This is a genomic window from Rhizobium oryzihabitans, from assembly GCF_010669145.1.
Lineage (GTDB): Bacteria > Pseudomonadota > Alphaproteobacteria > Rhizobiales > Rhizobiaceae > Agrobacterium > Agrobacterium oryzihabitans.
In genome coordinates this window covers 57,672-113,602 of record NZ_CP048635.1, presented here as the reverse complement: position 1 = coordinate 113,602, position 55,931 = coordinate 57,672, and the positions used below count along the sequence as shown (strand labels likewise).

Here is a 55,931-nt window from a genome sequence, read left to right as displayed (position 1 = left end):
AATCCACGGTCGAAGGCTTCAACAAGCAGAATCCGGATATAAAGATCGTCGTTGAAGACCTTGGAAACAATCAGGTTTTTGACAAGACGCTGGCGGCCTGCGCCGCCGGTGGCGATGGTCTGCCTGACATCGTAACCATTGAGAACTTTGAGGCGGAGCTGTTCTGGAGCCGTTTTCCCGATTGTTTCGCCAATCTGACCGAGCTTGGCTACTCGCCTGAGAAGCAGGCGCTTTTTCCCGATTTCAAGCGCACGGAACTGGAGGTGGAAGGTGTCGCCTATGCCGTTCCGTGGGATTCCGGTCCTGTGGCGGTGTTTTATCGCCGTGACTTCTACGAAAAGGCGGGTGTTGATCCTGCCACCATCAAGAGCTGGGACGATTTCACCGATGCGGGCAAGAAGGTCATGGCGGCCAATCCCGGCACGGTGATGGCGCAGGCCGATTTCAACGGTGACAGCGAATGGTTCCGCATGATCGCCAACGAGCAGGGATGCGGTTACTTTTCGACCGACGGCCAGAGCATCACCATCAACAAGCCTGCCTGTGTCGCGACCCTTGAAAAGGTCAAGCAAATGAAGGACGCGGGCATCATCACGGCCGCGATCTGGGACGAGAAGATCCAGGCCAATACGGCCGGCAAGGCTGCAAGCCAGATGTATGGCGCCTGGTATGAAGGCACCGTTCGCTCCGGCTCCCCCGATCTTTCGGGCAAGTGGGGCGTCTATCTGATGCCGAGCCTCACGCCCGATGGCCCGCATGCCGCCAATCTCGGCGGTTCTTCGCTGGCGATCAGCTCGACGTCCGAGCACAAGGAAGCCGCCTGGAAATATATCGACTATGCGCTCACCACCAATGAGGGGCAGGTGACGATGCTGAAATCCTTCGGCCTCGTTCCCTCGCTGCTCTCCGCCATCGATGATCCTTTCGTCAAGGAAAAGCAGGCCTATTGGGGCGGGCAGGCGGTCTGGACCGATATTCTGGCAACCCTGCCGAAAATCGTGCCGAGCCGCGGAACCGCGTTCCAGTCGGATGCGGATGCGATCTACAAGGCGGCGCAGACCAAATATTTCGCAGGCGGTTATCCCGATGCGAAAGCAGCGCTCGACGATGCGGCCAAGCAGATCGAAACGGCCACGGGGCTGCCGGTCGCGCAGTAAGCCGGTGGCTGTTTTATGGACCGAGAGGGTGCTGCACTTTTCTTCTCCCCGAGGGGGAGAAGTCCGCGGCAGCGGGATGAGGGGGCGAGGGTAGAGATATCCGGAGAGCCAGCCCCCTCATCCGACCCTTCGGGCCACCTTCTCCCCTCGGGGAGAAGAAATATGCCGCGACGCTTTGCAATGGCTTGGCCCCTTAAAGGGCGGGCCTCTTCCAAGCTTTTCCATTTATCCGGCCCAAGTCCGGCATCTGGAGGTCGTCATGCCGTCAAGGAACAGGATCGCTTATGCGTTCCTTGCGCCCTATCTCCTGATTTTCGCCACCTTCTGGGTCTGGCCGATCATCAGCTCGTTCATGCTGTCGTTCCAGAATACCCGCATCAATCCCTGGCGGTTCGCGCCGTCCATGAACTGGGGGCGGCTCGTCTCCGATCCGGCGTTCTACAACGCGCTTTATAATACGCTGATCATTCTCATCATTCAGGTGCCTGTCATGATCGCGCTTGCGACCGTCATGGCGGTGCTTCTGAACTCGCCGCTGTTGAAGGTGCGCCCGCTTTATCGTTTTGCCTTCTTTGCACCCGTCGTCGTTGGAGAGGTCGCTTATGCGGCCGTTTTCCGGCTGATGTTCAGTGCCGATTTCGGCATCATCAACAAGCTCATCACCTCCGTTGGCCTTTCGCCAATCTCGTGGTTCGACAATGCCAATGCGGCGATGGCGCTGGTCATCATCGCCGTCACCTGGCGCTGGGCGGGGTATAACGCCATCATCATTCTGGCCGGGCTGCAATCCATTCCGGGCGATGTCTATGAGGCGGCGACGCTGGACAAGGTGAGCAAGCGGCAGCAGTTCTTCCACATCACCCTGCCGCTGTTGAAGCCGATCATCCTCTTCTGCGTGGTCCTGTCGGTCATCGGCACCATGCAGCTTTTCGCCGAACCTTTCCTCATCACCAACAGGGGCGGGCCGGGCGGCGGCACGGAAACGCTGGGGCTTTTCCTTTACCGACAGGGCTTCACCTCGCTCAATTTCGGCTACGCCTCGGCCATCGCCTACACAATGGCGGCGCTCGCCATCGCCATTTCACTTCTCAATCTCTGGGTCGGGAGGGAGCCGAAATGAGATCGAAATCCAGATCGCTTTTCTGGCAGAAGATTGCCCTGCATGCGGCGCTGACGCCGCTCGCCGTCATCTGGCTGTTTCCGCTGTGGATGATGTTCGTGTTTTCGACCATGCCGGATTACGGCATTTTCAGCCCGGATATCGTGCTCGTCCCCTCCACCAATTTCATCGAGAATTTCAACAACCTGCAGGCGGATACCGACTTCCTCAGGGCCATGTTCATCTCAATCACCGTCGCCGTCATCTACACCGTTCTTTCGGTGTTCCTGACCTCGATGGCGGGCTGGGCGCTGGCGCGGTACCGCTTTGCGGGACGCTCGGTGGTGATTGCCATCATTCTCGGTACCATCACACTGCCTTTCGCGGTCGTCGTCATTCCGCAATTCATCATGGTGGCGCGGGAATTCAAGCTCGCAAACACATGGGTGGCGCTGATTGTGCCCCCGCTGTTCAATTCGCTCGGCGTGCTGTTCATGCGGCAGTCCTTCTCGATGATGCCGACGGAGCTTTTCGATGCGGCAAGGGTCGAGGGCGTGAAGGAGTGGCAGATATTCCTGCGCATCGCCCTGCCGCTGGCGCGGCCCACCATGGCGGCGCTGTCGATCATCCTCTTCCTTGCCTCGTGGAACAACTATCTCTGGCCGCTTCTCATCAATTCCCGCCCAGGAATGATGACCGCACCCGTGGCGCTTGGCACCCTCATCGGGCTCACCAAAGTGTCATGGGGCGGCATCATGGCGGGGGCGGTTCTGCTCACCGCGCCCATCCTCGTGGTTTTTGTGGCTCTGCAGCGTCACTTCATCGCCGGCATTTCCGCCGGGGCAGTCAAGTAAGGGAGGCCGCATGGCGGAACTTTCGCTCAAAAACGTCGTCAAGCGCTTCGGCGCGCTCGAAGTCATCCACGGTGCCGATCTCGAAATTGCCGATGGTGAGTTCGTGGTCTTCGTCGGCCCGTCCGGCTGCGGCAAATCCACGCTTCTGCGCATGATCGCCGGGCTGGAGGATATATCGGACGGCGATATCAGCATCGGCGGCAGGACGGTCAACGATGCCGATCCGGCCGATCGTGGCATCGCCATGGTGTTCCAGTCTTACGCGCTCTATCCGCATATGACGGTTGCCGAAAACCTCTCCTTTGGTCTGAGGATGAACGGCAATCCCAAAGCCGATACGCAAAAGCGCGTCAGCCGCGCCGCCGAAATTCTGCAGATCAACGAGTTGATGGAACGCCGGCCGAAACAGCTTTCCGGCGGGCAGCGGCAGCGCGTCGCCATCGGCCGCGCCATCGTGCGTGAGCCGCAGGTGTTCCTGTTCGACGAACCCCTGTCGAACCTCGATGCGGAACTTCGGGTGCAGATGCGGGTGGAAATCTCGCGGCTGCACAAGCAGCTCGGCACCACGATGATCTACGTCACCCATGACCAGACCGAGGCAATGACGCTGGCCGACAAGATCGTGGTTCTGCGCGCGGGCAATATCGAACAGGTCGGTGCGCCGCTCGATCTTTATGACGACCCCGCCAACCGTTTTGTCGCCGGTTTCGTCGGTTCGCCGAAGATGAATTTTCTGGAGGCGACCGTCATCGGTATGGGCGCGGAGAGCGCAACGCTGTCGCTCGACAGCGATCCCGCCGTGCGGCTGACCCTGCCTGTACGGGATCGCTTGAGCGAGGGAAGCAAGGTCTCGCTCGGCATCCGGCCCGAACATTTTGCCGATGCAGGAAAGGGCGATGCCGATCTCACCGTGCATGTCGATGTCGCCGAGCATCTCGGCAATACCAGCTACGTCTATGCCCGGACGGCAGGCGGCGAGCAGCTTGTGATCGAGCGCCCGGAATCGCGCGATGTCGCCAATCGCGATCGGCTGACGGTCGGTCTCTCGGCCCGCAAGGCCTTTCTTTTCGACAGCAAGGGCACCCGCCTGCGCTGAACCTTTTCCCAAGCACCCATGACAGACGAGGATTTCATGACGACCGACCAACCGATCCGCTGGGGCATCATCGGCCCGGGCACCATCGCCAGGACTTTTGCAGACGGCATTGCCCATTCCCGCACCGGCAGGTTAGAGGCCATCGCCACCCGCAATCCGGAAAAGCCCGGCCTTACTGACGCCTTTGTCGGCGCGCGCATCATTCATGGTTACGATGCGCTGCTTTCCGACCCCGATATCGACGCAGTTTATATCGCCACACCCCATACCGGCCACGCGGAATGGGCGATCAAGGCGATCCGGGCGGGTAAGAACGTGCTGGTTGAGAAACCGATCGCGCTTTCCGCCTATGATGCCGACGCCATTTTCCATGAGGCGAAAAAGGCCGGTGTCTTTGCCGGCGAGGCCTATATGTACCGCCTGCATCCGCAGACGGCGAAACTGGTGGAATTGATCAGGAGCCGAGCCATTGGCGATATCCGCATCATCCGCTCCAGCTTCGGTTTCAACATGGGCTCTTTCCGGGCCGATCATCGGCTTTTCGCCAATGAGATGGCGGGTGGCGGCATTCTCGATGTTGGCGGTTATCCCGTATCCATGGTGCGGCTGATTGCCGGCGCCGTGGATGGCAAGCCCTTCGCCGAGCCGGAAAAGGTTGTCGGTGCGGCCCATCTCGGCCAGTCGGGCGTCGATGAATGGGCCTCGGCCGTTCTCAAATTTTCAAACGGCATCGTCGCCGAAGTGTCCTGCTCGATCATGGCGGGGCAGGACAATGTGCTGCGCATCATCGGTTCGGAAGGCCGTATCGAGATCAGGGATTTCTGGTTCGCCGCCGGCCACAAGGGCGGCACCGGCCGGATCGATATCGTCAGGGGCGACAAGGTCGAAACCATCGAAGTGCCGGAGGACCGCTGGCTCTATTCATTCGAGGTCGATGCGGCGGGTGAGGCGATCAGGCAGGGCAAGCAGGAGTTCGCTGCACCCGGCATGGGCTGGGCCGACAGCCTCGGCAATCTGCGGGTCATGGACCAATGGCGCGCCTCTGTCGGCCTCGAATACAGCGTCGAAAAGGCGACCTCTCGTGTCGCGAATATTGCCGGTGGAAAGGTCGTGGCCGGTCATGCGGTTCCGAAGCGGCAGATACCGGGTGTTGCCAAGCCCGCTTCGGTGGTTGCGCTCGGTTTCGAGTTCTTCCCCAACTTCGCCTCCGCATCCCTGACGCTCGATGCCTTTTATGAGGCGGGCGGCAATCTGTTCGATACCGCTTATGTCTACGGTGCGGGCAAAACAGAGGCGATTTTCGGTGACTGGCACACCAGCCGCAAGGTGCCGCGTGAGGAGATCGTGCTGATCGGCAAGGGAGCCCATTCGCCGCTCTGCTATCCGGATATGATCGCCAAACAGCTCGATCAGTCGCTCGATCGTCTGAAAACGGATTATGTCGATGTCTATTTCATGCATCGTGACAATCCGGATGTGCCGGTTGGCGAATTCGTGGATGCGATGGATGCCGAAGTGCAGCGCGGCCGTATTCGCGGAATTTTCGGCGGGTCGAACTGGACGCGCGATCGCATGGACGAGGCGGCGGCCTATGCGCAGGAGAACGGCAAACAGGCGCCCGGCGCTCTTTCCAACAACTTCTCTCTAGCTGAAATGCTGGATCCCATCTGGGCGGGATGCGTGGCGGCGTCGGATGATGAGTGGAAGGCATGGCTCCAGTCCCGTCAGATCCCGAACTTCGCCTGGTCGAGCCAGGGGCGCGGCTTCTTCACCGACCGCGCCGGGCGGGACAAGCGTGATGATGAGGAAATCGTCCGCGTCTGGTATTCCGACCGCAATTTCGATCGCCGCGACCGCGCGATCGAGCTTGCGCGGAAACTCGGCCGCCACCCGATCCACGTCGCGCTTGCTTACGTCATCGCACAACCCTTCCCGGTTATTCCGTTGATCGGGCCGCGCACCATCGCTGAGCTTGAGGACAGTCTTTCGGCGCTGGATATTGCGCTGACGGCTGAGCAGGTGAAGTGGCTGGAGGCGTGAGGCGTTAGCGGATTCTCCGGGGCGGTGGGAGCAATTGTCAAAAACCTGTCATCCTCGGGCTTGACCCGAGGATCCACACCCGCCGAAAAAATGGATCCTCGGGTCAGGCCCGAGGATGACGTCGCGGCTGTGGGGAGATCTGTGAGCAGCTCTGCAGTGGATTTGCCCCGAACGTCAATCCATGAGGCGTCGCTGCCCGTTTCTTCTCCCCGCCGTGGAGAAGATCCCCGAAGGTGTAGATGAGGGGGCAAGCTCTCCGCATATCTCTACCGTCGCCCCCTCATCCCGCTGCCGCGGACTTCTCCCCGCGGGGGAGAAGAAACGAGAGGCACCCGCTCGCGCCGAATTGTGAGCTTCCGGTTGTGGGTGTCATCTTCCACCTTCATTCCTCTCCCGGCGACTGCTAAAGCGTAGGTTCATAAACGTTGCGGTCTCGCACCGCAGGCAAACGATCTACGGGGTTCCCATGAGCGATATCGACCGAAGCCGTGCGCAGCAGCTGATGCGGGAGGCGGATATCGAGGCGCTGGTGTTTTTCCAGCCGGAAGCCTTTCGTTATGCGGTCGGGGCGCATGCGGGTGTCGCGACGATGTGGGGCAGGGCGGGTTCGGCAATCGCGCTGGTGCCCGCCGATGCCGGGACGAGATTGGGCGCTGTCGTCAGCGATCATGCCGCACCTCTTGTCGCAGGGGCCGTGCCCGATGTCGATTTGCGCTGCCATCGGATCTGGATCGATATGGTCGATCTGTCGAACGTCGAAAACATCTCGCAGGTGGACGATGCCTATCGCCGCCACAATTCCGGTGGGCCGAGACCTGAGACATTCGATCGGGGCACCTGTTTCGGTCTGCTGGCCGATCTTCTGCAGGAGCGCGGGCTGTCTGCGGCGCGCATTGGCGCGGACCTGGAATTCATGCCCGCCGCTGATTTTCTCGCCCTGCGTCAGGCCCTTCCCGATGTCACCTGGGTGGACGGTTCGACGGTGCTGAAACGTCTGCGTGCCGTAAAATCCGAACGCGAGACAGGGCTCCTCAGACGGGCGGCGGCCGCCGCCGAGGCCGGACTGATCGAGATGGCGGCCGCCATCCGGCCTGGAGCGGCGCTTGGCCAGCTTTCAGCCGCCTGGAAATCAGGCGCACAGGCGCATGCCATCAACTCGGGTCTTTCGCTGAGCGGCCATTGGGATTACATATCCATCGGCCCGGCTTTGTCGGATATGGCGGCGGTCGTTACGCCGGGCGCGCTGATTAAGGCCGATGTCGGCACGCTGGTCGACGGTTATTCGTCGGACGGCGCGCGGACGTTTTCATGGGGGCCGGTCTCTCCGCTCGCGGCCGATATTTTCAAGGCGCTGGAGGCAGCCTTTGCCAGCGGGCTCGAAGCTCTCCGCCCCGGCAATACATTTGGCGCGGTGCACGCCGCCATGCTGGCCTCGATGCGCAAAGACGGGTTCACCGAATATTATCGCGGCCATTTTGGCCATTCGGTTGGCGGCGGGGTCGGGATCGAGGAATGGCCGTTCTTTTCCCATGACAATCCGGAAATCATTCTGCCCGGCATGGTCGTGGCGCTCGAAGCGCCCTTCTATGGTGAAGGGCTAGGGGCGCTGATGATCGAGGACCAGTTTCTCGTCACCTCGGCAGGGACAGAGTGCATGAACAGCTTGCCACGCACCCTGCGGGATTTGTCTCTAGACTGATTACCGTCCCTCAGAGGAAATCGTCGCGGCGCGGGGTGAAGCAGTCGATCAGCTCGCCCTCTTCCAGACACAGGCAGCCGTGTTCGATGTGGCCGGGGACGACGAGACTGTCGCCTTTCTGCAGGTCGTAAGCCTCGCCATCGCGATAAAAGCGGAAGCTGCCGCTGGCGACATAGGTGGATTGCACATGCGGGTGGCTGTGCAGCTTGCCTTCCGCACCGGTTTTGAAGCGGAACGAAACAACCATCAGTTCAGGCGCTTCGGACAGCACGGTGCGTTCAACGCCATCGTCGGGTGAAACTGTCGGGAATGTCGGAAGCTGCTGCATGTCGTTCTCCTCGGTCTTGCAATGTGGATATGCGGGAAGTTTCAGCGCGGTGCGCGCAGCATGGCGCGATACCGCGTCTGGCTGCTTTTCAGGTGGTGACGCATGGCGTTTCTGGCCGCCTCTTCGTCACCGTCCTGTATCGCAATCAGAATTGCTTCATGCTCGCCGACAAGCCGGTTGAGATCGGCGGGCGAAAGCACGGTTTCAGTGCCGTTTTCAGCAACGGCGCGGCGTGGAATGAGGGTCGGGCCCAGCACCTGTAGAAACTCACTGAAGCGCGGATTGTTGGTCGCCTCGGCAACCGCCAGGTGAAAGGCGAAATCAGCTTCTGCCGTCGGAATGCCCTTGGCGGCGCTGGCGCGGAAGGCATCGAAGGCTTCGATGATCTTTTCCTCCTGCGCCGGCGAGCGGCGAAGGGCGGCAAGACCGGCAGCATCCCCCTCGACGGCGGTGCGCAGTTCCAGCATTTCGATCAGCGACGAGACACGGGCGAGATCGACATTGTGGAAAGGCCGTCGCTCGACTGGCGCTGGCTCCAGTACAAAAACGCCCGCACCCTGACGCGGTTCGACCAGACCATCGGACCTGAGTGAGGCGATGGCCTCACGCACCACGGTGCGGCTCACGCCGAATTCCTGCGTCATCTGCGCTTCGGAAGGCAGGCGCTCGCCCGTCTTGTAACGGCCCTTGGCGATCTGGCTGCGGAGCTCCTCCGAAACCTTCACCACAAGCGTCTTGGCTTGCGGAGCTGCGGGTTCGGAGATTGTCGCTTTTGTCATTGTCATCGCCGTTCTAAAAAAGGGTGCAGGTTGCGCCTGGTATTCCTCGATACGTTATTCGCGGCCCGGCTTGCAATCCCGCTCCTCGCACAGGAAAGACCGGTTGTCGCGCCTGCCGGTCTCATAGGGCATTTCAGTCCGCCTTGAAGATCGGGTTGTCGATGAAAACGCCGCCCTGAAACCGCGCCACCGCATCTTTCGGGTCCGGTTGCGGCGTTGTCTCGGCAATATGCTGCCGGAAGGTCTCTGCATTGTCCTTCGGTTTCCAGCCAAGCCAGCCGAGGTGCGAATTGTCCCACCAGCCCGCATCATTCGCAGACGCGCCCCAGATGACCGGGCAACCGAGCACGGGCGCGCGGAAAACCGCCTCGATCAGCGATACGAAGTCATCCTGCGAAAACCAGGTCGACAACATGCGGTGGTTTTGCGGTTCTGCCGTGCAGGAGCCGATACGGACCAGCGCCGTCTCCTGACCGAATTTTTCGAAATACATGCGGGCGAGGCTTTCGCCGAAACATTTGGAAACGCCGTAAAGACCGTCTGGCCGGAAGGGGACGTCCGGTCCGAGCCGCTCGGTCTGGGAATAATAACCGATCGTGTGATTGGAACTGGCGAAGACGATTCGCGGCTGCCCATGGGCGCGGGCTGCCTCATAGAGGTTATAAAGCCCGATAATATTGCCCTGAAGGATCTGCTCGAAAGGCCGCTCCACCGATATGCCGCCGAGATGGACGATGCCGTCACAATCGGCCACCATCGCATCGACGGCGCTGGCGTCGGCCAGATCGCATTGCAGGCACTCTTCGTTCGGTCCGGCCGGATCGAGCGGCGAAAGATCGGCAAGACGCAATATCTCGGCCATCGGTGCGAGGCGCTTGCGCATGACACGGCCGAGCTGGCCTGCCGCACCGGTAACAAGAAGCCGTTTCATTACAATTCTCCCAAACGAATGGACTGCGGATCAACGAAGCTGCGGAAAACCCGCATCCAGCCTCTCCGGCGTGGTCGAGATATCTCAGCACCTCTTGACCTTATCATACAGATCGTACAAAAAGCGGATAACATATATTATGTCATATACGCAACAATCATGAAGGATGAGTTTGATGCTGACCGTCGAAACAAGGCAGGCCGTCAACCCGGAATTTGCTAAAACGCTCGATACCGAAGGGCTTCGCAAGCATTTCCTCGCCAGCGACATGTTCCGTTCCGGTGAAGTCAGACTGATCTACACCCATTACGACCGTTTCGTCATGGGCGGCGCGGTGCCGAACGGCGCGCCATTGACGCTGGACAAGGTAGAAGAAACGAAGACGCCGTCTTTCCTTGACCGGCGCGAGATGGGTATCGTCAATATAGGCGAGACCGGCACCGTCAGCGCCGGCGGGCAGAGCTACACGCTCAATCGTGGCGATGTGCTTTATCTCGGTGCGGGCAGCGGTGCCGTTACCTTTGATGGGGCAGGGCGATTCTATATCACGTCGTGCCCGGCCCATCGCAGCCTGCCAGCGAAGCTCGTCAGCCTTGCCGATAGCAAGGAGGTCAAGCTCGGCGCGACGGAGACTTCCAACAAGCGCACCATCAACCAGTTCATCCATCCGCTTGTCATGGAAAGCTGCCAGCTGGTGCTGGGTTATACGACGCTGGAGGACGGCTCCGTCTGGAACACCATTCCTTCCCACATTCATGATCGCCGCATGGAGGCCTATCTCTATTTCGGCATGGATGAGAAATCCCGTGTTCTGCACCTGATGGGTGAGCCGCAGGAAACCCGGCATCTGTTCATCTCGAATGAAGAGGGTGCGGTTTCGCCGCCCTGGTCGATCCATTCCGGCGCCGGCATCGGCTCCTATACCTTCATCTGGGCGATGGCGGGAGACAATGTCGACTATACCGACATGGACTTCATCCAGCCGGGGGATCTGAAATGAAAAATCCCTTTTCGCTTCAAGGGCGTAAGGCATTGGTGACGGGTGCCAATACGGGGCTCGGCCAGGCAATCGCCATCGGCCTTGCCGCCGCCGGTGCGGAAGTGGTCTGCGCTGCGCGCCGTGCGCCCGACGAAACGCTGGAATTGATTGCGAAGAATGGCGGCAAGGCCAGCGCGCTCACGATCGACTTTGCCGATCCCTTGGCGGCGAAGGACAGCTTTGCCGATGCCGGTCTGGATATTCTCGTCAACAATGCCGGCATTATCCGCCGTGCCGATTCCGTCGAGTTTTCCGAACTCGACTGGGACGAGGTGATGGACGTCAATCTCAAGGCGCTGTTTTTCACCACGCAGGCTTTCGCGAAAGAGCTGCTGGCGAAAGGCCGCTCCGGCAAGGTGGTCAATATCGCCTCGCTCCTGTCGTTTCAGGGTGGCATCCGCGTGCCCTCCTACACGGCGGCGAAACATGGCGTGGCCGGTCTCACCAAGCTTCTGGCGAATGAGTGGGCCGCAAAGGGCATCAACGTGAATGCCATCGCACCAGGTTACATCGAAACCAACAATACCGAGGCGTTGCGGGCGGATGTGGCCCGCAACAAGGCTATTCTCGAGCGTATCCCGGCTGGCCGATGGGGGCATTCCGAAGATATTGCCGGGGCGGCGGTTTTCCTCGCATCGCCGGCGGCGGATTATGTGCATGGCGCCATTTTGAATGTGGATGGCGGCTGGCTGGCGCGCTGATCCGCGCCAGTTTCGAAAATTCATCATATAACTTGTATGATGACTTATTGACAAATATACGGCAAGCGGTTTAGGTGGCTTTCAGTCAGTGAACTTGCAGAGGAATTTCGTCCATGAACCCTGAACAAATCAAGGCGGCGCTCGGCTCCGGCCTGCTCTCCTTCCCGGTCACCCATTTTGATTCCGAGGGCCGTTTTGCGGCCGATAGCTACAGGGCGCATGTCGAATGGCTCGCCGGTTACAAGGCGCCGGTGCTGTTTGCAGCGGGCGGCACGGGCGAGTTCTTCTCGCTGAAGCCGGATGAAATTCCCACCATCGTTTCGGCTGCCAAGGAAGTGGCCGGTGAAACGGCAATCGTTTCCGGCTGCGGCTACGGCACCGAGGTTGCGGTCGATATCGCCCGTTCCGTCGAAAAGGTCGGTGCTGACGGCATCCTGCTTCTGCCGCATTACCTCATCGATGCGCCGCAGGAAGGCCTCTACGCGCATATCAAAAAGGTCTGCCAGTCGGTCGGCATCGGTGTCATGGTTTATAACCGCGACAATTCGGTGCTCCAGGCGGATACGCTGGCGCGTCTTTGCGATGAATGCCCGAACCTTGTCGGCTTCAAGGATGGCACCGGTGATATCGGTCTCGTTCGCCAGATCACCGCCAAGATGGGTGACCGCCTGATGTATCTCGGCGGCATGCCGACGGCGGAACTGTTTGCCGAAGCCTATCTCGGCGCCGGCTTCACCACCTATTCCTCGGCCGTCTTCAACTTCGTGCCGGGTCTTGCCAACGAATTCTACGCGGCGTTGCGTGCCGGCGAGCGCGCCACCTGCGAACGCATCCTGACGGAGTTCTTCTATCCGTTCATGGCGATCCGCAACCGCGCCAAGGGTTACGCCGTCTCCGCCATCAAGGCCGGTGTTCGCCTGCAGGGCTTTGATGCCGGCCCGGTGCGTGCGCCGCTGAAGGACCTGACGAATGAGGAAATCGGCATGCTCGATGCCCTGATCGGCACGCATAAGCGCAAGGCCTGATCAAGGTCTGATCCGGGCAAAACGGGAGGGGAGCGATGAAGATAACGGCGGTGCGCACGCATCTGCTCGAACATCGGCTGGACACGCCGTTTGAAAGCGCCTCCATGCGCTTCGACCGGCGTGCCCATATTCTGGTAGAGATCGAATGCGATGATGGAACCGTCGGCTGGGGCGAATGCCTCGGTCCGGCGCGACCGAACGCCGCCGTGGTTCAGGCCTATTCCGGCTGGCTCATCGGCCAGGACCCGCGCCAGACCGAAAAGATCTGGGCCGTGCTTTATAATGCCCTGCGCGATCAGGGCCAGCGCGGCCTCAGCCTCACCGCTTTGTCCGGCATCGATATCGCGCTCTGGGATATCAAGGGCAAGCATTACGGCGCTTCCGTTTCGATGTTGCTCGGCGGGCGCTGGCGCGAAAGCGTCCGCGCCTATGCCACCGGCAGCTTCAAGCGCGACGGCGTCGACCGAGTTTCCGACAATGCCGCAGAGATGGCGGAACGTCGGGCAGACGGTTTCCACGCCTGCAAGATCAAGATCGGTTTCGGCATCGAGGAAGATCTTCGCGTCATCGCCGCCGTGCGTGAGGCGATCGGGCCGGATATGCGGCTGATGATCGACGCCAATCATGGTTATACCGTCACGGAAGCCATCACGCTTGGCAACCGTGCGGCTGACTATGGCATCGACTGGTTCGAGGAGCCGGTGGTTCCCGAACAGCTCGATGCCTATGCCCGCGTTCGGGCAGGACAGCCTATTCCGGTTGCGGGCGGCGAGACCTGGCACGGGCGTTATGGCATGTGGCAGGCGCTTTCCGCCGGTGCGGTGGATATTCTCCAGCCCGATCTCTGCGGCTGCGGCGGTTTTTCCGAAACGCAGAAGATCGCCACGCTCGCAACACTCCACGGCGTGCGCATTGTACCGCATGTCTGGGGCACCGGTGTGCAGATTGCCGCCGCCCTGCAATTTATGGCGGCGATGACGCCTGACCCGGTGCGGGTCAACCCCATCGAGCCGATCATGGAATTCGACCGCACCCCCAATCCCTTCCGTCAGGCCGTGCTGAAGCACCCGATCGAGGCGGTGAACGGCGTTGTCGCCATTCCCAATGGTCCCGGTCTCGGCATCGAGATCAATCGCGATGCGCTCACCGAATTCAGGATGCCCGACGCATGAGCGACCTTGAACGCCAGCTGACCGGTACCCCGCCGAAGCCATCCTTTCCGGAGGGTGCCGTGGACACGCAGATGCATCTCTATCTGCCGGGATATCCCGCCTTGCCGGGCGGGCCGGGCCTGCCGCCGGGCTCGCTTCCGGGGCCTGCCGAGTACCGACAGCTGATGCAATGGCTTGGTATAGACCGCGTCATCATCACCCAGGGCAATGCCCATCAGCGCGACAATGCCAATACGCTTGCCTGTGTTGCCGAGATGGGCGAGGCCGCGCGTGCGGTGGTGATCATCGATGCCGGCACGACCGAAAAGGACATGGAGCAACTTGCGGCCGCTGGCGCTGTCGGCGCGCGTATCATGGACCTGCCGGGCGGTGCCGTGAACCTTTCCGAACTGGAAGCGGTGGACGAGCGTGCTCATGCGGCTGACTGGATGGTGGCGGTGCAGTTCGATGGCAATACGCTGCTCGATCATCTGCCGCGCCTTGAGACAATCCGCTCGCGCTGGGTGTTCGACCACCATGGCAAGTTCTTCAGGGGCATTAAAACCGATGGCCCGGAAATGGCCGCGCTTCTGAAACTCATCGATCGCGGCAATCTCTGGTTCAAATTCGCCGGGGTGTATGAAAGTTCGCGTGAGAGCTGGCCCTATGAGGATGTTGCCGCCTTTTCGCGCGTGATCGCGGCCCATGCGCCGGAGCGCATCATCTGGGGCACCAACTGGCCGCATAATTCCATCCGCGAGACCGCGGCCTATCCGGACGATGCCCGCCTTGCGGAGCTGGTTCTTGGCTGGCTGCCGGATGAGGCGGCGCGCCAGCGCGCGCTGGTGGATAACCCCGAGGTCCTGTTCAAGCTGCCGCCATTCGTGGCGGCATAGTGTCAATCCGGGATGGTTGGGAAAGGGAGGTCCCATCGTCCTTGTCAACTGAAAGGTCTTTGCATGCCGGCCCGGATGGGCGTGAAAATTCGGTCCTATAGCCTGGAGGGGCTGGACCGTTGTTACAACGGAGGAGGAAGACATGAAAAAGATTGCAAGCATGATGTGCGTCGCGATGGGGATCGCGCTCGCGGGCGTTTCCGCCAAGGCGCAGGAAATCACCCTGCGTTCGGCAGACATCCATCCCGACGGTTATCCGACGGTCGAAGCCGTGAAATATATGGGCGAGCTCCTGTCTGAGCGGTCCAAGGGCCGCATCAAGGTGCAGGTCATGAACAATTCGGTTCTCGGGGGTGAGAAAGACACCATCGAGCAGACCCGCTTCGGCGTCATCGACCTGAACCGCGTCAATGCCGCGCCCTTCAACAATCTGGTGAAGGAAACCACCGTTCTCGGCCTGCCTTTCCTGTTCCGTTCGACGGAGCACATGCACAATACCGTTGACGGGCCGATCGGCGACGAGGTTCTCGCGGCCTTCGAACCACACGGCCTTGTCGGTCTTGCCTTTTATGATTCCGGTGCGCGCTCTTTCTACACCACCAAAAAGCCCATCGAAAAACTGGCGGACCTCAAGGGCCTGAAAATCCGCGTGCAGCAATCGGATCTGTGGATTTCGATGATGCAGGCGTTTGGCGCCAACCCGACGCCGATGCCGATGGGTGAGGTCTATTCCTCGCTTGAAACCGGTGTCGTCGACGGTGCGGAAAACAACTGGCCGTCCTACGAATCCGCCCGCCACTATGAGGTCGCGAAGAACTATTCGCTGACGGAACATTCCCTCAACCCGGAAATCCTCGTCATGTCCAAGGTCTCCTGGGACAAACTTTCTCCGGAAGACCAGAAGCTCGTGCGCCAGGCGGCGAAGGATTCCGTTGGCAAGATGCGCGAATTGTGGAGCGCGCGCGAAAAGGCCTCGGAAGAAAAGGTGCGTGCCGGCGGCGTCAACGTCATCAAGGTCAACAAGGAGGAGTTCGCTGCAGCGATGGGTCCGGTCTACGACAAGTTCGTGACCGATCCGAAGATGAAGGACCTTCTGGAACGGGTCAAAGCGGTCAAGTGACATAGGGGAAACCGGCTCTGGCGACAGGGCCGGTTTTCTTTTGCAGCCGTCTTGTTTGAAGGAGGAGGAGGAAGGCAAATGCGAAACTTCATGCGGGCGGTTCGCCCATTTCTCGGCGCGCTCAGCCACGTGTCGCTTTATATTGCCGGTATCGGCATGGTCGCCATGACGCTCATCGTCGGCTGGCAGGTTTTTGCCCGTTATATTCTGAACGATTCACCCAGCTGGTCGGAGCCGTTGTCGCTTCACCTCATGTCATGGTTCATTATGCTGGGGGCCGCAGTCGGTGTGCGTGAAAGCGTGCATCTGGGGCTGGATATCCTGCGTTACATGATGCCGCCGCGCATACAGAAGGGAATGGACCTGACCAGCCTTGCCCTGATCTTTTTCTTCGGTGTCGGCATGGCCTGGTACGGAACATCGCTTTCCATCGGGACATGGACGGCGACTGTCCCGGTTCTCGGCTGGCCGGGCGGCACGGATTTCTTCCCGCTCGTTGGTGGCGGTTTTCTCATTGCGCTGTTTGCGGCCGAACGTTTTGTCGATCTCGCCATCGGCGAGGAGATCGCGGCGGATATTCTCGTGCAGGAGGCCGCGTAAATGGCTTACACCATCCTCTTCGGTGTCTTCACCCTTCTGATGCTGATCGGCACGCCGATTGCGTTCTGCCTTGGCATCGCTTCTTTCTTCACCGTGCTTTATCTCGGCCTGCCACCCATCGTGGTATTCCAGCAGATGAATTCGGGCATGAACGTGTTTGCGATGATGGCGATCCCGTTTTTCATCTTCGCTGGTGACCTGATGGTGCGCGGCGGCATTGCCCATCGCCTCATCCGTTTCGCGGCAGGGCTGGTCGGCCATCTGCGCGGCGGTCTCGGGCAGGTCAATATCGTCGCCTCGACGCTGTTCGGCGGCATTTCCGGTTCGGCTGTGGCGGATGCATCCGCCGTCGGCGGCCTGATGATCCCGCAAATGGCCAAGCGCGGTTATGACAGGGATTATGCCGTCAATGTCACCGTCAATGCTGCCATCATCGCGCTGATGATCCCGCCATCGCACAATATGATCCTTTATTCGATCGCGGCGGGCGGCAATGTCTCTGTGGCCGATCTCTTCACCGCCGGCATCATTCCGGGTTTCTTGCTTGCCGCAGCCCTGATGGTTACCGCCTATATCGTTGCGCGGCGCAAGGGTTATCCCTCCGAGCCGTTCCCCGGCTTTTCCAAGCTGATGTATTATCTTCTGGCGTCTTTCCCCGGCATCCTGCTGATCGGCATCATCTTCGGCGGCGTGCGTTCGGGCATCTTCACCGCAACGGAAAGCTCCTGCATCGCCGTTCTCTACGCCTTCCTCGTCGCCATGCTTGTCTATCGCGAGCTTAACTGGAGCGGCTTCGTCGAAGCGGTGATGGGAGCGGTTCGGACGACGGCCATGGTTCTGCTCGTCATCGGCACGGCGGCGGCCTTCGGCTGGCTGATGGCGTTCCTCCAGGTGCAGACGCTGATGATCGCAGCCATCAGCGCGATTTCGGACAATCCGATCATCGTGCTTCTGGTCATCAACGTCATCCTGCTGCTGCTCGGCACCTTCATGGACATGGCGCCGATGGTCATCATTTCCACCCCGGTGCTGCTGCCGGTGGTGAAGGCCTTCGGTATCGACCCGGTCCATTTCGGCGTCGTGATGATCCTCAATGCCGGCATTGGTCTCAACACCCCGCCCGTCGGAACGGTGCTTTTCGTCGGCTGCGCGGTCGGCGGCATATCGATCAGGGAGGCGATGCGGACGATCTGGCCGTTCTTTGGAGCGAGCATCGCGGTGTTGCTCGCGGTGACCTATATCCCGTCACTTTCGCTGTGGTTGCCGTCGCTGTTCCGGTGAGTGCAACAGGATCTTCAAGAACAGGCCTCGCCGTTCCGGCGGGGCCGTCATGCATTGGGCCCGGAGCAGGCAAGGCTCATTTCATCTATCCAGAATTTATTGAGAAAACCCATGAAAGCCACTGATTATTTTGACCAATTCTCCATTCGCTATAAGCCCTACAAGGGCGGTAGCTGGTGTTATGAGGATGGATGTGTCTATCGGGGGCTACAGCTTTTATTCGAGGCCAGTGGCGATGAGCGCTGGCGTCACCACCTCCATCGACTGGCCGATGCCCAGATATCGGCGGATGGAACGCTCGCCGGTTACAAGCCGGCAGAATATAATATCGATCATATTCTGGCCGGACGCATTCTGTTTCCTCTGGCCACGGAAACGGGTGACGCCCGTTATCTTGCGGCGGCGAACCATCTGGCGGGCCAACTTCGCACCCATCCGCGCATTGCTTCCGGCAATTACTGGCACAAGCAGCGTTATCCGCATCAGGTCTGGCTGGATGGGCTTTACATGGGGCTGCCCTTCCAGATCGAATATGCGCAGGCGACATGCCGCACCGAGCTGATGGACGATGCGCTGCGGCAGTTTTCGTCCGCACTTTCGCTCACCGCAGATGCCGGCGGGCTTTACGTCCATGGTTATGACGAGAGCCGCAGCCAGCGCTGGGCCGACCCCTCGACCGGCCAGTCGCCCGCCATCTGGGCGCGTGCCGTCGGCTGGCTTGCCATGGCGCTGGTCGATGCATTGGTGATTTTACCGGATGACGACGCGACAGCACCGCTTCGCGAGCGCGCGCGTCGGCTTCTGGCCGGCATCGTTGCGCGGCAGACGGAAGCCGGTCTCTGGATGCAGGTGCTCGACAATCCGACCCTTGCCGGAAATTACGAGGAAACCTCCGCGTCGGCCATGTTCGCCTACGCTCTGCTGCGTGCGGCCCGGCTGGGACTGTTGCAGGGCGAGGAGGCAGATGCTGCTCTTTCGGCGGGCCGCCGCGCGCTTGAGACGCTGCTGGAGACGCGGCTCAAGGCGGACGAGGAGGGTATTATGCGCCTCACCGGCATCGTCCACGTCGCTGGGCTCGGCGGGTTCGAAGGCAATTACCGCGATGGCTCGCCGGGATATTATCTGACGGAGCCGGTCGTATCAGATGATGCCAAGGGTGTGGGGCCGCTGATGATGGCCTATGCCGAGGGGCTTCTTCTGAGATGATAGTTGGGTGAGGGGCCGAAGCGGTCTCCACTGACGGGAGTAGTGCAAAGCCCTCACTCTCGACGTCATCCTCGGGCTTGACCCGAGGATCTACTGTCGCTCGATCAATGGATCCTCGGGTCAAGCCCGAGGATGACGGAAGGTGAGGGCAGGTTTGGATGCCCTTTATCGATCTTCAGGGCGGAAAGCTCCGCCCGCTGGCTCAGTCATCTTCCGCTCAGAACTTGCGGCTGATTGACAGCTTGAAGTTACGTCCCGGCATGGCGGCGATGCGGTCGCTGAGATAGGGGAAGTAATATTTGTCGAACAGGTTGTCGATTGAGGCGTGCACTTCCGTTCCGGCCATCATGCCTTCCTTCGGCGTCCAGTCGAGGGCAATGCCGTGGACCGCGTAGCCGGGGCTTTCGGGCCGGGCATAGGAGGCGCCGCCCTGGTTGGCGGGTGTATTTTCCTGCGCGGCGACGAATTGTCCGTTCCAGCTGAGCGCCAGATCCCAGTCAGGCAGCTTGTAGCCAAGCTGAACATTGGCTGTGAACGGCGAAAGATCGTTCACATAGGTATCCCGGCCATAGACATTGTTGATTGCGCCGTTACGCGAGCCGTTCATCCACGACAGGCCGAGATTTCCGAAGATGTGGTCGGAATCGTAGCTTGCAGAAACATCGAGGCCGTAAATCTTGTAGGATGGGGTGTTCCAGTAGAACGGCACGTTCTTGACGCCGGCAAGGTTGGCGGTGCCGAACCGGCGCGTGATGGGATTGGTGACATTGTTATAAAAGCCGCCGATCGAGGCCGTCAGGCTGTCACCTTTCAGGAACACCTCGTCGAATTGCTGCGAGACGCCGATGTTGAAATTGTTGTTGCGCTCCACTTTCAGATTGCGCGACGTTCCCGATGCCGTGGTTGCCAGGCTTTGGCTTGAATAGATCTCGTCGATGACGGGTGCGCGCATGGCATAGGCCCAGTCGGCGAAAAAGGTGGTGCCCGGAACCGCTTCCCAGCGCATGCTGAGAGCCGGCGTCGCGCCGCTATGGGAAACGGCGGAATAATCGTGCCCGGCGGCCGGAGTGTTAAAGCGCGGCGCCGCATTTGGAACGCCTTCGGAGCGGACGTGGTCGAACCTGATGCCGGGTGTCACCTTGAAGGTGTCCGTCAGGCTGATTTCGTCGCGGAAAAAGGCCGATATGGTTTCCTGCGTGCCTTCCGGTTTGATCCATGATGCATAGTAGCCATAATTATATTGCGCACTGGTGCGGTTGGCGATGTCGTACATCCACGAGTCCCGGTCGTGGCGCATATATTGCACGCCATAATTGGCGACGTGGGACAATCCGCCCAGTTCGAAATTGGAGGTGTTCTCCGCTTCCAGCTTGAAGTCGGTATATTTCGTATCGTCCTGCATGCCGCCCAGCGATCCGCTGGGCACGAAACCCGGAATGGTCGGGCGGGTCATGTCGAGGCTGGTGGCGGAGAAGCTCGCCATCGCCTTGAAATTCACGAGATCGCTGTCGCCGTCATAGGAATATTTCAGCGTCGAGGAAAAGTCCTCCATGTCGCGCCAGGCAAGTGCCCTCAGCCGCGCCAGATCGTAACCATAGGTCTTGATGGTGTAGGCGGTGAGACCCAGATCGCCGCGATTGGCGGCAAGCGGGCCGTAATCGGCGGATTTGCCGTAGATCACCGAGGCGCGCAGCTCGTGGCCGTCATAGGCAGCGCCGGCATTGGCGGAAAAGGAGGTGATCTTGTCGTTGGAGGCGTCATAGACCTGTCCGCCGCCGACGCGCACATTGTCGCTCTTGCGCCAGATCACCGAGGCAAGCCCGTCATAGGTCACGGGGCCGCCGAAATCCGATTTGCCGTAAATGGCGGCCGATCCGAGCTGCTGCCTGTTGGCCGACTGATAGCTCGTCTTGCCCCAGGCGCCGAAGGTCTGTCCCGGTTTCAGCATGTCGGAGGCCGTCTTGCTTTCCATGATGACGGTGCCGCCGAAGCCGCCATTGCCATAACGAACGGATGTCGCGCCCTTTTGGATTTCCACGCGTTTGAGCAGTTCCGGATCAATGAAGACCGTGCCCTGATCGTAGCGCTCGAAGTTCTTCGGAGCGCCATCGAGCAGAAGGCGCACGTCTGACTGGCGGGCGAAGCCGCGAATGGCGGTGGATTGCCCCTGCAATCGCACGCCGCCGCTGGAACTGACACCGGGCGTCTTCTGGAGAAGTTGCGGCAGGGAGGTGGCTTGCGCCGCCTCGATGGCGACCTGATCGATCTCGACAACGCTTGGCGCGTCGCCGTTGAACACACGGCCGCCCTTGAGCGTGATCGGCTCGAGAAGCGTTCCGTCACCATTTTCGGTCGTTCCGGCGGAACGGCTCGCCATCTCCATCCTGACGGTTTTTTCACCGATGAACTGGTAGCGGATTCCGGTTCCGGAAAGCAGCCGTTCCAGCGCCTCGGCCGGGGTCATGGTGCCCGAAACAGGAGCGCTTTTGAGGCCTCTGGCGACAGAGGCGTCATAGACCATCTGAAGGCCGGACTGGCTGGCAAGGCGGTTAAGCGCGCTTGCCATGTTGCCGGCGGGCAGATTGATCGCGATCCGCTGCGTCTGCTGCGCCAGGGCCGATGCCGGAATGGTTGCCGCCGCCGCACTCGCAAGCAAAATGGATAATAGCGATACGCGGGTCCGGTGGCGGAAAGTCGGTTCTGGTCTTGTCATGGCGGGCACCTCTCCGGGGCAGCAAATGGGGTTCTGCTCCACGAACGAACGAGCCCGCTTTTCAGGGACACCTCCGCCGGAGAAATTTCATTCAATAAAGAACGGTCAGATAAGGACCCGCCCTGACGACACCGATCTCAAGCGCGGCGGCCAGATCCGCAAGGGCCGTGCCCGGGTCGGAAAGGTCGAAATTGCCCGACAGCCGTTTTCTCCTAAGGCTCTCCCGCGTCACGACGATGCGGCCGGGAAGATAACGCTCAAAGGTCTCCAGCACTTCGGAAAGCGGCCTGTCCTCGAAGACGAAGCGGCCGTTGCGCCAGGCGGCGATGGAGGAGGGGTCGACCGTTTCAATGCTGCCCAGCAGGCCATCGGACGAATAGTCGACGCGCTGGTTTTCGTTAAGCCGGCCGTTCTGGCCCTGCTGGCCTGTCACCACGGATACGCTATGTTCCAGCACCGTCACGCTCGTTGCCTCGTTGCGCATATCGATGTCGAAGGCGGTGCCGAGCGCGGTGGTCGTGCCGCCGGCGGCCTCGACGGAAAAGGGCCGCGCCGCATCGGGCGCGACTTCTACGAAGATTTCACCGCGTAGCAGCAGTAGACGCCGCTCCTTTGCGGAAAAACGCAGGGCGATGGCCGAATTGGCGTTCAGGGTAATGGTTGAACCGTCCGGCGTGGTGACGACCTGCCGCTCTGCCGTGGCGGACATATGGTCGGAACGCAGGCGCATGGGCATATCGGTCAGGTAAAAACCTGATAGCAGCGAGACGCCGGCAATTGCCGCCGCTGCCGCCTTGCCTTTGGCGCTGCCGCGCTTGCGTGTCGCCTTCATCAGAAACGCCTGGTCGCCCGCCAGAAGGGCGCCGGCGTCGCCCATCAGACATCGGACACGCTCATAGGCCTTTGCATGCTTCTCATCCGCAGCCAGCCAGGCGTCGAAATCCGCCGCAAGGGCCGCGTCGTCCGGTCTTTCACGCTTGTGCAGAAACCAGTCGACAGCTTCCTCGCGCAGCATGGAGGCGTTTTTTGCAAGCCCGGTCACAGCGTTTCCTCCAGGCATTCCAGGCAATGGAGATAGGCTTTGCGAAGATGGCGGTCGACCATGTTCTTGCTGATGCCGCTTCTCTCGGCGATCTCGAGCGAATTCAGATTTCCGATGCTGCTGGCAAGAAAGACCTGCCGGCGCTGCAACGACATGCCCATCACGGCGCGTCGCAATACCTTCAGCCGATGCTCCCTGTCGGCGAGGCTGTCCGCATCGCTGACGGGTTGCGGAGCGGCAAGCGCCTCCTCCATGCTTCCGGAAAACAGCCTGCGCTCGAATTGTTCGCGACGAAGGCGATCAATGCCGAGATTGGCGCAGGCGCGGATCAGGAAGGCGCGGATGAGCGAGGTATTTTCGGGAAGCCGGGGTTTGCCGGTCAAGCGCAGGTAAAGATCGTGGACGATCTCCTGCGAGATGGCAGTGGTGTGCCCACGCCGGTTCATGGCCTTGCACAACTCGTCATAATAGAGCTGTACGGCATCATCAATGAGTGCGCGTGACGTGGGCTTGCTCCACATGCGGCGGGTTCCCGGTCGGAAGGATTGAGCGATCCCCGGGTCAATAGGTGAAAAATCACCCGATGGCAAGAAACATGACTAATTTTATCATGTATCTTTTTTCTCAGCAAAAAAGGTCAGGCCGACAGACAATGCCGGCCGTTTTTCAAGGTGCCGCTCTGGCAAAGATCACCGTCTGGATCAGGCCCTGTTTCCTGTGGTTGGCGATGGTGATCGTGCCGCCGAAACGTTCGATGATTTCCTTGGCGATGGCCAGACCAAGCCCGACACCCGGGATCGATTTGCGCCGGGCGAGATCCACCCGGAAGAAGGGTTCGAAAACCCTGCCGATCAGCTCCTGCGGAATGCCGGGACCTTCATCCCGTATCGTCACGACGATCTCGCTTTCATCTTCGGTCAGGTCGATATGCGCCTTTTTCCCATGGGTGACGGCGTTGAGCACGAGGTTACGCATGGCCCTTTTGAGCGCGAGCGGCGCGGCCCTGATCGTCATGGTCGCTTCCGGCTCCATGAAATCCAGCGCACCGGCGTGGCCGAGATCGGAAAGGTCTCTTACGATTTCGCGGAGCAGCGCGCCGACATCGATCGTCTTGACCGTATCCTGGTTCACCTCTTCGCGCACCAGCATGATGGCGCTGTCGGCGATGGCATCCAGTTCTTCCAGGTCCGCCAGCCATTTGGCCCGTTCCTCGTCGTTTTCGATGAATTCCGCCCTGAGGCGCATGCGGGTCATCGGGGTTCTGAGGTCATGGCCGGCGGCGGCGACAAGGCGCATCCGGCTTTCCATCGCCGCCTTCAGGCGCGTGGCGAGTTCGTTCAGCGCCCGTGCTGTGGCGCGGATTTCGCCGGGCCCTGTTTCCGGCAGGCGCGGCAGCGAACCGTCCGGCCCGATGCTGGCGGCGGCATTTTCCAGCATGTCGAGCGGTCGGGTAATCTTGCTGGCGGCAAAGATCGAAACCGCAGCACTGCCGAGAATGATGAGGCCAATCCACATGCCGAAGACCTTCCAGCCGCCGGGCGGCGGGCCCATATGGGGAATTTCGGCGACCAGCCATCCGCCTTTTTCAAGCGCGATGGCCGCGACCGGCGCGGGGTTTCCCGGCATGCGAACGACGATTGCGGCGCGGGGTTCTCCGACACGGGTGAGCGCCTTTTCCAGAAATTCCGAAAGCATGCCGTCCGGGTCACCTGTCGGCGGCCGTTGTTCGATGCGAAAATAGCCGGGTTGTTGCAGGGTCGGGTCGCGCTCGGCCATCGTCACGGCAAAGGCGAGACTGCGCGCCAGGGGCTCGATGGTGGCGTCGGGCGGCGGCGGCCGCAATGTCCGGTCGGCCACGACAGTCGCAAGCGCGATGACCGCGATGATGGAGGCGATCAGCAGGGCGGCGATGCGGTTCCTCAGCGAATTCATCGCGGCACCGGCAGGGTTTTGACCTGCACCGTCATCTGGTAACCGCCGTTGCGCACCGTCTTGAAAATCGGGCTTGCTGCGTCGGCGTCCAGCTTTTTGCGCAACCGGCTCATCAGCACGTCTATCGAGCGGTCGAAAGGACCGCGGTCCCTGCCCTGAGTCAGATCGAGAAGCTGGTCGCGGGAAAGAAGCCGGCCGGGCCTGTCGAGAAAGACTTTCAGCAGATCGAATTCCGCTCCCGTCAGCTCGATCTTTTCACCGCCCGCGTGGATGACGGAGCGCTGCTCCGGATCGGCGGTAAACTGCGCAAAATGATAGGCGGCGGATGCGGCGCGGGGAGCCTCCTGCGGTGTCGCACGGCGCAGCACCGCCTTGATGCGCGCGGTCAGTTCGCGTGGGTTGAAGGGTTTGCCGAGATAGTCGTCGGCGCCGATTTCCAGCCCGACGATCCGGTCCACATCTTCCTTGAGCGCGGTCAAAAGAATGACCGGCGTGCGCGGTCGGCGTCCCTGCAGGTCGCGGCAGATATCGAGGCCCGAGCCATCGGGCAACATCACGTCGAGCACGATGAGATCGGGATCGGAGCTTGCGATCTTTTCCTCGAATTCGCGCCTATCGGCGGCCATAGAGACGCGAAATCCCTGCGAGCCGAGATATTTCGCGAGCAATGTGCGTATTTCCGGATCGTCATCAACGATCAATACATGTGTAACCGAAACCGTCGTCATATCGTCCAACCTTTTGATGCCACTATACATAAGCGGCGCAAGGAAACGGCGGATTTTTGCAACGAAAGCTTTCCACGGCCCGTCTGGCAACATTCGGTTACAAATAGGCCGGCTGCGAAAGAAAATCGGAAACATTCGGACCAAAGCCGGAAACCCGGCACTCCTATCGTCCTTTCATGTTGGAAAACGGAAGGAAGGTAAGATGAGAAACTCGTTATTGGCCACCGCCGTCATCGCGACCGCAATTCTGGGTGATTCCGCTGCCTCGCAGGCCGAGGAGCAGAATGCGCCGGCACCACAGGCAACCGAGCAGGGCGTGCCGCCCGGGGCTCCCGATCTCGGCCCGGATCGTGGACCAGATCGGGGGCCGATGCCACGCATCCGCAGAATGGCAGGACCTGATGTTCTCGGATTGGCGACGAAGCTTTCGGCCGCCGAAATCTATATCGGCGTTACGCCGGAACAGCTCGGGCCGTGGCGGGCCTATGCCTCGGCGCTGATCGATCTCGTTTCGCCCGGTCCTGAGCGCGCGCCGCTGCCGGCAATGTCGGCCGAAGATTCGGCCAGACCCGAGCCGCGTCTTGCCGGCGAGGAACTGGCAGGCATCGTCGCGAAGAAAGCCGAGCAGGCGAAAACCTTGCAGGACGCCGTCGCAGCGCTGAAGCCGAAGCTCTCGCCGCAGCAGGTGCAGAAACTTGCCGAACTCGAGCGTGCCTTGATGCCACCTCCCGGCCCGCGCCACGGACCCGGGGAGGGCGGTCGTTTCGGTCCGCCTCATGGCGACAGGATGCCGCCGGTTCCGCAGGCGGAGCGGGGCTGAAACCACTAGTCACAGTTTCCTCCTTTAATCTGCCCCCCAGTAGAGGAGGAAATCAGCCGGTGACGGCTGCAGCCGGGGGATCGCTCGCCTGCGATCCCCCGCGTGATTTTCAAGCGGGAAGACGATGATGAAATATTTCTATGTGGTTCTGGCAACGGTCTTCGGCTTGAGCTTTGTCTGGTCTGTCGCCGCAGCCAGGGAACGGGCGGTGGAAACGCCGGCGACGAAATCGCGGCAGGTAGAAAAGCGGCTGCATCCCGCCTGCAAGACGGACCAGCACGAAAAGACGGGCTCCAAACGTCCTCGCAACACCTGCCGCAAGGCTGACGCTGAAAAATCCACAGGCGCCTATCGCCGGCCGGACTGGACATAAATATGAAAACGGCACGTAAGGCAGGGGCATTGCTGGCGATTACGGCTCTGGCTGCAGGCGGTTACTGGCTGTCCTCGCAATATACACGGGCCGCCACGCCCGCCTACATCACATCGCAGGTGACGCGCGGCGATATAGAGCAGACGGTGCTGGCAACCGGAACGCTGAAACCCGTTCGCCTCGTGGCCGTCGGCGCACAGGCCTCCGGTCGCATCACCGCCGTCAAGGTTGCGCTGGGAGACACGGTGAAGGCGGGCGATCTCGTCGCCGAGATCGATTCCGTCACCCAGACCAACAGCCTGCGCACCGCGCAGGCAGCGCTGGCCAATGTGAACGCGCAGCGCGTGGAGAAACAGGCGACGCTTGTTCTCAACCGCCAGAGCCTCGCCCGCCAGCAGGAAATGGTCTCCAAGAACGCCGCCTCCCGTGCCGATTTCGAAAGCGCCACCGCAGCACTCGCCGTTACCGAGGCGCAGATCAAGGCAATTGACGCCCAGATCGAGGAGGCGCAGGTCGCGGTCGAAACCGCCGAAGCCAATCTTGGCTATACGAAGATTACCGCTCCCATCGAAGGCACGGTTCTGTCGATCGTCAGCCAGGAAGGGCAGACCGTCAACGCCACCCAATCCGCGCCGACCATCGTGATCCTTGGCCAGCTTGACCGGATGACGGTGCGCACGGAAATTTCCGAAGCGGATGTAACGAGGGTGAAGCCCGACCTGCCGGTCTATTTCACGGTGCTTGGCGAGCCGCAGCAGCGCTACGATGCGAAGCTCGCTTCCATTGAGCCCGCGCCGGAATCGGTGCGCAGCGATTCCAGCTTCAGCTCCTCGACGTCTTCCACATCCACCTCGTCCTCCTCCAGCACCTCGTCATCGGAAGCCATCTATTATAACGGCGTTTTCGAGGTGCCGAACCCGAAAGGCAAATTGCGCACCTATATGACGGCGGAGGTTCATATCCTTCTCGGCGAGGCAAAGGACGTCCTGACGGTTCCTGCCGCCGCACTTGGTAATATGGATGGAAACGGCGATTATTCGGTGCGCGTGGTCGCTGCCGATAGCGGGATTTCCGAGCGCAAGGTGAAGGTGGGGCTGAACAACAAGGTCACGGCTGAGATTCTCTCCGGCCTTGCCGAGAACGAGCGCGTCGTGACCGGAGAGCTTTCAGCCGAAAGCAAAACGAACTCCATGCCGGGGCCGGGCGGGCCGCCGATGGGGCTTTGAATATGGCTGCCCCTCTAATCAGCCTCAAATCCGTCCGGCGGGACTATCCCTCCGGCGAAGGCACCATCAGCGTGCTCAAGAACATCGACCTCACCATCGAGGCCGGCGAGATGGTGGCGATCGTCGGCGCGTCCGGTTCCGGCAAGTCGACGCTGATGAATATTCTCGGCTGCCTCGATCGGCCGAGTTCGGGAAGCTACAGCATCAGGGGCCGGGAAACGGCGCATCTCGATGCCGATGAATTGTCGGCGCTCAGGCGCGAAAATCTCGGCTTCATCTTCCAGCGTTACCATCTGCTGGCGGAATTGACAGCACTCGGCAATGTCGAAATCCCCGCAATTTACGCCGGCAAGTCGCAGGCTGAGCGCAGGAGCAATGCCGCAAGGCTTCTTGGCCGCCTTGGCATGGCGGAACGCCTCGATCACCGGCCCGGCCAGCTTTCCGGCGGCCAGCAGCAGCGTGTCTCCATCGCCCGCGCCCTCATGAACGATGCCGAGGTCATCCTTGCCGATGAGCCGACCGGCGCGCTCGACAGCGCGAGCGGCGATGAGGTGTTGCGTATTCTCGACGAGCTGCATGCCGAAGACCGCACCGTCATCATCGTCACCCATGACATGTCGATTGCCAGACGCGCGGGGCGGATCATCGAAATCAGCGACGGCGCCATCGTTTCGGACCGGAAGGCGGATGCATTGGCGATATTGCCGGAAGAGGTCCGGCCCGCTGCCGTTTCCCGCGGGACTTCAGGCCTCTCCAGTCTCGTTTCCTCACTGCGGGAAGCCTTGCGCATGGCGCTTCTGTCGATGCGGGCGCATAAGTTGCGCACCTTCCTCACCATGCTGGGCATCATCATCGGCATCGCCTCGGTCATCAGCGTCGTGGCGCTCGGGCAGGGGTCGCAGCAGCGCGTATTGCAGAATATTTCGAGTCTCGGCACCAACACGCTCGAAATCTTCGCGGGCAAGGATTTCGGCGACATCAGGTCGGGCAAGATCACCACGCTTGTCGTTTCCGATGCCGATGCGCTCGCCCAGCAATCCTATGTCGCGGCGGTCACGCCGACGGTGTCGACCTCCAGCACGGTGCGTTTCGGCGCGAAGGAGGCGAATGCGCTCGTCAATGGCGTCAGCGAGCGTTACTTCGTCGCCAAGGGCACCAAGCTGTCGCAGGGGCGGTTTTTCGATGCGGCTAGCGTCGCGCAGAAGGCGCAGGAGGTGGTGATCGACGAAAATACCCGCAAATCGCTGTTTGCGGATTTCAGCGGCAGTCCCGTCGGTCAGGTCATTCTCATCGGCAAGGTGCCGGCCCGCATCGTCGGCATCACGCAGGCGCAGCAGGGCGGTTTCGGTTCAAGCCAGAACCTGTCGCTTTATCTGCCCTATACCGCCGTCCAGTCCCGCTTCCTCGGCAGCCTGTCGCTGCGCAGCATCACGGTGCAGGTAAGCGACGGTACCGACGTCGCCATTGCCGAACAGGCGGTGACCACGCTTTTGACCCAGCGGCACGGCACCCGGGATTTCTACATTCTCAACACCGACGATATTCGTCAGACGATCACCAGCACCACGCAGACGCTCACGCTTCTGATTGCGGCGATTGCGGTAATCTCGCTTCTGGTCGGCGGTATCGGGGTGATGAACATCATGCTCGTTTCCGTCTCCGAGCGCGTGTCGGAAATCGGCGTGCGCATGGCCGTCGGCGCTCGGCGCACCGATATTCTGCGGCAGTTCCTGATCGAGGCAGTGCTCGTCTGCATCATCGGCGGTACGCTCGGCGTGCTGAGCAGTCTCGGCTTCGGGGTGCTTTTCGCCGCCTTCAGCAGCAATTTCGCCATGGTCTATTCCACGACGCCAATCGTTGCCGCTTTCGTCTGTTCGATGCTGATCGGTGTCGTCTTCGGCTACCTGCCGGCGCGCAACGCGTCGAAACTCGACCCCGTCGCGGCACTGTCGGCGGGATAGTGCTTGCCGCTACCGGTCACGCCTTGTTTTTTTCGATGAAACGAATGGCGTCGCCGACGGTCAGGATCGTGTTGGCGGCGGAATCGGGGATTTCCACGCCGAACTCTTCCTCGATTTCCATGACGACCTGAACGACTTCGAGAGAATCGGCACCGAGATCGTCAGCAAAATTGGCGTCGTCGACAACCGTGCCTGGGTCTACACCCAGCTGGTCGACGATGATTTTTTTGATACGGTCTGCGATGCTGGACATGGTGGGACTCCGCGAAAGTTGCTTGCCGCCGTACCGCACGATTGAATTTGCGCCCAGAACATCTGTGCGAAAATCGAAGCCGGTTTTCGCGAGGCATAATGCGCGGAGTCAAAGGTTCAAAGCATCGATGACATCCGGACGTAGCATGCCTTTGGCGACTGCGAAAGAGCGTTGACCGCGCGTAGATGCCCCATAAGAATGCGGGGTGCGCGCCGCGTTGAACAGTTTGTGACTGGAAGCGGTGAACCGCTGCGCGCTAAACCGCGTTTTTATGGAGTAAATATCGTTCAGCCCCACCGAGCATCCACGCCCATGGTCCAGTCGTCCCCGGAACGCTTCATATTGCTCGATGGCATAAGGGGTGTGGCCGCCCTCTTTATCGTGCACCGTCATGCCGAGGTGCTTTTCGGAAAGAGCACGGCGTCGAGCTATCTCGCCGTCGATCTGTTCTTTGCGCTCAGCGGTTTCGTGCTGGCGCATGCCTATAGCGTAAAACTGCGCGAAGGCGCGATAACGCCCGGCTTTTTCATGAAGGCGCGCTTTGCGCGTCTTTACCCGCTCTATGTGCTGGCGCTGGCCCTGATGGCTGCCTATTTTATCTGTCTTTACGTTCTCGGTCTGCCAACGCCGATCGATGATCTCCATCGCCTCGTCGATCCCGGCGAGCTGGCTTTCTCTCTGGTGACGGGGCTTCTCTTTCTTCCAGCGCCCTTCACGTTGACATTGAACGGGGCCCTGTTCCTGGTCAGTCCGGCATGGTCGCTTTTCAACGAGCTGGTCGTGAATGCGGTTTATTCCCGATGGGGCGTGCGGGCGACAACGAAGCAGACGATTGCGGTGCTGGCCGTCAGCGCTGTCGTGCTGATGGTGGCGGCTGCGGAGTTCGGCAGACTGCATGCGGGCTTTCGCTGGAACGAAATGTATGCCGGCATGGGCAGGGTGTTTTTCTCATTTTTCGCCGGCGTATTGATCTACCGTTTCCGCAACCGCGTTCCGGAGCTGAGGGCTGTCCATGCGGCTCTTTGCCTCCTCGTGGTCTGCGTCATCCTTGCCATGCCCATGTCTCGCGAGCTGCGGCCGTTCTTTGACTTTGCAGTCGTTGTTTTTGTCTGGCCGCTGCTACTGTTCGTTGCCAGCAAGACTGTTCCCGGCCGCAGGGTTGGCATGGTGTCGGCGTTCCTCGGTACGGCGTCCTACGCGGTCTATGTGCTGCATATTCCGCTTCTGGCCTGGATGGAGTTTCTGGTTCCTGCAGTCCACAGGGACAATATCGCCTTGCCTGCCGGTATCGTGTTCCTGATCGGAACGACGTGCCTGTCATGGTACCTGACGGTCCATTACGATCAGCCTGTCCAGAAATGGCTAAAGATCCGCTTGAAAAAGCGGACCGACATCAGGCAGCCGGTGTGACCGCAGGACTGAATGGTCAGTAATGGGCGAAGATCGGGGCCGTTAGCACAAAGGCGGCGACGAGGCTGATGATCGTCAGTTTCGCGGCGCGCATGCGGCGCATTCTACGGCCGCTCCAGTCATACGTCATACTCACCCTCCACGCAGACGCAAACTCCCGGACATGATGTCCGATCGATTTAGTGTCTCCTGATATATCCCGTTTGCCAAGCCGTTATTTTCATCGGTGATTTTGATGGTTATTAAATCTGGTAGACTGGGCCGGTTGTCGGCGGAGCCTCAGGGGAAAAGCCGAATGAGTTGATTATCTTTCAATTTCAGACGGCTGCCCTCGTCAGAAGAGATGCAGCTTTCAATGTTTCGGCGCAAATCCTCGGGAACAACAGGGCCACCGGCCTTCAACAGCTTGTCGCCCATCGAAAAGAGAATGCCGAACTGGGCTTCGCATTCCGATGACGTCATCAGTTGCGGCAGCGCCGAAACAACGTTCGGCGCAACAATTTTATCCGTATCGTACAGGGTGACGAGATACCATGTCAGGAACAGCCCGAGCCAAAGGCCGGTGCTGACCATGATGTATTCACGCATCTGCGCTCTCCCTCAATGCCGGTAAAGCAGTGGCAGGCCCTGGATTGCATAACGGGGGAGCGGTTTCCATGGTTTGATCCGGTCGTGCTTCTGGACGCCGAACAGGAAACGCATTTCTTTCGTCAGTTCCACAGGATCGGTCAGGCCGTCCTGATACAGTTCGATTATCTTGCGGGCTGCCCTGTTGTGAAGTTTCTTGTCATTCTCCTCGTCATGGCAATTGAAGCCGACATTTTCGAGGACCGATTGAAGCATTTTGAGATCCTGAGAAGAGATCAGGCAGCTATGGGATGCGGAAGACATTGAATCCTCCTTTCTTGTGAGCTCAGAAAAGCCGGAGCGTCGCGCGTCCCTTATTAAGGCTGCACGGGGACGTTCCAACATTTTGAAACGATGCCGGGACGGTTGATGACCGATGCCGGTTTTCGGGGCCGATGCCTTCGGCAGGCCCTGTTGAATTCCAAGGGCGGCCGTTCCATCGAAACATGTGTAAAACGGGCTTGAAATCGGCAACCAGCCTCAAGACGGCAACGCCCTTTAAAATCGCCGCCAATAAAAGGTGCGCTCTTTGTACGGAATACGCAAGTTAATTCCGCCGTCAGCGGCGGTATTGAGCAGGTTTCGGCATGGCCTTTAAAGACAACAAAAAAGGCCGGGGCAATATTGCACCGACCTTCCTCATATCGCTCTTAACACCAGTGCCAGTACATCCGTGGTCAAAAGTCCAAAGCGACTAAAACAACTGCGAACGACAATTTCATTTGCGCTCACCAGCAGCTGCTACATTCTTTATATAGAAGGGCAATGTGGCCAAAACAAGTCCGTATACCAGGAGATGTTTCGTCGCCGGCACCTGTCAGCGACCGGCTTCGACCTTGCCCTATTTCTTTTTGCCATCCGCTGTCGTGGCGTTTGCGAACTTGACCTGCGAGCCGGCTGGCGCTGCTGCTGCGGCCTTGGTCTTGTCCTTCTTCGGCTTGCGGATTTCCTTGTTGCTGCGTACTTGACCCTTGGCCATGGTGTCCTCCTCATATTGAACTGGTATCGGATGCGGTCCGTGCATGGTCGCTCGTCACAGGCCGATTGCGGCAAGCGGCCTTATCGTCACGGGGAAGGTGGTCCAGACAGTGGATTTTTCTCCACGGCCGGGTTGGTCAGGCGGATACGCCCTGCAGAGAGGAGGCTTCGCGCCATGCGGGTCTGACGGCTGAAATCCGGAAAGGCCGAAAAACCTGTCGGTTCCCCGCGATAGTAGTCCACGCGCTCAGCCGTTTCTTCGGCTTTGCCCAGGAGTAGACGCAACGAGGCGTTTTCCCGGTAGCCCGCGCCACCGGTGCGGACGAGGTTGCGTGAGAGGCTTGATGAATAAAACTCGGAAGACATCTCGACCTTCTTTCGTTCGGGGGCGAGGACACTCAGTCCTCAATCATCAGCGTCATTCAGCGGAATGCTGACCACGCGAAGCCTGCGCCTGTTATGTATCAGGTTCAAGAATTTTTTGCGGTCGGCCACGTCAAAAAACGCAGCCGGATCATTTTTTCGCGGAGGGCTTTTTCGGGCGTGCGGGCACAGGGGCGACGATGGTCGCTTCCTGTGCTTCGCGAAGCTGGCGAAGGCGTTCCGTCTTGCGGGCACGCTGGGCGGACTCAGCATTGATGATCTGCTTTGCCGCGCTGTCCGTCAGCGATGCCTTGTCCTGCGCGGATAATTTGCCGGGTTTGAAAAAGGCTTCTTTTGTCGCAGCCATTGGCATTCTCCTTTGCGCAAGCGCTGTTTTGACGGTTAGCGGGCGCGGGCAACCTTCTTGGGGGAGGGAAGCAGTCCCTCGCGCTGCAATTTCTTCTTCGCCATCTTGCGGTGGCGGCGCACGGCTTCGGCTTCCTCACGGATGCGCTTTTCCGACGGCTTTTCGTAGGATTCACGCGCGCGCATTTCGCGGAAGATACCTTCGCGCTGCATTCTCTTCTTCAGGACGCGAAGGGCCTGTTCAACATTGTTATCTCGGACGAGTACCTGCAAAATATCTCCTTAACGCAGCCACCGCTGCTATTTTCTGATCTTGATCGTATTCGTGTTGATCCAGCTCGATCCCGGCGCGCGGGGTGCTGAATTCTCCACATCTCGGGCCCGCGATGACGAGGAAGCCGCATCAATTTCGTCGAGCGCTATATTCCGTTCGAAATTCTCGTGCTGGAAACGCACCCTGAAACGAACCAGGCCCTGTGTTTCCGGCAGAACCGCTATGATCCGGCCGGGGCCGCTGGGCTGGTTGGCGCCAAGGACGCCTGCCTTCAGAACGATCGCATCGCCGGAGCGGTATAGATTTTTGCGCATGAGGGCCTCCCATGGCCAAAAAAACAAAAGGCCGGGCTTAAACCCGACCTCTCACAATCACTCGAACCGGCAGCCAGTACATCCGTGGTCTGCGGGGTCAAATGACAAATATCAAGCTGCCTGAAGGTTATCGGCGGAGCTTTTGCCGGACTTGCGGTCCTGGACGATGTCGTAGGTGATCTTCTGACCGTCGTTCAGCGAACGCATGCCTGCGCGCTCAACAGCAGAGATGTGGACGAAAACGTCCGTGCCGCCGTTGTCAGGCTGAATGAAGCCGAAGCCCTTGGTGGCGTTGAACCACTTTACAGTACCAGTGTTCATAACGATTTCCTTTCGTAGCAATCGTTGTGGTTCCCGCGATACCTTGCGGGATTAGATCGATTATTTGAGAGGAAATCCGTCGGGACGTAGTGTCCCAGGAGCGACGTCACAAGCAATGGTCGATATGGCGAATATAGGCTCAATTTTTGATTTTGCAATGGGCCGGGGCGGGAATTGCATCATTCGACAATGGTCATGCGCATAAGTCACTGTTAAAATTTACTTTTTCCACGCGTAGCCCGGTTGCGAAACCAATTTTTCGATGTTTTGTCATCCAGCACCGGGAGAGACGTCTTTCGCGTCGTCCTCTGGCAGGCTGCCCGCGCCGGGCGTCTTGTCATGGTCGGTGAGGGAGGGTTTGGCATGCGGCCCGGCGGGTGGAATTTCGCTTGCCTTCGAGGGCCGTTTATCGGTCGTTTTCGGCTTTTGCTGCTGCGTCATCGCGCGTTCTCCTGTTGGACAGGGAAACGCCGGGATGAGTGCGAAGTTCCGCTGGCGCGCCAAAGCAGGCGCGCTTTTCACCGTCAGCGGCGGGAGCGCGGCTTTTTCTCTTGCCTGTTCATGTCGCGGCCTACCCATTTGAAGAATAGGATAAGGCTGGCGCCAATGATGATTAGCGGAACGAGTGATTGAAGACTGGACATGGTTAACTCTTTCTTCCCCCGGCCATCACCTTACCGGCAGGGAAGAAGCGCGTAATCTGTGGAATGTCGTCCGTTCTTTTTGGCAGTTGCGGCGCGCGGCGACAGAATCGAAAGGGCCGCGCACCGGAAATATCTAGAGGGGCAGGGATTTCACCGCCGCCGTGCCGCCTTCGCGGGCACTCTTCAGGGCTGCCACGCCGCAGAGAACGGACATGGCGCCGGCGCGTGAACCGGCCCGCTGCCGCAGCCGGTCGTTGGAGCCGGGCTTGAAGATCATGTCGCGCATGCGGTTGTCGCCGCCATAGTGGCCGCCCGGCTCGTGCGGCACCCAGATACGCTCGACGCCGCCGCCGAAACTTTTCACCAGCAGGATTTCGTCTGCCGGCGGCTCCGTCCAGGGCTGCTTTTCATACTGGCGCATCTCGATTCGGCCCTTGTGCCCGTTAAAGGCGATGTGGTGGCCCTCGATCGGCATATAGGTGTTGAGCGAATAGGAGACCTGCACGCCGCTTGCATAACGGATGGAGGCGCTCATGGTATCAGGGATATCGATCTCCTCGCGGAACACGCAGGCGTCACGCATATAGCCGTCCACGGCCGAAGGGTCTTCATAGAGCGCATCGAGGAAGGGGTCGGCGCCGAGATCCATGAAATAGTCGCACTCCTCCTTGTGCGGACAGGTGCGACAGCGCGTTCCCCGGAATGGGCCGTTTTTGCCATAATGCAGCAATTGCCCAAACCCTTTGACTTCGACGGGGTCGGAATCGAGATACCAGTTCAGAAGATCGAAATGGTGGGTGGCCTTGTGCACGAACAGGCTGCCCGAATGTTCGGTGAAAGCGTGCCAGCGGCGAAAGTAATCCGCGCCGTGCTGGTTATCGAGGTACCAGTGGAAATCGACCGAGGTGACGGTGCCGATCGCGCCGTCGTCGATCAGCTCCTTGATGCGCGCCGCCGTCGGCGAGAAACGGTAATTGAAGGAAACGTCGACGCGGCGACCGCTTTTTGCCTCCGCCGCGCGGATGCGGTCGATCTTTTCCGGCGTCGTGGTCATGGGTTTTTCACTGATGACATCCGCGCCGCCTTCCAGCGCACGGATGATGATGTCGTCATGGGTGTCATCAGGCGTGCAGACGATCACCAGCTCCGGTCGCTGCTCCACCATCATCCGGTCGAAGTCATCATAAAGAGGTGCGTTGGATCCCATCATGGCGCGGGCCCGTTCGGCGCGCATCAGGTTCAGGTCGCAAATGCCGACCAGTTCGACATAGTCGCTCCACCCGGCCAGAAGTTCGCGCCCCCACATGGTGGTGCCGCGATTGCCGGTGCCGACCAGCGCATAGCGTTTGCGTTTCACCCTTTCAGGCATTGTCTCTCTCCCGGATATATCAACAAACAGTCTTGAAACGCTCCACCACGGTGGTGAGAACCTCATCCATCGGGCGCGCCTGCCAGCGATGCGAAAAAATCTCCACTTCCTGCGGGCCGTGGAAGCCGGCGGCCTCGATCATGGCGCGAAATGCCTTGAGGTCAATCACGCCGTCGCCCATCATGCCGCGATCGTTGAGCGGATCGGTCGTCGGCACCAGCCAGTCGCAGATATGGTGCGCCAGAATTTGCCCGTTCCGGCCCGCGCGCGCCACCTGTTCCTCCAGTTCCGGGTCCCACCACACGTGGTAGACATCGATGGCGACGCCGGTTCCAGACCCCAGCCTGTCGCACAGATCGAGCGACTGTTTCAGGGTGTTGAAGCAGGCGCGGTCGGCGGCATAGAAGGGATGCAGCGGCTCGATGGCGAGCGGCACGCCAGCGGCCCGCGCATAGGGCAGAAGTTCGGCCATGCCGTCTTCCACCATCTGCCGCGCACCTTTGAGATCGCGCGAGCCGGCGGGCAGGCCGCCCACGACAAGCACGAGGCAATCGGCCTTCATGGCGGCGGCCTCATCGACGGCGCGTTTATTGTCCTCGATGGCGCGGCGGCGGCCTTCCGCATCGGGGGCGGGGAAAAAGCCGCCACGGCAATGGCCGCTGAGGCGAATGCCGTTCTGCTCAACGATGCGGGCGGCTTCAGTAAGGCCGATGCCGTGCACCTGTTCGCGCCAGGGCGAAATGGCGGTGATGCCATGCGCAAGGCATGCATCAACGATAGCGCCGAAATCGCCGCCCTGTCGCACGGTGGCGAAATTGATGGAAAGGCCTTCAAGGCTCATGTCGTTCTCTCCCTTGTTCTGCTGCCTCAGCCGATGCCCCGGACCGCCAGAAACGCTTTCATGCGGTGCGTGGCGAGATCCGGCTCGGCAAGCGCATTCGCCTTGTCCGCCAGCCGGAAAAGCTCGGCGAAATGCTGGGTGGAGCGGGTGCTTTCCTGCCCGCCGACCATGGTGAAATGGTCCTGCAGGCCATTGAGATAGGCGAGGAATACGACGCCGGTCTTGTAGAAGCGGGTCGGCGCCTTGAAGATATGGCGCGAGAGCGCCACCGTCGGCTCCAGAATGTCGAAGAATTCATTGTCCGCACCGCGCTTCAGGCTGGCGAGCGCCTTGGAGGCGGCCGGCGCAATGGCGTCGAAAATGCCCAGCAGCGCGTCCGAATGACCTTTTTCGTCACCGGCGATCAGTTCGGCATAATTGAAATCGTCGCCGGTATACATGCGCACGCCTGCAGGCAGGCGGCGGCGCATGACGATTTCCTTTTCCTTGGAGAGAAGCGAAATCTTGATGCCGTCGATCTTGTCGGCATTCTCCTCGATCATGGCAAGGCAGGTTTCCATTGCCTCCATGTGGTCGCCAGCCCCCCAATAACCCTCAAGCGCCGGGTCGAACATTTCGCCCAGCCAGTGGATCACTACCTTTTCATCCGCGCGGGACAGAACCTTGGCATAGGCGCGCAGATAGTCGTCCGGCGAACGGGCGGCAGCGGCCAGTGCACGGCTTGCCATCAGGATGACGCGGCCACCTTCTCCCTGAACAAAATCAAGCTGTTCGATGTAAGAGTCGATAATCTGGTTCAGGTCGTGGCTGCCGCCATTGAGATGATCCGTGCCAACGCCGCAGGCAATCAGCGCATCCTTGCGGGTGGCCGCTTCCTTCAACGATCGGGAGATCAGTTCCTGCGCCTGCGGCCATGCCAGCCCCATGCCGCGCTGGGCCGTATCCATGGCCTCGGCGACACCAAGGCCGAGGTCCCACAGGCGGTGACGGAAACGCAAGGTGGCGTCCCAGTCGATGGCGGGCGTCAACCACGGGTCGTTGTCGGCAAGGGGATCGGCCACCACATGGGCCGCGGCGAAGGCGACGCGGTTGAAATCCGCAGCACTTCGTTTTTCGACGGGAACAGGCGTGCCTGACAGCCGGTAGACCTCAATGCTGCGGTCGTCCTTCGGAAGCTTGAGTTCGCTCACTGTCGCCTCCTCAGGAAAGTGTGGGAACGTCGAGCCAGCGGCGTTCTTTCCACGATCTCAGCCCCAGTTCGGCCAACTGCACGCCCTTCACGCCTTCCATCAGCCCGTAGGGCCATGGGTCGTTATCGACGAGATGGCGCACGAACATTTCCCATTGCGCCTTGAAGCCGTTGTCGTAGACCACATTGTCCGGCACTTCCTGCCAGGTCTTGTAGAAATCGATGGTTTGCGGCTGGTCGGGGTTCCAGACCGGCTTCGGCGTGTTGGTGCGGTGCTGGGTAAAGCATTTGGTCAGGCCCGCCACGGCCGAACCATGGGTGCCGTCCACCTGGAAGGTGACGAGATCGTCGCGGCGTACCCGCACGGCCCAGGAAGAGTTGATGTGGGCGATAGCGCCGCCTTCCAGTTCGAATGTGGCATAGGCAGCATCGTCCGCATCTGCCTTATAGGCTTTGCCCTGCTCGTCGAAACGTTCAGGAATATGTGTTGCGCCGAGGCAGCTGACGGATTTGACCGGGCCGAACAGATTGTCGAGCACATAACGCCAGTGGCACAGCATATCGAGAATGATGCCGCCGCCATCCTTCAGGCGGTAATTCCAGGAAGGACGCTGCGCCGGCTGCCAGTTTCCCTCGAAGACCCAGTAACCGAACTCGCCGCGCACCGAGAGGATTTTCCCGAAAAAGCCGCTGTCACGCAGCATGGCGAGCTTGCGAAGGCCGGGCAGAAACAGCTTATCCTGCACCACGCCGTGCTTGATGCCCGCGCTTTCGGCCAGCCGGGCAATCGCCAGCGCTTCTTCCATCGTATCGGAAATCGGCTTTTCGCAATAAACGTTCTTGCCGGCCTTGATGGCTTTCTCCAGCAGGCTGCCGCGCATCTGCGTCGTGCCGGCGTCGAAGAACAGCGTGTCATCCGGGTTCGCAAGTGCGGCGTCAATATCGGTCGTCCAGCGCGCGACATTGTGCTTTTTGGCGATTTCCTCGATTTTCGCACCGTTGCGGCCGACCAGAATGGGGTCGAGCATGACCCTTTCGCCGCTCTTCAAAACCACGCCGCCCTGATCGCGAATGGCGAGAACGGAGCGCACGAGGTGCTGATTGTAACCCATGCGGCCGGTGATGCCGTGCATGATGACGCCGATACGTTTCATGAATTTCCTCCCAAGGCGACCTTTTCCCAAAAGCCGCTTCCGTCAAACATGGCAATTTGTAACCATTTGGTTATTTGTGATCGTGAAGGACGCGATCTGTCAAGGTGTTTTTGGCAGGAAAATCACATGTTGTGGCGGCGGCTGGAATCACGGCCTCGTGCCGCGGCGCAAAAGGAAACGACGCGCTTCGCGAATGCGAATGGCGCGTCGTCGCTGTTGTTAAAGAGGAATTCGGTTTTTGCGGCTCAGACCGGCCGCACTGCAGCAAGCAGGGTGTCAACGATATGCTGGCCCCAGCGTTCGAGTTCGGCGGGGTCGGTCAGGTCGCGCTGGAAGATCGTCGACAGCGTAAATCGATTCGACAGATAGAAAGCGCCGAGCGAGGCAATCGTCAGATAGACGTCGATAGGATCGAGGCCGTCACGGAATTCGCCCGTATCGCTGCCGCGCCGCAGCACGTCCTCAAGCTCGGAAATGAAGTTCGAGTGCATGGCCGCAATCGTCGGGGATTGCTTGAGATAGCGGGCTTTATTGAGGTTTTCGGTGGCGAGGATGCTTAGGAACTCCGGGTGGTCGAGAAAATAATGCCAGGTGAAAAGCGCAAGTTCCCGCAGGCCTTCCGACGGCGCCTTGCGGGTGAGGTCAAGCCGTCTTTCGGTGTGACGGATATGGCGATAGGCGTCTTCCAGAACCGCGAGATAAAGCGCGTCCTTGTCGCCGAAGTAATGGTAGATCATCCGCTTGTTGGTGCCGGCCCGCCTTGCGACGACGTCGATGCGCGCGCCTGCCAGCCCCTTGGCGGCCACCTCACGGCGGGCGGCTTCAAGAATGGCTGCCCGCGTTCTCTCGGGGTTTCGCACCTGGGCCGTCGCACGTTTACGCTTGGGGGCAGGCGCTTTTTCGGGAGCCGGATCGGGCTGATGGTTTTTCGTCGTTTCTTCCATTTCATCACCCGCTTGACAATGTTGTCGATCAGTGTTCCCATGTAACCAATTAGTTATAAAACGGCAATAGTCGTTTACACTCATCATCAATTTGGCAGTCAATAGGGAGGAGTTGCCAATGTCCGTGATGCTTCAGAGGAGAACTGTGCTTTCTGCGGGCCTTGCGGCCCTTTCACTTGCAACATTGGGGGGCGGTTCGGCGCAGGCTCAGGCCGCGCGGCTGCGTATGTTGTGGTGGGGGTCGCAGGAGCGTGCGGATCGTACCAACAAGGCGATAGCCGCCTACAAGCAGGTCAAGCCCGATCTCGACATTGCCGGTGAATTCGCCGGCTGGAGCGATTACTGGCCGCGCCTTGCCACGCAGGTAGCGGGCCGCAATGCGCCGGACCTGATCCAGATGGATTATCGCTATATCTTCGAATATGGCCGGCGCGGCGCGTTGGCGCCTCTCGACGACTATATCGGCAAGGGTCTGAAGATCGAAGATTTCGGCAAGATGAACATCGATTCCGGCCGGGTCGACGGCAAGCTTTACGGCATCAATCTCGGGGTCAATTCCAGTGCTGTCTTCTTCGACAAGGCGGCCTGGGAAAAATCCGGTGCGACGCCGCCGTCGATCGGCCAGACCTGGGAGGAGTTTGCCGAAAACGCCGCCAAGCTCAGCAAAAACAAGCCGAAGCCCGGCTATTACGCGACGGCTGATGCGAGCGGCGTGGAGCCGAGCTTCGAGAACTGGCTGCGCCAGAACGGCAAATCGCTCTACACGCAGGATGGTGGCATCGGTTTTGATCCCACCGACGCGACCAAGTGGTTCACCATGTGGGCGGATCTGCGCAAGAGCGGCGCCTGCGTGCCGGCCGATGTCCAGGCGCTCGACCAGCTCAACATCGAGACGAACCCGCTGACGACGGGCAAGGCGGCAACCGCATTCGCCCATTCCAACCAGTTCGTGGGTTACCAGGCGCTCAACAAGTCCAAGCTGGCGATGAGTTCCTATCCGAAGAGCAAGAAGGATGGCCCTTCTGGGCACTATCTGAAGCCCTCGATGCTGATCAGCGTCGCCAATGGCAGCGCCGGAATTGAGCAGGCGATCGGCTTCATCAACTTCCTCGTCGCGGAACCGCAGGGCATCGATATTCTCGGTGTGGAACGCGGCGTTCCGGCATCGGAATCCATGCGCGACGCGCTGACCCCAAGCTCGACGAGGTCAGCAAGAGCATGGTGGAATATATTGCCAAAATCACCCCCGATGTCGGCGATCTGCCGCCCGCACCACCTCCGGGCGCCGGCGAATTCGCCTTCGTCCTGAAGCGCACGGCCGAGGAAGTCGGCTTCGGCAAGATCTCGCCGGAACAGGGTGGTGACCGGCTCGTCAAGGAATCTGAAACCGTTATCAAACGGAAGTGATAATGTATGGCCTTTCGATCTGAAACACTCGTTGAGGAGAGCCGTGGCGCGGCTCTCCCGAAGCGGGGCGGCGTGAAGCGGATTTTCGACCGCAACATTCACGCCTACCTGTTTCTTCTGCCCTGGCTGATCGGCTTTTTCGGCCTCACCCTCGGCCCGGCGCTCGCGTCGCTCTATCTGTCGTTCACCAATTACGACCTGTTGCAATCTCCGGATTGGGTGGGGGCGGCCAACTACGTGCGCATCGCCACCGCCGACCCCAAATTCGCGGCCGCCATGCAGGTGACGTTTACCTATGTGCTGCTGTCGGTGCCCTTGAAGCTCATCTTCGCGCTTCTCGTCGCACTCGCCTTCAATCGCGGCATCAAGGGGCTGACGCTCTACCGGGCGATCTTCTATCTGCCGTCGCTGCTCGGTTCCAGCGTGGCTATCGCGGTTCTCTGGCGCCAGCTTTTCGCCTCCGACGGTCTCGTCAACATGATCCTTTGGCAGGCCTTCGGTTATGAAGGGCCAAGCTGGATTTCCAATCCGGATTATTCGATCTACACGCTGGTCATCCTGTCCGTCTGGCAGTTTGGTTCGCCGATGATCATCTTCCTCGCGGGTCTGAGACAAATTCCGCAGGATATGTATGAGGCGGCCGATATCGACGGCGCGGGCAAGATGCGGCAGTTCTTCCGCATTACGCTGCCGCTTTTGACGCCGGTGATCTTCTTCAACGCCGTGATCCAGACGATCGACGCCTTCAAGGCCTTCACGCCCGCCTTCATCATCTCCGAAGGCACCGGCGGCCCGATCAACTCGACGCTGTTCTACACGCTCTACCTCTACCAGGAAGCCTTCGGTTTCTTCCGCATGGGATATGCCTCGGCGCTTGCCTGGATATTGGTGATCATCATCTCGCTGTTTACGGCCTTCTCGTTCCTCAGCGCAAAATACTGGGTGCATTACGATGACTGACGCTGTTACCGCTCCCCGGCCGGGACAAGGCCCGCAACGCACGCCGCTGAAATCGGTGATGCTCCACACGGCCCTGATCATCGCGTCCTTCGCGATGCTCTATCCGATCCTGTGGATGATTTCGGGTTCGTTCCGCCCGCAGGACGAGCTGTTCGGCTCCTCCTCACTCATCCCCTCGTCGGTTGATTTCGGCGGCTATATCCGTGGCTGGTCCGGGCTGCAGGTGAGTTTCGGGCAGTTCTTCTGGAACTCCTTCTTCATCTCGGTGCTGGCCACCATCGGCAATGTCGTCGGATGTTCGCTCGCCGCCTTCGCTTTTGCCCGGCTTCGGTTCGGCGGGCGCAATTTCTGGTTCGCGCTGATGCTCGGCACGCTCATGCTGCCCTATCACGTGGTGCTCATCCCGCAATATATCCTGTTTCTGGAAATGGGCTGGGTGAATACCTCGCTGCCGCTGATCGTGCCGAAGTACCTCGCGACGGACGCGTTCTTCATCTTCCTGATGGTGCAGTTCTTCCGCGGCATTCCGCGCGAACTGGATGAGGCGGCTGTCATGGATGGCTGCTCGCCCTTCCGTATTTACTGGAAGATCATGCTGCCGCTGTCCATGCCGGTTCTGGCCACGGCCGCGATCTTTTCCTTCATCTGGACATGGGACGATTTCTTCGGCCCGCTGATCTATCTGAACGACATCAATACCTACACCGTGCAGCTCGGCCTCAGATCCTTCGTGGATTCCACCGGCAGCTCGGACTGGACCTCGCTTTTCGCCATGTCCAACCTGTCATTGGTGCCGGTCTTCCTGTTCTTCCTGTTCTTCCAGCGGCTGTTGATCGAGGGCATCGCCACCACTGGGATGAAACGCTGAACGGAACCCGGACAGAGAACGAATTTTAGCATCAACACCGTCGCGGCCGCCCTTTCACGCGGCGCGACGGTCGGGAGAAACAGCATGGCAAGCAGCATTACGCTCGAAAAAATCGTCAAAAGGTTCGGCGCCTTTCCGGTGGTTCACGGTATCGATCTCAAGATCGAGCCGGGTGAGTTCACCGTTTTCGTCGGCCCCTCGGGCTGTGGTAAATCCACGCTTCTGCGCATGATCGCCGGTCTTGAGGAAATCTCCGAGGGCGATCTTCGCATCGATGGCGAAAGGGTCAACGAAACAGCCGCCTCCAAGCGCGGCATCGCCATGGTCTTCCAGTCCTATGCGCTCTATCCGCATATGAGTGTTTACAAGAACCTCGCCTTCGGGCTGGAAACGGCAGGTTACAAGAAGCCGGAGGTCGAGGCGCGGGTTCAGAAAGCCGCCGATATCCTGCAAATCGGCCCGCTGTTGCAGCGCAAGCCGAAGGCGCTTTCGGGCGGTCAGCGCCAGCGTGTCGCCATTGGCCGGGCGATCGTGCGCGAGCCGAAAATCTTCCTGTTCGACGAGCCGCTTTCCAACCTCGATGCGGAACTGCGCGTACAGATGCGCGTTGAAATCGCCAAGCTGCACCAGACGCTCGGCAGCACCATGATCTATGTGACGCATGACCAGGTGGAGGCCATGACCATGGCCGACAAGATCGTGGTCCTGCGCGACGGCCGCATCATGCAGGTCGGCCGTCCGCTCGATCTTTACAACAACCCGGCCAACCAGTTCGTGGCCGGTTTCATCGGTTCGCCGAAGATGAACTTCCTCTCCGCGAAAGTCTCATCCGGTGATAGTTCCCACCGCACCATCGAGGTGGCCGGCCAGCGCATTGTGCTTGACAAGCCGGTGGCAGCTCAGGAGGGCGAGTCGCTCACCTTCGGCGTGCGCCCCGAACATGTGAACCCGCAGGCCCAGTCGGCCTCGCTCGGTGATGCCTCCATCCAGCTCGTCGAGCATCTCGGCGGCTCGACGGTGGTTTACACCAGCACACCCGACGGCCAGCCCGCCACCGTTGTTCTCGACGGCCAGCGCCAAATCCGCATCGGCGAGACCATTCCCTTTGCGTTTGATCTGGCGAAGACGCATCTGTTCGGATCGGACGGGCGGCGGATATAGCGGGCATAACCGGGTGGGGGAGGAGCTGCCTCCCTCATTTCTGTGCTTGTCACAGGAATCCAGCCGACGTGCGTCCGCGCGGCGAAAAGAGTCTTTTCAGCCCAAAGACTTGGGCTGGCTGGATCCCTGTGACAAGCACAGGGATGAGGGCAACAGGACGCGTTGTGACGATAGCGAATTTTAGTCCGCCGCGTCCGTTTTCGATAAGGGAAAAGCGGTTCTACGAGCCGGCGAGAATCTCGCTCAGCGCCGCCACGTCTTCCGAGAACTGGCCGACATTGTCACCTTTGACGAATTCCAGCATCGCATAGGCAGGTTTCGTCCAGGCGCTTGCCGGCAAGGCATCGACGCAGGCCCGCCAATAATCAGCACGCTCGCGAAGCGGCAGGCGGCTGGCATCACTGAGCCAGGCGAAGACATGCAGGTGGCAGATGCGCGAGCCGAGCGCCGATATCTCCACAAGTGCGTCATCCAGCGACAGGCCGGGGGCGGGTTGCCAGTAGAAAAAGAGGTTTGGTATCGGCAGGTCCTGCATGAGTTGCAGGGCCGAAGGCAGGGTGTCCGTCAGTGAATTGGGGTGATATTCGAGCCCGATCGTCATGCCATAGTCGTCCGCCCGGCGGGCGAGTGTTGCCAACGCATCGGTCGCCGCGCGGCGTTCTTCAGGGGCATAATCGACAGATGGGCGTTTGCGGCTGCCGGGCCAGATGCGGATATGGCCGGTGCCGAGCGCCTTTGCGGTTTCAAGAGTGGCGGTCACATCCTCCGGTGCAAAATCCGGCGCGAAGATGTAGGAGCCATAGGAGGAAACGGTGAGGCTGGCTTTCGCCGTTCGCGCCGCCACGTCCCTCGCATTGTCGAGGTCGCCGGGCGCAACATGGATGTCGCCGCCCCATTCGATTGCCTTGATGCCATTTGCGGCGGCAAGATCGATAACCGCCTGCGGTGACAGCGAGCGGAAGGTGACGGAGCAAAGGCCCGGCTCGAAAATTCTCATGCGATCAGTTCCAGATGTTCCGGCCGTATCTGCTGTTGCAATGGTTCTGCCCGGCAGAAGCGTTCGATCTCGGCAATCGCCATGTCGCCAAGCCGTGCGCGCTCAAGCCCGACGGCGCCGGCGATATGCGGTGTCAGGAATACATTCGGCAGGCTGTAGAAGGGTGAATTCTGCGGCGGCACTTCCGGATCGGTCACGTCGATGACGGCTTCGATGCGTCCGCTTTTCAGTTGCGCGAGAAGGGCATCTTCATCAACAAGTGCGCCGCGCGCCGTGTTGATCAGGGTTGCGCCGGCCTTCATCCGGGCAAGCGCATCCGCGCCGATCATATGCCGGGTCTGCGGCAGGGATGGCGCATGCAAAGAAATCACGTCGCTCATCGCCATCAGCTCATCGAGCGAGACAAGACGCACACCGAGCCGTTCCGCCTCCGCCGCGCTTAAGAACGGGTCGAAAAGAATAAGATCGAGATCGAAGGGCTGCAGCAGATTGATGACCCGACGCCCGATGCGCGAAGCCCCGACCAGGCCGACCGTCAGGCCGAGATTTCCGATGGCCTGCGATTGCAGGCGGTCGACGTTTCCCCGCCCGCGATCCTCCCCGTAGATACGCCGGAAACCGAAGGTACGCTTGCCGGAAAGCAGGATCATAGCCAGAGTGAACTCCGCGACCGGCTGCGCATTCGCCTCGGCCGCGCTGCACACCGTGACACCGCGTTCGAAAACCGCCTGGGACAGGAAATATTTCACCGTCCCGGCGGCATGCGAAATCAACCGGAGGCGCGGCATCAAGGCCAGTTCCCGCAGGCCGATTTCGGGACAGCCCCAGCCGGTCAGAAGAATATCGGTCTGTTCCAGCCGGTCTTTGACGGCTGGATCGTGAAAATCGCAGATCGGTCGGATGTCGAGGATATCGACGCTCTGCGACAATTTCTCGAGCGCCTGTGGCGTCAGCACATGCTGCGTCCGCTCCGGGTCCATGGCAAGGCTGAGACGCGGAAGCGGGCTCGTCATTGGGGTTCTCCCGCCGCCGCCATGCTGCTGACGGGGACGCCGCGCTCAACAAACAGGCGATCAAGCGCTGCCATGTCCGGAAGTGCAGGAACTGCCGCCACGGCTTTTTCGCTTTCGGGCCCGGCCAGTCCGACAAAGACGGCGCAGGCGAGCAGGGTTTCACCCACCGGAATGTCGCCCCGCAATTGCGGCACTGTGGTTTTGGCGTAAACGAGGCTGGTATTGGGAAGCGCCTTCAGCGCCACACCCTGCCGGAATATGCTGGAGCCGAGATCGACGATCGCGGATATGTCGGTGCCGCAATTCGCGGTCGCGCGGCCTGCCGCCTCGTTCATCGCATCGCGGTCACCATCGTTGCGGTTGATCGCAAAGCCGCCCTCGGTGAGCGAAAGGGGGCGGGCGGAGGTGATTCTGTGCAGTCTGATGTGCCAGTCTCCGGCCGCAACCAGCGTCGTTTCAACCGCGACATCCGGGAATGGCTTCCAAGTTGCCCGAAGGTTCACCCCCGCCAATAACACCGTGTCGTTCGTTTCACGCACGCGGTAATGCAGGCCGTCTTCGGAGAAGGCCAGCATATTGTCGAAACCATTGGTCTTGAAACCGCGCTCGTCCACTTCCACGCCAAAACCGTAGCGGGAGGAATAGGCGAATTTGGCATATTTCTCCGGCCCGCAGCGCATAGACAGGTTTTCCTGCCCGCTGGAAAGCGCGGTGACGTTGCCTCTGCTGCGCATCATCACCATGCCGGGATGAACGAGCGGGTGTGGTTTCGTGGAAGTGGCGGGCAGCTTTTCCTCCGCCTGCCAGAAGGGATGGCTTTCAGGCAAAGCGAGCGGCAGGAAGGCCTTGAAGGCCCAATAGGGTGAGCCCGCCGAATTATAACTTTCCGACATGGTGAGCTGCGGATAGGCATAACCGATGGAAAGCACACCATCGCGGTCAGCGATCGGCTTGTTCGCCCACCAGCGCAGATGCTGCAGATACAGCCCCTTGATCTCGCCCCATGGCAGCGCTTCCTCATCGGCAAAGGCAAGGCCGGCCCAGAAGCCGCCGCAGGCGAAACGGTAGGTCATGGAGCGGCCGAAGGCCAGCGTGCCGCCATCCTCGTCGAACCAGCTGGCGAAATCTCTTGCAAAGAGCCGGGCGCGTTCGCGGTATCGCTCGGCGAAGGCATCGCCCGGCTTGCTGAGCTTCGCATAGATCAGGCCGTAAAAATGCATGGCGAAGGCGATGTAATGGTCGATGCGGCGGTAGTTTCCATCGCGATACCAGCCGTCGGCAATGTAAAACCCATCGAGCTCCGTCTGGAATGTCTCCGTCAGGCTGCGGTCGAATTCGATGCCGAGATGATCGAGGGCCATGTCGACCATCACCCGGAAAAACTTCCAGTTATTATCGGCATAGGCACGCTCGCGGGCCGTCAGCAGATAGCGGCGCACATTGTCTTTCTGTGCGTCGGACAGCGGTTCCCACAAATGTTGCGGGGCAAGCCGAAGTGCAAAGCCGAGGGCGGCGAGCTCCACCAGACGCTGGTCCTTCTGGCGCACGTCGCCCCAGTAATCGGGATGGGCGGGATCGGTGCCGTTGGCGATCCCTTTCGCCAGAAGCGGCCAGTGGGCAAATGCATCGCCGCTGAGCGCCAGCGGCGCGATGCCCCAGAGCGGCCGCGCAAATCCTTCCAGATCGGCCGCCGCCCGGTCGAAATGCGCGGCGGCGCCACTCAGCGTCACCCTTGCGCCGCTTTCGGAAAAATAGGGAAGCAGAGGTGCGAAACTGTCGTCCAGCGCCCGCCGCACGTCGGCGCGGGTCTTGAGCGGATTGCCATATAGTGGATTGAAACGGGTCATCGGATCGTTATTTGCCGCATCATGCATTGCGTATCGCCTTTTCCATCTTCTTCGCCTGGCCGGCCGTCTGTCCTTCCACCAGCTGCACACCCAGCTGAACCTGCCGGGCATTGGCCGAAGGTTCCGTCAGCCGGCGGCGCATCAGCTCCACCGCCTCGCGGGCGATCTCGCGGCGGTCGACCCGGATGGTGCTGAGCCGCGGGGTGGAGAGTTCAGCGAAGGGCAGGTCGTCAAAACCGATGATCGAAAGATCGTCCGGCACGGCAAGACCAAGTTCCTGCGCCGCGCCAAGCGCGCCGAGCGCAATGGCGTCATTCATGCAGAAAATGCCTGTCAGATCGGGGTTTTTGGCCAAAAGCTGACGAACCGCATCGCCGGCTTGCCCAAAGCCGCTATCCGCCGTCGAAAGCAGAAATTCCTCATAGGTGGTTCCCTCGTCCTCCAGGATCGTATGCCGGAAGCCGCGCATGCGTTCTCTGATGGTGTGGCGGTGCTCCGGGCCGATATAGGCGACCTTGCGGTGGCCCAGTTCCAGCAGCCGTCGCGCCGCCATCGCGCCGCCGTAAAAATTGGAAGGCGAGACGCAATCCAGCATCATCGAGGGATCTGCGCTATTGACCAGAACCGGTTGCAGCACGCCCTGCGTGATGCGGTGAATGATCTCTTCTTCCGGATCAAGGCCAATGGCGAGAAGGCCATCGACCTCGCAGACCCGCTGCGTGAGCGCCTCGTCGATCTGCTTCTGGTGCAGCAGCCGGATATCCAGCTCGAAACCATCCGTCTGGGAAAGGCTGCGCAGCATGTCGAAAATATCGTGATAAAAAGCGCCGATATCGCCGGTCGCCCTCTCGGCGGACATGAGGGCGAGGATTTTCTTGCCCTCCAGCGATACGCCGCTCGCCTGGCTCGTGACCGGCCGCAGCGGATAACCGAGTTCTGCCGCCACACCCAGAACCTTGGTCTGGATCGATGCGCTGATGCCTTTTTCCCCGGCGAGAACCCGCGAGACGGTGCTGATGGAAACCCCTGCGCGCTGGGCGATATCCGACTGGCGCGGGCGGCTGATGTCGGGCGTATCGTTCATGTCGTCTCCTGCGCTTGCAAAAAATTCTATTATGATGCAAATATTGCAAATAAGGAAAATTTGCAAGAATTTAAGTGATAAGTGAGAAATTTGCAAAACGCGGGAGGAGCAGATGCAAACTATCGATAGACGTGGATTTTTGGTGACGGCGGCGCTGGCCGGTCTTGGCGCGGCGGCGGGCGGTTTCCGCGCAATGGCGGCCGAAACCCGGCTTCGTTGCGTATGGTGGGGGTCGGCTGACCGCAACAAACGTACCAATGAGGTGATCTCCCTTTATCAGAAGGCAGATCCGCAAACGGTGGTCAGCGGCGAGATGATCGCCGGTTCCGATTACTGGACCAAACTTGCGACATCCATGGCGGGACGCAACGTCGCCGATATCTTCCAGCTCGAGCCTTCCACCATTGCCGATTATTCCGGCCGTGGCGCCTGCATGGAGCTTGACCAGTTCGTCGGCTCGGCGCTCGATCTTTCCAGCTTCGGCAAAAGCGAGATCGATCTTTGCCGCATCGACGGCAAGCTTTACGGCGTCGGTCTCGGGCTGAATTCCTTCTGCATGATGTACGATGCCGAGACGCTGAAGGAAGCCGGCGTCTCCGTGCCGAAGGAACAGATCACCTGGAAGGCGCTGGCGGAACTGGCGCGCGATTTCAAGAAGAACGCTCCGGCAAAACGAAACTACTGGGCTGTGCCCTATGGCGGGCGTTATCACTATGTCTTCGATGTCTGGCTGCGCCAGCGCGGCAAGCTCCTGTTCCAGGACGGTACCATCGGCTTCAACAAGGAAGACGCCAAGGAATGGTTCGCCTATTGGGAGGATCTGCGCGAGAACAAGCTCTGCGTCTCCGCCGATATCCAGACGCGTGATGATAATACCATCGAATCCAACGCGCTGACCCTTGGCAATTCGGCAATCGGTTTTGCCTATTCCAACCAGCTTGTCGGTTATCAGGCGCTCAACAAGAAGACGCTGTCCATCGGCATGCTGCCGGGCGAGGGAGCGGGCAAACCGACCGGGCATTATTACCGGCCGGGCCTCATCTGGTGCATTTCGTCCACCTCCACCAATCCGGAGGCGGCGGCGAAGTTCATCAACTTCTTCGTCAACGATCTGGATGCCGGCAAGGTTCTCGGCGTCGAGCGCGGCGTGCCACCGGCAAAGAAGGTGCGCGAAGCGGTGTTGCCAAGCCTCAACGAGACCGAGCGCAAGACGGTGGATTACATCGAAAGCCTGTCCGGCAAGCTCGATCCCTATCCGGAGCCTGCCCCCATTGGGGCCAATGAGTTCGACCGTGGGGTGATGCGCCCCATCGCCGACTCGCTCGCCTTCGGCCGCGCCAGCGTGGACGAGGCGGCGCAAAACCTCGTCGACACCGGCACGCGGACCCTGCGCAAGCGCGGATGACGACGAAAGGGGCACCGCCGCGTGGCGTGAAAATCGCGCTGCGGTGCCCGTTTTTGCATTCTTTCTCACTCACGCCGACTAGTCGGGCGAGGCCGTAACCGTCAGATGACGTGGGCGTTGTGCAGGGCGGTCAGCACCTCGTTCTTGAGGCTGGCGAGCTGCGGCGATCTTCGGTCGCGTGGGCGTGGTTCGTCCACCTCTATCCGCTGCTGGATACGGCCGTCATGCGCCCCCATCATGTAAATCCTGTCACCGAGGTAAAGCGCTTCGTCGATATCGTGGGTGACGAGCAGGAAGGATATGCCGTGCTGTTCGACGAGTTTCAGCACGAGGTCCTGCAACTTCATCCGCGTGAAAGCATCGACCGCACTGAAAGGTTCGTCGAGCAGCAAGATGCGTGGCTGGGTATAAAGCGCTCTTGCAATGGCGACACGCTGCGCCATGCCGCCCGAAAGGGCCTTTGGCAGCGCGCTGCCATGGCCGCTCAAACCCACATCGTCGATCAGCCCTTCCACCCGATGAACATCATATTTCTTGCCGGCGGCGTAACCGATGTTTTCGGCAACCGTCAGCCATGGCATCAGGCGGGGTTCCTGAAAGACGAAGGCAATGGGCGGTGAGTCCGATGCCTGACCTTCCCTTGCCTGCTGAACCTTGACCGCGCCTGAAAAACGCCGGTCGAGACCGGCGGCGATGCGCAGCAACGTGCTCTTTCCGCACCCACTGGGGCCAAGAAGAACCGCCGCTTCACCATCGCCGAGCGTCAGATGGATATCCTGAAGGACAACCGTGTCGCCGAAAGCTTTTTCGCGCACATCGACATCAAGCAAACTCATCGCACCCGTCCTCCTTCGTGAAGGGAATAGGTGTCACGCCAGCGCAGGCAGCGTTCCTCGACGATCTTGAAGAGGCTGTCGGAAATCTTGCCGAGTACCGCAAGGCAGATGATGGCGATCATCACCAGATCGGGCCGGGATAGCTCCCGTCCGTCGGACAGCATGTAGCCGATGCCCTCGGACGCTGCCAGAAGTTCGGCTGCGACGACACTCAGCCAGGCCAGCGACAGCCCATAACGCAGCCCGGTGAAGAGATGCGGCAAGGAGGCGGGAATGAAGATCCGCCACACCAGCACGGGCAGCGGTTGGCGATACATTTCGCCCACCTCCACCAGCTTGCGGTCAACATTCCTGATGCCGGAAAAAAGGTTGAGATAAACAGGGAAAAACGCGCTCTTGGCGATCAGCACGATTTTCGAGGTTTCGCCGATGCCAAACCAGATCATCAGCAGCGGCACCCATGCAAGGCTTGGGACCGCCCTCAGCGCCTGAAAGGTCGGCTCGAGATAACGTTCGGCGGCAACCACCAGACCGACCAGCGAACCGACGACGATTGCAAGCAGAGAGCCGATAACGAAACCGACGAAGACACGGGCCGTACTGGCCGCGACATTTGTCCATAATGGACCTTCCGCAAGGCGCAGAAACGTCTCGTAAAGCTCGGAGGGCGGCGGCAGCACGTAAGGACTGACCCAGCCCAGGCGGACGAAAAGCTCGAGCAGCACCAATGAGCCGACCGGCACGATCGCGCCGCGCAGGTCGAACCGCCCTAGGAAATTCCCCGCCCTCTGCAAGAACGGCAATCGGGAAGGGAATTGTTTCGCAGTCTGCTTCACGCGCTGAAATTCGCGCGGATGGGAATTCATGCGCCAAGCGCCTTTTTAGCGGGTGCGGGATCGATCAGCGACGAGAGGACATTATCGACATTGACGCCCGGACGCAGAACATCGTCGCCGAGCAGCGGGGTGACGACGCGGATGGAGTTCAGCAGTTCCTCGCCCGGAACGGGATCTTTCCAGTCACGCTTTTCGATCGTCAGCTTGGTGATCTTGGGGTCGTTGCCGGTAACCTGCGTGACGAAATCGATGAATTCGCCGTTGTTTTCGCGGATCCACTTCTGCGTCTGCACCCAGACGCCGAGGAGACGCTCGACCGCTTTCGGGTGCTTCGCCAGAAATTCCTCGGAAACGCTGAAGACGCTGCCATCGCGCCAGCTGCGCTCATCGAAAATCGCCCTGTCGCCGGCAAGTTCGGCCTGGGAGGTGTGCGGATCGATGCCGACCCAGGCATCAACCTGCCCCTGCTGAAGCGCGTTGAAGCCTTCCGGATGCTGCAGGTTCACCACCTTCAGATCGTTGATCGACAGCTTGTTCTGGTCAAGGGCGCGGACGAGGGTGAAATAGGGCGCGGTGCCCTTGGTGACCGCAATGGTCTTGCCCTTGAGATCGGCAACGGTCTTGACCGGTGAATCCGGGCGCACCTGGATGATGGAGGAGCCGCCCCAGCTTGCCACATAGATGACTTTCAGCGGCACGCCGTTGGCGCGGGCCAGAAAGGCCGAAAGTGCCGCCGAACCGGCAAAATCCGTCGATCCGACCTTGAGGAATTCGAGCGAATTGTTGCTGCCCCGGGATTGCACCCAGGTGATCCTGGTGCCGACATCCTTGAAAGCTTCCTCAAGCCAGCCCTTGTTCTTTATCAGCAGCGTGTGGGACGAGTAAAATCCCCAGTCCAGCTTCAGCTCCGCGGGGAACTCCGGTGAGCTTTGGGCCAGTGCTTTGCCGGTGACAAGCGGTGCTGCGAGCGCGCCGGCAATGCCGAATTTCAGGATCTGGCGGCGGGAATGTTCAGCCTTCATGTTAATTCACCTAATTTATGTATTTTGTGTACTTAAAGGGTATGGGCGCGTGTTTTTGAGGTCAATCGGCGCTGCTGGAACCTTATGCCAAACTTCCGGGCGGGTGAGGAAAATCTCCCTACCGTCGGCGGGAATGGCGCGACGGCGCGTTATTCAGGGAAAAAACGGTTGGCCGGCCGTTGCAGACCGAGATGGTCGCGCAATGTCGGCCCCTCATAGTCCTTCCGGAACAGCCCACGCCGTTGTAATTCCGGCACGACCAGCGTCGTGAAGTCGTCAAGGCCGGCAGGCAGGAAGGGGAAGGTGACGTTGAAACCGTCCGAGCCCTCTTCATGGAGCCATCGCTCCATCTCGTCGGCGATGGTCTTTGGCGTGCCGACGAAGGCAAGACCCGCATAACCGCCCAGCCGCTGGGCAAGCTGGCGCACCGTCAGGCCCTCGCTTCGGGCAAGCTCGATCACCCTTTCACGGCTGGATTTGCTCGCATTCGTCTCGGGGATATCAGGCAGGGGACCATCGGGATCGAAGCCGGAAACATCGTGGCCGAGCGCGATCGAAAGCGAGGCGATCGCGCTGTCATAATGGACGAGGCTATCGAGTTTGGCGCGTTTGGCCTTCGCCTCTTCCACCGTATCGCCGACCAGAACGAAAGCGCCCGGCAGGATGACAATGCTGTCGCGGGAGCGGCCTGCCGCGACGGTCCTGTCCTTGACGTCCTTATAGAATGCTTTTCCCGCCGCAAGCGTGGGTGTTGCCGCAAAAACCACCTCTGCTGTTTCGGCGGCAAGCTGGCGTCCCGGCTCCGAAGCTCCTGCCTGAACGATGACAGGCCAACCCTGGACCGGACGCGCGATATTGAGCGGCCCGCGCACGGAGAACTCGTGTCCCTTGTGGTTGAGGACGTGCATTTTTTCAGGATCGAAGAACAGTCCGCTATCGACATCCCGTATAAAGGCATCATCGGAAAAGGAGTCCCAGAGCCCGGTGACGACATCGTAGAACTCCCGCGCCCGGCCATAACGCTCGGCGTGATCAGGCTGTTCGTCGCGGCCAAAATTCCCCGCCGCATCCGGGTTTGAGGTGGTGACGATGTTCCATCCGGCCCGGCCATTGCTGAGGTGATCGAGCGAGGCGAAACGCCGGGCCACATGATAGGGCTCATCGAATGTGGTGGAGGCGGTGGCGACCAACCCGATGCGGGAGGTGACGGCGGCGAGCGCCGAAAGCAAGGTGAAGGGCTCGAAAGAGGTCACGGTATGGCTGCGGCGCAGGGCTTCCGTTGGCATGTTCAGCACCGCCAGATGATCGGCCATGAAGAATGCATCGAATTTTGCGGCTTCAAGCTGTTGCGCGAAGCGCGCCAGATGGGCGAAATTGAAATTCGCGTCCGGGAAGGATCCCGGATACCGCCAGGCACCCGTGTGAAGACTGACGGGCCGCATGAAGGCGCCGAGATGCAGTTTGCGATCATTTGCCATTGGGCATCACTCTTTCGTCGATGTTTCTGATGCGGGCGGCTTGTGTTGCCTGTTGCCTCCAAGGGGGCGCGAAAGTGGCCCGATACTCGCAGCGACGATATCCCTACCGAGGAATTAGCGCGGCAAAGACTATTCCTATTATGATTTGCAAACCGAAAGATTTTTCCTGAAAA

55 protein-coding genes and 1 pseudogene (1 of these 56 only partly in view) are annotated in these 55,931 nt (G+C 60.2%); 25 read left to right on the top strand and 31 right to left on the bottom strand.

Features of this window, described 5'->3' with window-relative positions; translation table 11 throughout:
• The 6 genes from G3A56_RS17385 to G3A56_RS17360 all read left to right on the top strand — a co-directional run.
• On the top strand, positions 1-1,157 hold the 3' portion of the coding sequence (locus G3A56_RS17385; RefSeq protein WP_082185887.1) for an ABC transporter substrate-binding protein. The gene continues 115 nt to the left of window position 1, outside the view; the window shows 1,157 of its 1,272 coding nt (coding positions 116-1,272); its start codon lies beyond the left edge, outside the window; the stop codon is at positions 1,155-1,157.
• A gap of 259 nt (positions 1,158-1,416) precedes the next feature.
• Positions 1,417-2,277, top strand: a complete 861-nt coding sequence (locus G3A56_RS17380) for a carbohydrate ABC transporter permease (protein ID WP_082186091.1) — start codon at positions 1,417-1,419, stop codon at positions 2,275-2,277.
• Positions 2,274-3,110 carry a carbohydrate ABC transporter permease gene (locus tag G3A56_RS17375; RefSeq protein ID WP_082185888.1) on the top strand — a complete coding sequence of 279 codons (837 nt, stop codon included), beginning with the start codon at positions 2,274-2,276 and terminating at the stop codon, positions 3,108-3,110. Before G3A56_RS17380 ends, G3A56_RS17375 begins: the two co-directional genes overlap by 4 nt.
• 10 nt (positions 3,111-3,120) lie before the next feature.
• On the top strand, positions 3,121-4,206 hold the full coding sequence (locus G3A56_RS17370) for an ABC transporter ATP-binding protein (protein ID WP_082185889.1): 1,086 nt from the start codon (positions 3,121-3,123) through the stop codon (positions 4,204-4,206).
• Positions 4,207-4,242: 36 nt separating this feature from the next.
• Positions 4,243-6,246 (top strand): aldo/keto reductase, encoded by a 2,004-nt coding sequence (locus tag G3A56_RS17365; protein ID WP_082186092.1) that lies wholly within the window; start codon positions 4,243-4,245, stop codon positions 6,244-6,246.
• A gap of 466 nt (positions 6,247-6,712) precedes the next feature.
• Positions 6,713-7,945, top strand: coding sequence for a M24 family metallopeptidase (locus tag G3A56_RS17360; protein WP_082185890.1), 1,233 nt, complete (start codon positions 6,713-6,715; stop codon positions 7,943-7,945).
• Positions 7,946-7,955: 10 nt separating this feature from the next.
• Here the strand turns inward: G3A56_RS17360 and G3A56_RS17355 are convergent, their stop codons facing one another.
• From G3A56_RS17355 to G3A56_RS17345, 3 genes are all read right to left on the bottom strand, one after another.
• Positions 7,956-8,273, bottom strand: coding sequence for a cupin domain-containing protein (locus G3A56_RS17355; protein ID WP_003499912.1), 318 nt, complete (start codon positions 8,271-8,273; stop codon positions 7,956-7,958).
• A 41-nt stretch (positions 8,274-8,314) separates the two neighbouring features.
• The gene (locus G3A56_RS17350) at positions 8,315-9,052 is read right to left on the bottom strand and encodes a FadR/GntR family transcriptional regulator (RefSeq protein WP_082185891.1); all 738 of its coding nucleotides are present in this window, start codon (positions 9,050-9,052) and stop codon (positions 8,315-8,317) included.
• A gap of 133 nt (positions 9,053-9,185) precedes the next feature.
• Entirely contained in the window at positions 9,186-9,983 is a 798-nt protein-coding gene (locus tag G3A56_RS17345; RefSeq protein ID WP_082185892.1) for an NAD-dependent epimerase/dehydratase family protein, read from the bottom strand.
• A 175-nt stretch (positions 9,984-10,158) separates the two neighbouring features.
• Here G3A56_RS17345 and kduI point away from each other — a divergent pair, with 175 nt between their 5' ends.
• The 9 genes from kduI to G3A56_RS17300 all read left to right on the top strand — a co-directional run bounded on the left by kduI (position 10,159) and on the right by G3A56_RS17300 (position 19,002).
• A complete protein-coding gene (gene kduI / locus G3A56_RS17340) occupies positions 10,159-10,983 on the top strand; it encodes a 5-dehydro-4-deoxy-D-glucuronate isomerase (RefSeq protein ID WP_082185893.1) in 825 nt (274 codons plus the stop codon).
• A complete protein-coding gene (gene kduD / locus G3A56_RS17335) occupies positions 10,980-11,723 on the top strand; it encodes a 2-dehydro-3-deoxy-D-gluconate 5-dehydrogenase KduD (protein WP_003499905.1) in 744 nt (247 codons plus the stop codon). The genes kduI and kduD overlap by 4 nt, the downstream gene beginning before the upstream one ends.
• A 113-nt stretch (positions 11,724-11,836) precedes the next feature.
• Complete coding sequence (gene kdgD, locus G3A56_RS17330; RefSeq protein WP_003499897.1) at positions 11,837-12,748, top strand: 5-dehydro-4-deoxyglucarate dehydratase; 912 nt, start codon at positions 11,837-11,839, stop codon at positions 12,746-12,748.
• Between the two features lie 35 nt (positions 12,749-12,783).
• Positions 12,784-13,920: a D-galactarolactone cycloisomerase gene (locus G3A56_RS17325; RefSeq protein WP_082185894.1), complete on the top strand. Its 1,137-nt coding sequence runs from the start codon at positions 12,784-12,786 to the stop codon at positions 13,918-13,920.
• On the top strand, positions 13,917-14,795 hold the full coding sequence (locus G3A56_RS17320) for an amidohydrolase family protein (RefSeq protein ID WP_082185895.1): 879 nt from the start codon (positions 13,917-13,919) through the stop codon (positions 14,793-14,795). The genes G3A56_RS17325 and G3A56_RS17320 overlap by 4 nt, the downstream gene beginning before the upstream one ends.
• 142 nt (positions 14,796-14,937) lie before the next feature.
• Positions 14,938-15,915: a TRAP transporter substrate-binding protein gene (locus G3A56_RS17315; RefSeq protein ID WP_082185896.1), complete on the top strand. Its 978-nt coding sequence runs from the start codon at positions 14,938-14,940 to the stop codon at positions 15,913-15,915.
• Between the two features lie 78 nt (positions 15,916-15,993).
• Positions 15,994-16,515 (top strand): TRAP transporter small permease, encoded by a 522-nt coding sequence (locus G3A56_RS17310; protein ID WP_082185897.1) that lies wholly within the window; start codon positions 15,994-15,996, stop codon positions 16,513-16,515.
• Positions 16,516-17,796: a TRAP transporter large permease gene (locus tag G3A56_RS17305; protein ID WP_003499854.1), complete on the top strand. Its 1,281-nt coding sequence runs from the start codon at positions 16,516-16,518 to the stop codon at positions 17,794-17,796.
• Positions 17,797-17,907: 111 nt separating this feature from the next.
• Positions 17,908-19,002, top strand: a complete 1,095-nt coding sequence (locus G3A56_RS17300) for a glycoside hydrolase family 88/105 protein (protein ID WP_082185898.1) — start codon at positions 17,908-17,910, stop codon at positions 19,000-19,002.
• A 217-nt stretch (positions 19,003-19,219) separates the two neighbouring features.
• Here G3A56_RS17300 and G3A56_RS17295 read toward each other — a convergent pair whose 3' ends face one another.
• The 5 genes from G3A56_RS17295 to G3A56_RS17275 form a co-directional block, all read right to left on the bottom strand.
• Positions 19,220-21,715: a TonB-dependent receptor gene (locus G3A56_RS17295; RefSeq protein ID WP_246231380.1), complete on the bottom strand. Its 2,496-nt coding sequence runs from the start codon at positions 21,713-21,715 to the stop codon at positions 19,220-19,222.
• A gap of 91 nt (positions 21,716-21,806) precedes the next feature.
• Positions 21,807-22,757, bottom strand: a complete 951-nt coding sequence (locus G3A56_RS17290) for a FecR family protein (protein ID WP_164056754.1) — start codon at positions 22,755-22,757, stop codon at positions 21,807-21,809.
• Positions 22,754-23,278, bottom strand: a complete 525-nt coding sequence (locus G3A56_RS17285; protein ID WP_035225630.1) for an RNA polymerase sigma factor — start codon at positions 23,276-23,278, stop codon at positions 22,754-22,756. The genes G3A56_RS17290 and G3A56_RS17285 overlap by 4 nt, the downstream gene beginning before the upstream one ends.
• A gap of 145 nt (positions 23,279-23,423) precedes the next feature.
• The gene (locus G3A56_RS17280) at positions 23,424-24,689 is read right to left on the bottom strand and encodes a HAMP domain-containing sensor histidine kinase (RefSeq protein WP_082185900.1); all 1,266 of its coding nucleotides are present in this window, start codon (positions 24,687-24,689) and stop codon (positions 23,424-23,426) included.
• Entirely contained in the window at positions 24,686-25,417 is a 732-nt protein-coding gene (locus tag G3A56_RS17275; RefSeq protein ID WP_208615159.1) for a response regulator, read from the bottom strand. Before G3A56_RS17275 ends, G3A56_RS17280 begins: the two co-directional genes overlap by 4 nt.
• Before the next feature lie 202 nt (positions 25,418-25,619).
• Between G3A56_RS17275 and G3A56_RS17270 the strand changes: the two genes are divergently transcribed.
• From G3A56_RS17270 to G3A56_RS17255, 4 genes are all read left to right on the top strand, one after another.
• On the top strand, positions 25,620-26,237 hold the full coding sequence (locus G3A56_RS17270) for a hypothetical protein (RefSeq protein ID WP_082185902.1): 618 nt from the start codon (positions 25,620-25,622) through the stop codon (positions 26,235-26,237).
• A 124-nt stretch (positions 26,238-26,361) separates the two neighbouring features.
• The gene (locus G3A56_RS17265; protein ID WP_082185903.1) at positions 26,362-26,610 is read left to right on the top strand and encodes a hypothetical protein; all 249 of its coding nucleotides are present in this window, start codon (positions 26,362-26,364) and stop codon (positions 26,608-26,610) included.
• Between the two features lie 2 nt (positions 26,611-26,612).
• The gene (locus G3A56_RS17260; RefSeq protein ID WP_082185904.1) at positions 26,613-27,836 is read left to right on the top strand and encodes an efflux RND transporter periplasmic adaptor subunit; all 1,224 of its coding nucleotides are present in this window, start codon (positions 26,613-26,615) and stop codon (positions 27,834-27,836) included.
• 2 nt (positions 27,837-27,838) lie between these two features.
• Positions 27,839-29,797 (top strand): MacB family efflux pump subunit, encoded by a 1,959-nt coding sequence (locus tag G3A56_RS17255; protein ID WP_082185905.1) that lies wholly within the window; start codon positions 27,839-27,841, stop codon positions 29,795-29,797.
• 16 nt (positions 29,798-29,813) lie between these two features.
• Here G3A56_RS17255 and G3A56_RS17250 read toward each other — a convergent pair whose 3' ends face one another.
• Positions 29,814-30,050, bottom strand: coding sequence for an acyl carrier protein (locus G3A56_RS17250; protein WP_003499836.1), 237 nt, complete (start codon positions 30,048-30,050; stop codon positions 29,814-29,816).
• A 312-nt stretch (positions 30,051-30,362) separates the two neighbouring features.
• On the opposite strand from G3A56_RS17250, the gene G3A56_RS17245 reads away from it, so the two are divergent.
• Positions 30,363-31,460: an acyltransferase family protein gene (locus G3A56_RS17245; protein ID WP_164056753.1), complete on the top strand. Its 1,098-nt coding sequence runs from the start codon at positions 30,363-30,365 to the stop codon at positions 31,458-31,460.
• A gap of 279 nt (positions 31,461-31,739) precedes the next feature.
• Here the strand turns inward: G3A56_RS17245 and G3A56_RS17240 are convergent, their stop codons facing one another.
• The 14 genes from G3A56_RS17240 to G3A56_RS17185 form a co-directional block, all read right to left on the bottom strand.
• Positions 31,740-32,048 (bottom strand): hypothetical protein, encoded by a 309-nt coding sequence (locus tag G3A56_RS17240; protein ID WP_003499825.1) that lies wholly within the window; start codon positions 32,046-32,048, stop codon positions 31,740-31,742.
• A gap of 12 nt (positions 32,049-32,060) precedes the next feature.
• Positions 32,061-32,303 carry a hypothetical protein gene (locus G3A56_RS17235; RefSeq protein ID WP_003499824.1) on the bottom strand — a complete coding sequence of 81 codons (243 nt, stop codon included), beginning with the start codon at positions 32,301-32,303 and terminating at the stop codon, positions 32,061-32,063.
• A gap of 625 nt (positions 32,304-32,928) precedes the next feature.
• Complete coding sequence (locus G3A56_RS28460; RefSeq protein WP_003499822.1) at positions 32,929-33,066, bottom strand: hypothetical protein; 138 nt, start codon at positions 33,064-33,066, stop codon at positions 32,929-32,931.
• Between the two features lie 86 nt (positions 33,067-33,152).
• A complete protein-coding gene (locus tag G3A56_RS17230; protein ID WP_082185907.1) occupies positions 33,153-33,431 on the bottom strand; it encodes a hypothetical protein in 279 nt (92 codons plus the stop codon).
• Between the two features lie 148 nt (positions 33,432-33,579).
• Complete coding sequence (locus tag G3A56_RS17225) at positions 33,580-33,795, bottom strand: hypothetical protein (RefSeq protein ID WP_003499818.1); 216 nt, start codon at positions 33,793-33,795, stop codon at positions 33,580-33,582.
• Between the two features lie 35 nt (positions 33,796-33,830).
• Positions 33,831-34,067 carry a 30S ribosomal protein S21 gene (gene rpsU, locus G3A56_RS17220; protein ID WP_035225615.1) on the bottom strand — a complete coding sequence of 79 codons (237 nt, stop codon included), beginning with the start codon at positions 34,065-34,067 and terminating at the stop codon, positions 33,831-33,833.
• A 27-nt stretch (positions 34,068-34,094) separates the two neighbouring features.
• Positions 34,095-34,382, bottom strand: a complete 288-nt coding sequence (locus G3A56_RS17215; protein ID WP_003499813.1) for a hypothetical protein — start codon at positions 34,380-34,382, stop codon at positions 34,095-34,097.
• Between the two features lie 111 nt (positions 34,383-34,493).
• Positions 34,494-34,703, bottom strand: coding sequence for a cold-shock protein (locus tag G3A56_RS17210; RefSeq protein ID WP_003499811.1), 210 nt, complete (start codon positions 34,701-34,703; stop codon positions 34,494-34,496).
• Between the two features lie 270 nt (positions 34,704-34,973).
• On the bottom strand, positions 34,974-35,144 hold the full coding sequence (locus G3A56_RS28455) for a hypothetical protein (RefSeq protein ID WP_003499808.1): 171 nt from the start codon (positions 35,142-35,144) through the stop codon (positions 34,974-34,976).
• Positions 35,145-35,480: 336 nt separating this feature from the next.
• Positions 35,481-36,716, bottom strand: coding sequence for a Gfo/Idh/MocA family protein (locus tag G3A56_RS17205; protein WP_082185908.1), 1,236 nt, complete (start codon positions 36,714-36,716; stop codon positions 35,481-35,483).
• A gap of 19 nt (positions 36,717-36,735) precedes the next feature.
• The gene (locus G3A56_RS17200; protein WP_003499802.1) at positions 36,736-37,557 is read right to left on the bottom strand and encodes a sugar phosphate isomerase/epimerase family protein; all 822 of its coding nucleotides are present in this window, start codon (positions 37,555-37,557) and stop codon (positions 36,736-36,738) included.
• 26 nt (positions 37,558-37,583) lie between these two features.
• Positions 37,584-38,747 (bottom strand): dihydrodipicolinate synthase family protein, encoded by a 1,164-nt coding sequence (locus tag G3A56_RS17195; RefSeq protein ID WP_082185909.1) that lies wholly within the window; start codon positions 38,745-38,747, stop codon positions 37,584-37,586.
• Between the two features lie 10 nt (positions 38,748-38,757).
• Positions 38,758-39,900: a Gfo/Idh/MocA family protein gene (locus tag G3A56_RS17190; RefSeq protein WP_164056752.1), complete on the bottom strand. Its 1,143-nt coding sequence runs from the start codon at positions 39,898-39,900 to the stop codon at positions 38,758-38,760.
• 245 nt (positions 39,901-40,145) lie between these two features.
• Positions 40,146-40,844, bottom strand: a complete 699-nt coding sequence (locus G3A56_RS17185; protein WP_082185910.1) for a TetR/AcrR family transcriptional regulator — start codon at positions 40,842-40,844, stop codon at positions 40,146-40,148.
• A 118-nt stretch (positions 40,845-40,962) separates the two neighbouring features.
• Here G3A56_RS17185 and G3A56_RS17180 point away from each other — a divergent pair.
• From G3A56_RS17180 to G3A56_RS17165, 4 genes and pseudogenes are all read left to right on the top strand, one after another.
• Positions 40,963-42,251: pseudogene (locus tag G3A56_RS17180) on the top strand (ABC transporter substrate-binding protein).
• Positions 42,252-42,257: 6 nt separating this feature from the next.
• Positions 42,258-43,211, top strand: coding sequence for a carbohydrate ABC transporter permease (locus G3A56_RS17175; RefSeq protein WP_003499791.1), 954 nt, complete (start codon positions 42,258-42,260; stop codon positions 43,209-43,211).
• Entirely contained in the window at positions 43,204-44,079 is an 876-nt protein-coding gene (locus G3A56_RS17170; protein ID WP_082185911.1) for a carbohydrate ABC transporter permease, read from the top strand. Before G3A56_RS17175 ends, G3A56_RS17170 begins: the two co-directional genes overlap by 8 nt.
• Before the next feature lie 84 nt (positions 44,080-44,163).
• The gene (locus G3A56_RS17165) at positions 44,164-45,240 is read left to right on the top strand and encodes an ABC transporter ATP-binding protein (protein WP_082185912.1); all 1,077 of its coding nucleotides are present in this window, start codon (positions 44,164-44,166) and stop codon (positions 45,238-45,240) included.
• Between the two features lie 220 nt (positions 45,241-45,460).
• Here the strand turns inward: G3A56_RS17165 and G3A56_RS17160 are convergent, their stop codons facing one another.
• The 4 genes from G3A56_RS17160 to G3A56_RS17145 are packed head-to-tail and all read right to left on the bottom strand — an operon-like array spanning position 45,461 to position 50,181.
• A complete protein-coding gene (locus G3A56_RS17160) occupies positions 45,461-46,237 on the bottom strand; it encodes a sugar phosphate isomerase/epimerase family protein (protein ID WP_082185913.1) in 777 nt (258 codons plus the stop codon).
• Positions 46,234-47,250 (bottom strand): hydroxyacid dehydrogenase, encoded by a 1,017-nt coding sequence (locus G3A56_RS17155; RefSeq protein WP_082185914.1) that lies wholly within the window; start codon positions 47,248-47,250, stop codon positions 46,234-46,236. The genes G3A56_RS17160 and G3A56_RS17155 overlap by 4 nt, the downstream gene beginning before the upstream one ends.
• A complete protein-coding gene (locus G3A56_RS17150) occupies positions 47,247-49,124 on the bottom strand; it encodes a DUF2264 domain-containing protein (protein ID WP_082185915.1) in 1,878 nt (625 codons plus the stop codon). Before G3A56_RS17150 ends, G3A56_RS17155 begins: the two co-directional genes overlap by 4 nt.
• On the bottom strand, positions 49,117-50,181 hold the full coding sequence (locus tag G3A56_RS17145; protein WP_082185916.1) for a LacI family DNA-binding transcriptional regulator: 1,065 nt from the start codon (positions 50,179-50,181) through the stop codon (positions 49,117-49,119). The genes G3A56_RS17150 and G3A56_RS17145 overlap by 8 nt, the downstream gene beginning before the upstream one ends.
• A gap of 112 nt (positions 50,182-50,293) precedes the next feature.
• On the opposite strand from G3A56_RS17145, the gene G3A56_RS17140 reads away from it, so the two are divergent.
• Positions 50,294-51,586, top strand: a complete 1,293-nt coding sequence (locus G3A56_RS17140) for an ABC transporter substrate-binding protein (RefSeq protein ID WP_035225569.1) — start codon at positions 50,294-50,296, stop codon at positions 51,584-51,586.
• A 101-nt stretch (positions 51,587-51,687) separates the two neighbouring features.
• Here the strand turns inward: G3A56_RS17140 and G3A56_RS17135 are convergent, their stop codons facing one another.
• From G3A56_RS17135 to G3A56_RS17120, 4 genes are all read right to left on the bottom strand, one after another.
• Positions 51,688-52,422, bottom strand: a complete 735-nt coding sequence (locus G3A56_RS17135; protein ID WP_082185917.1) for an ABC transporter ATP-binding protein — start codon at positions 52,420-52,422, stop codon at positions 51,688-51,690.
• Positions 52,419-53,288, bottom strand: a complete 870-nt coding sequence (locus G3A56_RS17130) for an ABC transporter permease (protein ID WP_082185918.1) — start codon at positions 53,286-53,288, stop codon at positions 52,419-52,421. The genes G3A56_RS17135 and G3A56_RS17130 overlap by 4 nt, the downstream gene beginning before the upstream one ends.
• Positions 53,285-54,280, bottom strand: a complete 996-nt coding sequence (locus G3A56_RS17125; RefSeq protein ID WP_082185919.1) for an aliphatic sulfonate ABC transporter substrate-binding protein — start codon at positions 54,278-54,280, stop codon at positions 53,285-53,287. Before G3A56_RS17125 ends, G3A56_RS17130 begins: the two co-directional genes overlap by 4 nt.
• A gap of 149 nt (positions 54,281-54,429) precedes the next feature.
• Positions 54,430-55,758 carry an LLM class flavin-dependent oxidoreductase gene (locus G3A56_RS17120; protein WP_082185920.1) on the bottom strand — a complete coding sequence of 443 codons (1,329 nt, stop codon included), beginning with the start codon at positions 55,756-55,758 and terminating at the stop codon, positions 54,430-54,432.
• Positions 55,759-55,931 lie beyond the last annotated feature (173 nt).

What these genes read in the sequence shown, in the direction of transcription:
- G3A56_RS17205 (WP_082185908.1), bottom strand. Translation starts at nt 36,716, where the DNA reads ATGCCTGAAAGGGTGAAACGCAAACGCTATGCGCTGGTCGGCACCGGC.
- G3A56_RS17240 (WP_003499825.1), bottom strand. Translation starts at nt 32,048, where the DNA reads ATGCGTGAATACATCATGGTCAGCACCGGCCTTTGGCTCGGGCTGTTC.
- G3A56_RS17360 (WP_082185890.1), top strand. Translation starts at nt 6,713, where the DNA reads ATGAGCGATATCGACCGAAGCCGTGCGCAGCAGCTGATGCGGGAGGCG.
- G3A56_RS17270 (WP_082185902.1), top strand. Translation starts at nt 25,620, where the DNA reads ATGAGAAACTCGTTATTGGCCACCGCCGTCATCGCGACCGCAATTCTG.
- G3A56_RS28460 (WP_003499822.1), bottom strand. Translation starts at nt 33,066, where the DNA reads ATGGCCAAGGGTCAAGTACGCAGCAACAAGGAAATCCGCAAGCCGAAG.
- G3A56_RS17255 (WP_082185905.1), top strand. Translation starts at nt 27,839, where the DNA reads ATGGCTGCCCCTCTAATCAGCCTCAAATCCGTCCGGCGGGACTATCCC.
- G3A56_RS17275 (WP_208615159.1), bottom strand. Translation starts at nt 25,417, where the DNA reads ATGACGACGGTTTCGGTTACACATGTATTGATCGTTGATGACGATCCG.
- G3A56_RS17305 (WP_003499854.1), top strand. Translation starts at nt 16,516, where the DNA reads ATGGCTTACACCATCCTCTTCGGTGTCTTCACCCTTCTGATGCTGATC.
- G3A56_RS17260 (WP_082185904.1), top strand. Translation starts at nt 26,613, where the DNA reads ATGAAAACGGCACGTAAGGCAGGGGCATTGCTGGCGATTACGGCTCTG.
- G3A56_RS17320 (WP_082185895.1), top strand. Translation starts at nt 13,917, where the DNA reads ATGAGCGACCTTGAACGCCAGCTGACCGGTACCCCGCCGAAGCCATCC.
- G3A56_RS17265 (WP_082185903.1), top strand. Translation starts at nt 26,362, where the DNA reads ATGATGAAATATTTCTATGTGGTTCTGGCAACGGTCTTCGGCTTGAGC.
- G3A56_RS17150 (WP_082185915.1), bottom strand. Translation starts at nt 49,124, where the DNA reads ATGCATGATGCGGCAAATAACGATCCGATGACCCGTTTCAATCCACTA.
- G3A56_RS17300 (WP_082185898.1), top strand. Translation starts at nt 17,908, where the DNA reads ATGAAAGCCACTGATTATTTTGACCAATTCTCCATTCGCTATAAGCCC.
- kdgD (WP_003499897.1), top strand. Translation starts at nt 11,837, where the DNA reads ATGAACCCTGAACAAATCAAGGCGGCGCTCGGCTCCGGCCTGCTCTCC.
- G3A56_RS17230 (WP_082185907.1), bottom strand. Translation starts at nt 33,431, where the DNA reads ATGTCTTCCGAGTTTTATTCATCAAGCCTCTCACGCAACCTCGTCCGC.
- G3A56_RS17215 (WP_003499813.1), bottom strand. Translation starts at nt 34,382, where the DNA reads ATGCGCAAAAATCTATACCGCTCCGGCGATGCGATCGTTCTGAAGGCA.
- G3A56_RS17130 (WP_082185918.1), bottom strand. Translation starts at nt 53,288, where the DNA reads ATGAATTCCCATCCGCGCGAATTTCAGCGCGTGAAGCAGACTGCGAAA.
- kduD (WP_003499905.1), top strand. Translation starts at nt 10,980, where the DNA reads ATGAAAAATCCCTTTTCGCTTCAAGGGCGTAAGGCATTGGTGACGGGT.
- G3A56_RS17315 (WP_082185896.1), top strand. Translation starts at nt 14,938, where the DNA reads ATGAAAAAGATTGCAAGCATGATGTGCGTCGCGATGGGGATCGCGCTC.
- G3A56_RS17235 (WP_003499824.1), bottom strand. Translation starts at nt 32,303, where the DNA reads ATGCTTCAATCGGTCCTCGAAAATGTCGGCTTCAATTGCCATGACGAG.
- G3A56_RS17190 (WP_164056752.1), bottom strand. Translation starts at nt 39,900, where the DNA reads ATGAAACGTATCGGCGTCATCATGCACGGCATCACCGGCCGCATGGGT.
- G3A56_RS17145 (WP_082185916.1), bottom strand. Translation starts at nt 50,181, where the DNA reads ATGAACGATACGCCCGACATCAGCCGCCCGCGCCAGTCGGATATCGCC.
- G3A56_RS17355 (WP_003499912.1), bottom strand. Translation starts at nt 8,273, where the DNA reads ATGCAGCAGCTTCCGACATTCCCGACAGTTTCACCCGACGATGGCGTT.
- G3A56_RS17210 (WP_003499811.1), bottom strand. Translation starts at nt 34,703, where the DNA reads ATGAACACTGGTACTGTAAAGTGGTTCAACGCCACCAAGGGCTTCGGC.
- G3A56_RS17310 (WP_082185897.1), top strand. Translation starts at nt 15,994, where the DNA reads ATGCGAAACTTCATGCGGGCGGTTCGCCCATTTCTCGGCGCGCTCAGC.
- G3A56_RS17120 (WP_082185920.1), bottom strand. Translation starts at nt 55,758, where the DNA reads ATGGCAAATGATCGCAAACTGCATCTCGGCGCCTTCATGCGGCCCGTC.
- G3A56_RS17200 (WP_003499802.1), bottom strand. Translation starts at nt 37,557, where the DNA reads ATGAGCCTTGAAGGCCTTTCCATCAATTTCGCCACCGTGCGACAGGGC.
- G3A56_RS17160 (WP_082185913.1), bottom strand. Translation starts at nt 46,237, where the DNA reads ATGAGAATTTTCGAGCCGGGCCTTTGCTCCGTCACCTTCCGCTCGCTG.
- G3A56_RS17370 (WP_082185889.1), top strand. Translation starts at nt 3,121, where the DNA reads ATGGCGGAACTTTCGCTCAAAAACGTCGTCAAGCGCTTCGGCGCGCTC.
- kduI (WP_082185893.1), top strand. Translation starts at nt 10,159, where the DNA reads ATGCTGACCGTCGAAACAAGGCAGGCCGTCAACCCGGAATTTGCTAAA.
- G3A56_RS17280 (WP_082185900.1), bottom strand. Translation starts at nt 24,689, where the DNA reads ATGAATTCGCTGAGGAACCGCATCGCCGCCCTGCTGATCGCCTCCATC.
- G3A56_RS17185 (WP_082185910.1), bottom strand. Translation starts at nt 40,844, where the DNA reads ATGGAAGAAACGACGAAAAACCATCAGCCCGATCCGGCTCCCGAAAAA.
- G3A56_RS17380 (WP_082186091.1), top strand. Translation starts at nt 1,417, where the DNA reads ATGCCGTCAAGGAACAGGATCGCTTATGCGTTCCTTGCGCCCTATCTC.
- G3A56_RS17245 (WP_164056753.1), top strand. Translation starts at nt 30,363, where the DNA reads ATGGTCCAGTCGTCCCCGGAACGCTTCATATTGCTCGATGGCATAAGG.
- G3A56_RS17125 (WP_082185919.1), bottom strand. Translation starts at nt 54,280, where the DNA reads ATGAAGGCTGAACATTCCCGCCGCCAGATCCTGAAATTCGGCATTGCC.
- G3A56_RS17345 (WP_082185892.1), bottom strand. Translation starts at nt 9,983, where the DNA reads ATGAAACGGCTTCTTGTTACCGGTGCGGCAGGCCAGCTCGGCCGTGTC.
- G3A56_RS17365 (WP_082186092.1), top strand. Translation starts at nt 4,243, where the DNA reads ATGACGACCGACCAACCGATCCGCTGGGGCATCATCGGCCCGGGCACC.
- G3A56_RS28455 (WP_003499808.1), bottom strand. Translation starts at nt 35,144, where the DNA reads ATGACGCAGCAGCAAAAGCCGAAAACGACCGATAAACGGCCCTCGAAG.
- G3A56_RS17285 (WP_035225630.1), bottom strand. Translation starts at nt 23,278, where the DNA reads ATGTGGAGCAAGCCCACGTCACGCGCACTCATTGATGATGCCGTACAG.
- G3A56_RS17250 (WP_003499836.1), bottom strand. Translation starts at nt 30,050, where the DNA reads ATGTCCAGCATCGCAGACCGTATCAAAAAAATCATCGTCGACCAGCTG.
- G3A56_RS17140 (WP_035225569.1), top strand. Translation starts at nt 50,294, where the DNA reads ATGCAAACTATCGATAGACGTGGATTTTTGGTGACGGCGGCGCTGGCC.
- G3A56_RS17165 (WP_082185912.1), top strand. Translation starts at nt 44,164, where the DNA reads ATGGCAAGCAGCATTACGCTCGAAAAAATCGTCAAAAGGTTCGGCGCC.
- G3A56_RS17225 (WP_003499818.1), bottom strand. Translation starts at nt 33,795, where the DNA reads ATGGCTGCGACAAAAGAAGCCTTTTTCAAACCCGGCAAATTATCCGCG.
- G3A56_RS17170 (WP_082185911.1), top strand. Translation starts at nt 43,204, where the DNA reads ATGACTGACGCTGTTACCGCTCCCCGGCCGGGACAAGGCCCGCAACGC.
- G3A56_RS17295 (WP_246231380.1), bottom strand. Translation starts at nt 21,715, where the DNA reads ATGACAAGACCAGAACCGACTTTCCGCCACCGGACCCGCGTATCGCTA.
- G3A56_RS17375 (WP_082185888.1), top strand. Translation starts at nt 2,274, where the DNA reads ATGAGATCGAAATCCAGATCGCTTTTCTGGCAGAAGATTGCCCTGCAT.
- G3A56_RS17155 (WP_082185914.1), bottom strand. Translation starts at nt 47,250, where the DNA reads ATGACGAGCCCGCTTCCGCGTCTCAGCCTTGCCATGGACCCGGAGCGG.
- G3A56_RS17350 (WP_082185891.1), bottom strand. Translation starts at nt 9,052, where the DNA reads ATGACAAAAGCGACAATCTCCGAACCCGCAGCTCCGCAAGCCAAGACG.
- G3A56_RS17175 (WP_003499791.1), top strand. Translation starts at nt 42,258, where the DNA reads ATGGCCTTTCGATCTGAAACACTCGTTGAGGAGAGCCGTGGCGCGGCT.
- G3A56_RS17325 (WP_082185894.1), top strand. Translation starts at nt 12,784, where the DNA reads ATGAAGATAACGGCGGTGCGCACGCATCTGCTCGAACATCGGCTGGAC.
- G3A56_RS17135 (WP_082185917.1), bottom strand. Translation starts at nt 52,422, where the DNA reads ATGAGTTTGCTTGATGTCGATGTGCGCGAAAAAGCTTTCGGCGACACG.